Origin of the sequence: Streptomyces sp. NPDC048211, from assembly GCF_043202315.1 — a bacterium.
GTDB lineage: Bacteria > Actinomycetota > Actinomycetes > Streptomycetales > Streptomycetaceae > Streptomyces.
Genome location: NZ_JBIDAD010000014.1, coordinates 83,680 through 141,350, shown reverse-complemented (window position 1 = coordinate 141,350; position 57,671 = coordinate 83,680). Strand labels below are relative to the sequence as shown.

The 57,671-nt window shown below is 71.6% G+C and carries 44 protein-coding genes and 1 riboswitch (1 of these 45 running past the window's edge); of the genes, 14 read left to right on the top strand and 30 right to left on the bottom strand.

All coding sequences use genetic code 11. The features are described from left to right. Window positions 1-1,013, top strand: the 3' portion of a protein-coding gene (locus ACGFZA_RS36495; protein ID WP_393684864.1) for a D-arabinono-1,4-lactone oxidase. It extends 310 nt beyond the left edge of the window; the window shows 1,013 of its 1,323 coding nt (coding positions 311-1,323); the start codon falls outside the window, past its left edge; its stop codon occupies window positions 1,011-1,013. Between the two features lie 88 nt (window positions 1,014-1,101). Here the strand turns inward: ACGFZA_RS36495 and ACGFZA_RS36490 are convergent, their stop codons facing one another. Next, entirely contained in the window at window positions 1,102-2,229 is a 1,128-nt protein-coding gene (locus ACGFZA_RS36490) for a hypothetical protein (RefSeq protein ID WP_385279956.1), read from the bottom strand. A 496-nt stretch (window positions 2,230-2,725) separates the two neighbouring features. Between ACGFZA_RS36490 and sepH the strand changes: the two genes are divergently transcribed. Continuing rightward, entirely contained in the window at window positions 2,726-3,790 is a 1,065-nt protein-coding gene (gene sepH / locus ACGFZA_RS36485) for a septation protein SepH (RefSeq protein ID WP_385279953.1), read from the top strand. 112 nt (window positions 3,791-3,902) lie between these two features. Here sepH and ACGFZA_RS36480 read toward each other — a convergent pair whose 3' ends face one another. Continuing rightward, window positions 3,903-4,733, bottom strand: a complete 831-nt coding sequence (locus ACGFZA_RS36480; protein ID WP_393684862.1) for a sulfurtransferase — start codon at window positions 4,731-4,733, stop codon at window positions 3,903-3,905. A gap of 230 nt (window positions 4,734-4,963) precedes the next feature. Here ACGFZA_RS36480 and ACGFZA_RS36475 point away from each other — a divergent pair, with 230 nt between their 5' ends. Continuing rightward, on the top strand, window positions 4,964-5,740 hold the full coding sequence (locus tag ACGFZA_RS36475; protein ID WP_385279947.1) for a VOC family protein: 777 nt from the start codon (window positions 4,964-4,966) through the stop codon (window positions 5,738-5,740). Between the two features lie 23 nt (window positions 5,741-5,763). On the opposite strand, the gene ACGFZA_RS36470 is transcribed toward ACGFZA_RS36475, so the two are convergent. Both ACGFZA_RS36470 and ACGFZA_RS36465 read right to left on the bottom strand, forming a co-directional pair. After that, on the bottom strand, window positions 5,764-7,614 hold the full coding sequence (locus ACGFZA_RS36470; RefSeq protein ID WP_393684859.1) for a serine/threonine-protein kinase: 1,851 nt from the start codon (window positions 7,612-7,614) through the stop codon (window positions 5,764-5,766). A gap of 255 nt (window positions 7,615-7,869) precedes the next feature. Then, on the bottom strand, window positions 7,870-8,760 hold the full coding sequence (locus ACGFZA_RS36465; RefSeq protein ID WP_385279942.1) for a hypothetical protein: 891 nt from the start codon (window positions 8,758-8,760) through the stop codon (window positions 7,870-7,872). Between the two features lie 339 nt (window positions 8,761-9,099). On the opposite strand from ACGFZA_RS36465, the gene ACGFZA_RS36460 reads away from it, so the two are divergent. Continuing rightward, window positions 9,100-10,089 (top strand): trypsin-like serine peptidase, encoded by a 990-nt coding sequence (locus ACGFZA_RS36460; protein WP_393684856.1) that lies wholly within the window; start codon window positions 9,100-9,102, stop codon window positions 10,087-10,089. Next, window positions 10,079-14,932: a trypsin-like peptidase domain-containing protein gene (locus ACGFZA_RS36455; protein ID WP_393684854.1), complete on the top strand. Its 4,854-nt coding sequence runs from the start codon at window positions 10,079-10,081 to the stop codon at window positions 14,930-14,932. Before ACGFZA_RS36460 ends, ACGFZA_RS36455 begins: the two co-directional genes overlap by 11 nt. Window positions 14,933-15,073: 141 nt before the next feature. Here the strand turns inward: ACGFZA_RS36455 and ACGFZA_RS36450 are convergent, their stop codons facing one another. The 4 genes from ACGFZA_RS36450 to ACGFZA_RS36435 form a co-directional block, all read right to left on the bottom strand. Continuing rightward, complete coding sequence (locus ACGFZA_RS36450) at window positions 15,074-15,724, bottom strand: thymidine kinase (protein WP_385279934.1); 651 nt, start codon at window positions 15,722-15,724, stop codon at window positions 15,074-15,076. A gap of 56 nt (window positions 15,725-15,780) precedes the next feature. Further along, the gene (locus tag ACGFZA_RS36445; protein ID WP_393684851.1) at window positions 15,781-16,968 is read right to left on the bottom strand and encodes an alkaline phosphatase family protein; all 1,188 of its coding nucleotides are present in this window, start codon (window positions 16,966-16,968) and stop codon (window positions 15,781-15,783) included. After that, complete coding sequence (locus tag ACGFZA_RS36440; RefSeq protein WP_385279928.1) at window positions 16,968-17,564, bottom strand: DUF5998 family protein; 597 nt, start codon at window positions 17,562-17,564, stop codon at window positions 16,968-16,970. The genes ACGFZA_RS36445 and ACGFZA_RS36440 overlap by 1 nt, the downstream gene beginning before the upstream one ends. An 80-nt stretch (window positions 17,565-17,644) precedes the next feature. Further along, window positions 17,645-20,533, bottom strand: a complete 2,889-nt coding sequence (locus tag ACGFZA_RS36435; protein WP_393684848.1) for a GNAT family N-acetyltransferase — start codon at window positions 20,531-20,533, stop codon at window positions 17,645-17,647. 173 nt (window positions 20,534-20,706) lie between these two features. Between ACGFZA_RS36435 and ACGFZA_RS36430 the strand changes: the two genes are divergently transcribed. Next, window positions 20,707-20,988 (top strand): HPr family phosphocarrier protein, encoded by a 282-nt coding sequence (locus ACGFZA_RS36430; protein ID WP_385279923.1) that lies wholly within the window; start codon window positions 20,707-20,709, stop codon window positions 20,986-20,988. A gap of 203 nt (window positions 20,989-21,191) precedes the next feature. On the opposite strand, the gene ACGFZA_RS36425 is transcribed toward ACGFZA_RS36430, so the two are convergent. From ACGFZA_RS36425 to ACGFZA_RS36410, 4 genes are all read right to left on the bottom strand, one after another. Beyond that, window positions 21,192-21,905 (bottom strand): GntR family transcriptional regulator, encoded by a 714-nt coding sequence (locus ACGFZA_RS36425; protein ID WP_385279921.1) that lies wholly within the window; start codon window positions 21,903-21,905, stop codon window positions 21,192-21,194. Window positions 21,906-22,134: 229 nt separating this feature from the next. Continuing rightward, entirely contained in the window at window positions 22,135-22,950 is an 816-nt protein-coding gene (locus ACGFZA_RS36420; RefSeq protein WP_393684845.1) for a M23 family metallopeptidase, read from the bottom strand. 13 nt (window positions 22,951-22,963) lie between these two features. Next, a riboswitch (cyclic di-AMP (ydaO/yuaA leader) is annotated at window positions 22,964-23,131 on the bottom strand. A gap of 214 nt (window positions 23,132-23,345) precedes the next feature. Next, window positions 23,346-24,728: a M16 family metallopeptidase gene (locus ACGFZA_RS36415; RefSeq protein WP_393684891.1), complete on the bottom strand. Its 1,383-nt coding sequence runs from the start codon at window positions 24,726-24,728 to the stop codon at window positions 23,346-23,348. A 26-nt stretch (window positions 24,729-24,754) separates the two neighbouring features. Next, window positions 24,755-26,128 carry a M16 family metallopeptidase gene (locus tag ACGFZA_RS36410; RefSeq protein WP_385279916.1) on the bottom strand — a complete coding sequence of 458 codons (1,374 nt, stop codon included), beginning with the start codon at window positions 26,126-26,128 and terminating at the stop codon, window positions 24,755-24,757. 247 nt (window positions 26,129-26,375) lie between these two features. Here ACGFZA_RS36410 and ACGFZA_RS36405 point away from each other — a divergent pair, with 247 nt between their 5' ends. Beyond that, window positions 26,376-28,826 (top strand): DNA topoisomerase (ATP-hydrolyzing) subunit A, encoded by a 2,451-nt coding sequence (locus tag ACGFZA_RS36405; RefSeq protein ID WP_385279913.1) that lies wholly within the window; start codon window positions 26,376-26,378, stop codon window positions 28,824-28,826. 25 nt (window positions 28,827-28,851) lie between these two features. On the opposite strand, the gene ACGFZA_RS36400 is transcribed toward ACGFZA_RS36405, so the two are convergent. Then, the gene (locus ACGFZA_RS36400) at window positions 28,852-30,000 is read right to left on the bottom strand and encodes a CobW family GTP-binding protein (RefSeq protein ID WP_393684842.1); all 1,149 of its coding nucleotides are present in this window, start codon (window positions 29,998-30,000) and stop codon (window positions 28,852-28,854) included. A 19-nt stretch (window positions 30,001-30,019) separates the two neighbouring features. Then, entirely contained in the window at window positions 30,020-31,180 is a 1,161-nt protein-coding gene (locus tag ACGFZA_RS36395) for a citrate synthase (RefSeq protein WP_385279907.1), read from the bottom strand. A 106-nt stretch (window positions 31,181-31,286) separates the two neighbouring features. Between ACGFZA_RS36395 and ACGFZA_RS36390 the strand changes: the two genes are divergently transcribed. Beyond that, on the top strand, window positions 31,287-32,588 hold the full coding sequence (locus ACGFZA_RS36390) for a citrate/2-methylcitrate synthase (protein ID WP_393684839.1): 1,302 nt from the start codon (window positions 31,287-31,289) through the stop codon (window positions 32,586-32,588). A gap of 29 nt (window positions 32,589-32,617) precedes the next feature. Here ACGFZA_RS36390 and ACGFZA_RS36385 read toward each other — a convergent pair whose 3' ends face one another. Further along, complete coding sequence (locus ACGFZA_RS36385) at window positions 32,618-33,637, bottom strand: LacI family DNA-binding transcriptional regulator (protein ID WP_385279901.1); 1,020 nt, start codon at window positions 33,635-33,637, stop codon at window positions 32,618-32,620. A gap of 97 nt (window positions 33,638-33,734) precedes the next feature. Between ACGFZA_RS36385 and ACGFZA_RS36380 the strand changes: the two genes are divergently transcribed. Together ACGFZA_RS36380 and ACGFZA_RS36375 are read left to right on the top strand one after the other, a co-directional pair. Next, window positions 33,735-35,381: an ATP-binding protein gene (locus ACGFZA_RS36380; RefSeq protein WP_393684837.1), complete on the top strand. Its 1,647-nt coding sequence runs from the start codon at window positions 33,735-33,737 to the stop codon at window positions 35,379-35,381. Next, the gene (locus ACGFZA_RS36375; RefSeq protein ID WP_385279895.1) at window positions 35,378-36,058 is read left to right on the top strand and encodes a response regulator; all 681 of its coding nucleotides are present in this window, start codon (window positions 35,378-35,380) and stop codon (window positions 36,056-36,058) included. Before ACGFZA_RS36380 ends, ACGFZA_RS36375 begins: the two co-directional genes overlap by 4 nt. A gap of 16 nt (window positions 36,059-36,074) precedes the next feature. Here the strand turns inward: ACGFZA_RS36375 and ACGFZA_RS36370 are convergent, their stop codons facing one another. Continuing rightward, entirely contained in the window at window positions 36,075-36,458 is a 384-nt protein-coding gene (locus ACGFZA_RS36370) for a winged helix-turn-helix transcriptional regulator (protein ID WP_385279892.1), read from the bottom strand. 105 nt (window positions 36,459-36,563) lie between these two features. Here ACGFZA_RS36370 and ACGFZA_RS36365 point away from each other — a divergent pair, with 105 nt between their 5' ends. Next, the gene (locus ACGFZA_RS36365) at window positions 36,564-36,926 is read left to right on the top strand and encodes a DoxX family protein (RefSeq protein WP_385279888.1); all 363 of its coding nucleotides are present in this window, start codon (window positions 36,564-36,566) and stop codon (window positions 36,924-36,926) included. A gap of 33 nt (window positions 36,927-36,959) precedes the next feature. Here ACGFZA_RS36365 and ACGFZA_RS36360 read toward each other — a convergent pair whose 3' ends face one another. The 6 genes from ACGFZA_RS36360 to ACGFZA_RS36335 form a co-directional block, all read right to left on the bottom strand. After that, entirely contained in the window at window positions 36,960-38,552 is a 1,593-nt protein-coding gene (locus ACGFZA_RS36360; RefSeq protein ID WP_385279885.1) for a cation acetate symporter, read from the bottom strand. Further along, window positions 38,549-38,992 (bottom strand): DUF485 domain-containing protein, encoded by a 444-nt coding sequence (locus ACGFZA_RS36355; protein WP_385280018.1) that lies wholly within the window; start codon window positions 38,990-38,992, stop codon window positions 38,549-38,551. The genes ACGFZA_RS36360 and ACGFZA_RS36355 overlap by 4 nt, the downstream gene beginning before the upstream one ends. A 131-nt stretch (window positions 38,993-39,123) precedes the next feature. Continuing rightward, entirely contained in the window at window positions 39,124-39,801 is a 678-nt protein-coding gene (locus ACGFZA_RS36350; RefSeq protein WP_393684833.1) for a response regulator, read from the bottom strand. Beyond that, window positions 39,798-40,961, bottom strand: a complete 1,164-nt coding sequence (locus tag ACGFZA_RS36345; RefSeq protein ID WP_393684831.1) for a sensor histidine kinase — start codon at window positions 40,959-40,961, stop codon at window positions 39,798-39,800. The genes ACGFZA_RS36350 and ACGFZA_RS36345 overlap by 4 nt, the downstream gene beginning before the upstream one ends. Beyond that, window positions 40,958-41,476: a DUF1453 domain-containing protein gene (locus tag ACGFZA_RS36340; RefSeq protein ID WP_393684829.1), complete on the bottom strand. Its 519-nt coding sequence runs from the start codon at window positions 41,474-41,476 to the stop codon at window positions 40,958-40,960. Before ACGFZA_RS36340 ends, ACGFZA_RS36345 begins: the two co-directional genes overlap by 4 nt. Before the next feature lie 174 nt (window positions 41,477-41,650). Continuing rightward, window positions 41,651-43,771 carry a type IIA DNA topoisomerase subunit B gene (locus ACGFZA_RS36335; RefSeq protein WP_385279873.1) on the bottom strand — a complete coding sequence of 707 codons (2,121 nt, stop codon included), beginning with the start codon at window positions 43,769-43,771 and terminating at the stop codon, window positions 41,651-41,653. 434 nt (window positions 43,772-44,205) lie between these two features. On the opposite strand from ACGFZA_RS36335, the gene ACGFZA_RS36330 reads away from it, so the two are divergent. Continuing rightward, a complete protein-coding gene (locus ACGFZA_RS36330) occupies window positions 44,206-44,439 on the top strand; it encodes a hypothetical protein (protein WP_024489001.1) in 234 nt (77 codons plus the stop codon). 103 nt (window positions 44,440-44,542) lie between these two features. Here the strand turns inward: ACGFZA_RS36330 and ACGFZA_RS36325 are convergent, their stop codons facing one another. From ACGFZA_RS36325 to ACGFZA_RS36300, 6 genes are all read right to left on the bottom strand, one after another. Next, window positions 44,543-45,373, bottom strand: coding sequence for a S1 family peptidase (locus tag ACGFZA_RS36325; RefSeq protein ID WP_385279870.1), 831 nt, complete (start codon window positions 45,371-45,373; stop codon window positions 44,543-44,545). A gap of 135 nt (window positions 45,374-45,508) precedes the next feature. After that, window positions 45,509-47,056 carry an RNA polymerase sigma factor gene (locus ACGFZA_RS36320; protein ID WP_385279867.1) on the bottom strand — a complete coding sequence of 516 codons (1,548 nt, stop codon included), beginning with the start codon at window positions 47,054-47,056 and terminating at the stop codon, window positions 45,509-45,511. A gap of 323 nt (window positions 47,057-47,379) precedes the next feature. After that, a complete protein-coding gene (locus tag ACGFZA_RS36315; RefSeq protein WP_393684889.1) occupies window positions 47,380-48,249 on the bottom strand; it encodes a FadR/GntR family transcriptional regulator in 870 nt (289 codons plus the stop codon). A gap of 181 nt (window positions 48,250-48,430) precedes the next feature. Continuing rightward, a complete protein-coding gene (locus tag ACGFZA_RS36310; protein ID WP_393684826.1) occupies window positions 48,431-50,263 on the bottom strand; it encodes an ATP-binding cassette domain-containing protein in 1,833 nt (610 codons plus the stop codon). A 338-nt stretch (window positions 50,264-50,601) separates the two neighbouring features. Beyond that, window positions 50,602-51,366 carry an NUDIX domain-containing protein gene (locus ACGFZA_RS36305; RefSeq protein ID WP_385279862.1) on the bottom strand — a complete coding sequence of 255 codons (765 nt, stop codon included), beginning with the start codon at window positions 51,364-51,366 and terminating at the stop codon, window positions 50,602-50,604. A 113-nt stretch (window positions 51,367-51,479) separates the two neighbouring features. Continuing rightward, window positions 51,480-52,790 (bottom strand): DUF4192 domain-containing protein, encoded by a 1,311-nt coding sequence (locus ACGFZA_RS36300; RefSeq protein WP_393684824.1) that lies wholly within the window; start codon window positions 52,788-52,790, stop codon window positions 51,480-51,482. A 111-nt stretch (window positions 52,791-52,901) separates the two neighbouring features. On the opposite strand from ACGFZA_RS36300, the gene ACGFZA_RS36295 reads away from it, so the two are divergent. Next, window positions 52,902-55,073, top strand: a complete 2,172-nt coding sequence (locus tag ACGFZA_RS36295) for a RecQ family ATP-dependent DNA helicase (protein WP_393684822.1) — start codon at window positions 52,902-52,904, stop codon at window positions 55,071-55,073. Between the two features lie 218 nt (window positions 55,074-55,291). Continuing rightward, complete coding sequence (locus ACGFZA_RS36290) at window positions 55,292-55,921, top strand: hypothetical protein (RefSeq protein WP_385279854.1); 630 nt, start codon at window positions 55,292-55,294, stop codon at window positions 55,919-55,921. Window positions 55,922-56,164: 243 nt separating this feature from the next. On the opposite strand, the gene ACGFZA_RS36285 is transcribed toward ACGFZA_RS36290, so the two are convergent. Next, window positions 56,165-56,785 (bottom strand): hypothetical protein, encoded by a 621-nt coding sequence (locus tag ACGFZA_RS36285; protein ID WP_393684820.1) that lies wholly within the window; start codon window positions 56,783-56,785, stop codon window positions 56,165-56,167. Between the two features lie 60 nt (window positions 56,786-56,845). Continuing rightward, complete coding sequence (locus ACGFZA_RS36280) at window positions 56,846-57,556, bottom strand: ribonuclease HII (RefSeq protein ID WP_393684818.1); 711 nt, start codon at window positions 57,554-57,556, stop codon at window positions 56,846-56,848. Window positions 57,557-57,671 lie beyond the last annotated feature (115 nt).

The following is a 57,671-nucleotide window of genomic DNA, read 5'->3' as shown; positions in this document are numbered from 1 at the left end:
CCCGCGAGGGGCTCTCGCTCACCAACATGGGCGACATCATGGAGCAGACGGTCGCCGGGGCCACCTCGACCGGTACGCATGGCACCGGCCGCGACTCGGCGTCCATATCCGCGCAGATCCGCGCCCTGGAACTGGTCACCGCGGACGGCACGGTGCTGACGTGTTCGCAGACCGAGAACCCCGAGATCTTCGCCGTGGCGCGGATCGGGCTCGGCGCGCTGGGCGTCATCACGGCCATCACCTTCGCCGTGGAACCGGTCTTCCTGCTGACGGCCCGTGAGGAGCCGATGGCCTTCGACCAGGTCACGTCGGACTTCGATCAGCTGGTGGCCGAGAACGAACACTTCGAGTTCTACTGGTTCCCGCACACGGGCAACTGCAACACCAAGCGCAACAACCGGAGTGCGGGCCCCGCGGCCCCGCCCGGAAAGGTCAGCGGCTGGATCGAGGACGAACTCCTCTCCAACGGCGTCTTCCAGGTGGCCTGCTCGCTCGGCCGGGCGGTCCCCGCCACGATCCCCTCGATCGCGAAGCTCTCCAGCCGGGCCCTGTCGGCACGTACGTACACCGACATCCCGTACAAGGTGTTCACCAGCCCGCGCCGCGTGCGGTTCGTGGAGATGGAGTACGCCCTGCCCCGCGAGGCCGCCGTCGAGGCGCTGCGCGAGGTCAAGGCGATGGTGGACCGTTCACCGCTGCGGATCAGCTTCCCGGTGGAATTGCGCACCGCCCCCGCGGACGACATCGCGCTCTCCACGGCCTCGGGCCGGGAGAGCGCGTACATCGCCGTCCACCTGTACCGGGGCACGCCCTACCAGGCGTACTTCACGGCGGTCGAGCGGATCATGACCGCGCACGGCGGGCGTCCGCACTGGGGCAAGGTCAACACCCGTGACGCCGAGTACCTGGCAGGTGTGTACCCGCGCTTCGGCGAGTTCACCGCCGTACGGGACCGGCTGGACCCGGACCGGCTCTTCGCCAACGACTATCTGCGCCGGGTGCTGGGCGACTGACCTCGGTCCCCGCCGCGACGCGGCCGGCCTCCGCCCGGGTCATGGGCGGAGGCCGGCCGTGTCGCGGCCCGCTGCCGGCCGCGCCCGCTCACTCCCCGGTGTCCGTGCCGGCGGGTGCGCGGTCCTCCTGCGCCGGAGCACTGCCCGTACCGGTCGGGTCGGGTGCGGAGCTGCCGCTGTCGCCGGTGGGCGTCGGGCTGGGCGCGGGAGCCGGAGCCGTACCGTCCCCGGCGGAATCCGACGGGGTGGGCGTGGGCGTCGGGTCGGCCGAGGAAGCGCCGTCCCGGTCCGGTTCCGGGCTCGCGCTCTGTCCGCCGGCGTCCTGCGAGTCCGTGCCGGGTGCCGTGCCGTTGTCCTGGCCGGGCGTCGTGGCGTCCTGTTCCGGGCCGGTGCCGGTGGACGGCGCCGGGTCGGAGGAACCCGAGCCCCGCTCGCCGCGCACGACGGAGCCGACCGTGGTGCCGTGGCCGCCGCTCAGGTCGTTCCCGGAGACCAGCTCGAACGTGGTGATCCCGGCCATCGAGACGACGAACACCACGGCGGCCCCGATGGCCGAGCGCTTCCAGCCGCGGACGCGGGTGCCGTGCGTGGTCGCCTGCGTGAACTCCTCGTCCGGCGACGCAGCCGGTACCGCGGGCGCCGCCGTGAGCCGCCGGGTTCCGTCGAGCGACTCGATCAGCTGGGTACGGTCCGGGTCGGCGGTCACCTTGCGCAGCACAGTCGTGGCGTCCACCGGCGGCAGGACGGCAGTGGCGTCGGCGTCCTGCTGCGCCGGGATCCCACTCCGCACCGATGGGTCCACCTGCCGCAGGACGGTCGTGGCATCCAGCGGGCGCAGCATCGCGGTGGCATCGGCGGATCCGGCCGCGTCACGCAGCGCGACCCGCGTCCCGGACGTCACCCATGGCGCGTCCGGGTCACCGCCGTCACGCGTCTGGCGCGAGTGCACGGTGACCTCGCGGCCCGGGTGCTTCACCTGGACCGTCACCTCGCGGATCTGCTCGCCCGTGCGGCGGAAGAAGTGCTGGAACACCGAGCCGCCGCAGGTGGCCACGATGCTCATCACCCCGGCGCCGAGAATCGTCCCGTACACACCCAGCTGGGAGGCCGCCACCGCCGCAGCGACCGCCGCGACCGCACTCCCCGCCACCTGGGGCAGGCTCAGATCTATCCGCCTTTCTTTGGGTTCTGTGTCGCTTTCCGGCTTCTGCACCATTTCCAGCCCTTGATTGACATCTCTCCCACCATGCAACAACAAGGGACATTTGAGCGAAGCCGATAGTTCCGCTTACGGTGATTCTGTGAAGCAGGACACGCGTTGCGGGCATCCCGCCTCCGAGTGGGTACCTCAACTCCCGTGCCGGACGAGAAGTTCGGCGGCGCGGCGGTCCACCCACATGGCCCGAATGGAGTACTGTGGCGAGCCCTGGGGCCGGACTCCCGCGAGGAAGTCCGGAACCTTCGGGAGGGGGCCGAAGAAGGCACTCGATCGGCGGCGCCACGGCATCGCACGGCGGCTTGCTACGCGGAGTGACCTCATGTCACTGTGCGTTGCGCAAGAGGTCACCGTGTCATATCGGCGTTCACGGGTTCACACCCGACACGCCGGGCAACACGGCAATGTTGTGGCAGGCTGCAGCCGGGCAGGCCACACTCGACTAGCGGAAGCAGCGACGCACGTGACGTCGGCAGGCACCACCCGGGAGGTCCCCATGCCCGAACTGCGTGTCGTGGCCGTCTCCAACGACGGCACACGACTGGTGCTCAAGGCTGCAGACAGCACGGAGTACACACTTCCGATCGACGAGCGGCTGCGAGCCGCCGTGCGCAACGACCGCGCGCGGCTCGGCCAGATCGAGATCGAGGTGGAGAGCCACCTCCGCCCGCGCGACATCCAGGCCCGGATACGAGCCGGCGCCTCCGCGGAGGAGGTTGCTCAGTTCGCCGGAATCCCGGTCGACCGCGTACGCCGCTTCGAGGGCCCCGTGCTCGCGGAGCGCGCCTTCATGGCCGAGCGGGCCCGGAAGACTCCCGTACGCCGTCCCGGCGAGAACACCGGCCCCCAGCTCGGCGAGGCGGTGCAGGAGCGCCTCCTGCTGCGCGGCGCCGACAAGGAAACCGTCCAGTGGGACTCGTGGCGCCGCGACGACGGCACCTGGGAGGTCCTTCTGGTGTACCGGGTCGCGGGCGAGCCGCACTCGGCGAGCTGGACCTACGACCCACCGCGCCGGCTGGTCCAGGCCGTCGACGACGAGGCCCGCTCGCTGATCGGCGAGACGGACGACGTTGCCGCGCCCGAGCCCAGCTTCCCGTTCGTCCCCCGGATCGCCCGGCTGCCCCGCGACCGGCCGCTGGACCGCGCCCTCGACCGCCAGATGGAACGCCCCACGCCGCCTCCGCCCCCGGAGCCGGAGGAGCGCATCGGCGGGGTGACCGCGAGCGAGCGGGACTCGCTCACCAGCCTGCTGGAGGCGGTGCCGAGCTTCCGTGGCGACATGGTCGTACCGGAGCGGCCCGCACCGCCCGAGCCCCCGGCGCTCGAACCCGCCGTCCACGAGCCCGAGGCCGAGGAGCCGCCGGCCCCGGCGGCCTCGGCGGGCGCGGGTTCCGCCTACGCGGACGTCCTGATGCCGCGCGCGGTCGCGGGCCATCGCGACCGGCTCACCGGAACGACGGACCGGCAGGCCGAGGCGGACGGGGTCCGGCCCGGACGCCGGGCCGCGGTGCCGAGCTGGGACGAGATCGTCTTCGGCACGCGGCGCAAGAAGCAGGACTGAGAGAGTCCGGGTAAACAGCGACATGGCGAGGGCCCGTACGCAGCCGCGTACGGGCCCTCGTGCGCTGCCGCGACGGCGGCCGCTCCCCCGGCACCGGCCGGGGACTCCCCCGCTACTGCGGGTCGGGGCCGGTGGCGACCGGCCGGGACGTGTCGCTCGACCACTGCGACCAGGAGCCCGCATAGAGCGCGCCCGTGAATCCGGCGATCTCCAGCGCAAGTACCTCGTGGGCGCCGGAGACCCCCGAGCCGCAGTAGACGCCGACCTCCGCGGCGTCCTCGGCCGCGCCCAGCCCGGAGAACCGGGCGGCCAGGTGTTCGGCCGGCAGGAAGCGTCCGTCCGCACCGGCGTTCTCGACGGTGGGAGCCGACACCGCGCCCGGAATGTGCCCGCCCACCCGGTCGATCGGCTCCACGTCGCCCCGGTAGCGCTCGGCGGCACGCGCGTCGAGCAGCAGGCCCGAGCGGGCGAGGGCGGCCGCCCCGTCCGCGTCCAGCAGAGGCAGTGCGCCGGGCGCGGGGACGAAGTCGCCCTCCGCGGGGACCGGGACCTCCTTCGACAGCTCACCGGTCCAGGCGGCGAGACCACCGTCCAGCACCCGGACATCCCGGTGTCCCGTCCAGCGCAGCAGCCACCAGGCGCGGGCCGCCGCCCAGCCCTGGCCGCCGTCGTACACGACCACCGAGCTGTCCCGGCCGACGCCCGCACGGCGCATCACCGCCCCGAATTCCACCGGGTCGGGCAGGGGATGGCGGCCGCCGTCACCCGCCGGACCGGCGAGCTCCGCGTCCAGATCGACGAAGACCGCGCCGGGGATGTGCCCGGCCTCGTAGTCCGGCCGCCCGTGGGGTCCGCCCAGCTGCCAACGTACGTCCAGGAGCACCGGCGGACGTGGCCCCGCCGACTCGCTCACACATTCGGATGCGGAGATGATGGGCTTCATGTGTGCCATCTTCGCGCAGGGGCCGGCCCGCCCGTAACAAACCCGAAACGGATCTATCACCACAAACCGGACCTTCTCTGTCGAGATCGCGAAAAGTGCGGCGCGGCCGGGGCGCGTCACGGGCCGGGTGGTGCAAGCATCTGCACGGGGCGCACACATCCCGTACCGCACAACGGTGCACCGGCCCCCTTCCCCCGTACGGCCACCACGATGGTCCGAGGAGAGTGACGATGACCGAGGCTGCCGCTCGGCGTACGCCCGGAACACCTTGCTGGGTGAGCCTGATCGTGCACGGCCTGCACACGACCCAGAACTTCTACGCCGAACTGTTCGGCTGGGAGTTCGGCCCCGGCCCCGAACAGCTCGGCCCGTACGTCCGGGCGCTGATCGACGGGCAGGAGGTCGCGGGCATCGGACAGCTGCCGCCCGACCGGCATCTCCCGATCGCCTGGACGACCTATCTGGCCACCGACGACGCCGACCTCACGGCGGAGACGATCCGCGCGTGCGGCGGCACGGTCGGGGTCGGACCGCTCGACGCCGGGGAGGCCGGCCGGATGGCCATCGCCTCCGACCCGGGCGGAGCCGTGTTCGGGATCTGGCAGGCGGCCGAGCACGTCGGCACCACGCTGGCCGGCACGCCCGGCACCCCGGTCTGGAACGAGCTGGTGACCCGGGAGACGTCGACGGTCGCCAAGTTCTACCAGGCGGTCTTCGGCTACGAGACCGAGGCGATCGTCTCCGCCGACTTCGACTACCAGACCCTCCACCTGGACGGCCGTCCGGTGGCGTCGATGCACGGTGTGGGCCACGCCCTGCCGCGCGACCGGGGCCCGCACTGGATGACGTACTTCGAGGTCGCCGACACGGACGAGGCCGCGCAGCGCGTGGTGGAACTCGGCGGGCACATCCTGCAGCCTCCCAGGGAGGGCTCCAGCGGCAGGGTGGCCACGGTGGCGGACCCGGAGGGAGCGGCGTTCACGATCGTGCGGTCGGCGGGGCACTGAGGAGGCCGGCGCGGGGCGGTCGGTCAGCGCACCTTGCGGAACTCGACGACCGGCTCGTCGTCGTCGCCGGTACGCACGAGGGCGGCTCCGTCGCCCGGGTCACCGTCCTCGAAGGTGTACGCGTACGTCCCGGCGTCCCGCCCGCAGCCCTCGGCACGGTCGGGTACGGCGTGCGTGGTCAGCAGTCCCAGCCGGCCCAGAACCGTGGGCTCCTGGGCCACGTCCACGGCCCGGGCCCGGTACGCGCACGGCCGGCCCCGTTCGGTGCCGGTCATCCGGATCGCGGCATCACCGATGGCCGTTCCCCGCACGACCAGGGTGCGGCCGTCCGCCGACTGCCAGGTGCCCCGGTACTCCTCCACGGTGGTGGCGGACGGTGCGGCCGGATCCATCACCTGACCGCGACTGCCCGGAACGTCCCAGAGGATGAACTCGCCCTCACGCCAGAGCGTGATCCGGGACGGCAGCCCGCACTGTTTCCAGCTGCTGCCCTCGGGGACGGTGGAGGTCAGCCGATAGCCGCCGAGGACCAGGCTGCGGTCGTCCTGGGACAACCTGGCAGTGCGCGCCTCGCCCCTGCACACGGCTTCCGGGGACCCCACGACGAAGTCGGCCCCCTCGCTTCCGGGCCGTGCAGCCACGTGGAACTCCAGCCGCATGAAACCTCCCCGCTGCCACGCGCCGGTGAACCGGACCGCGCGCTCGGGCTCCGGTCCGGCGACGGATCCGGGGTCCTGCGTCCCGCCGGACGACGCGTCGGGCCAGGGTGACAGCAGGGCCAGCAGGCTTCCCGCCACCACGGCCACCGCTGCGGCCGCGGCCCACCGCGCGGCCTTCCGCCGGGGCGGCGCCACCGCGGCCAGCACCCGCGGGGGCGCGATCCCCGCCTCCGGTACGTCCAGGAGGTCGCGGCCCACCGGCTCGGGAAAGACCGGGATCCCGGCCGGCTCCGGGGCGCTGCGCGCCACGCGCCGGGGGGTGTGCGGCAACGGCTGCGCGGCGGCACGGTCCAGCCGCTCCAGCAGGCTGCTCGGCAGCCACGCCCCCGGCGGAGCGTTCCGCGTACGGTCGAGCACCTCCTCGACCGACGGCCGGTCCCCCGGCTCCTTCGCCAGGCAGTCCCGCACCACCTCGGAGACCGATTCCGGGAGCCCGGTGAGGTCCGGCTCCTCGTAGGCGATGCGGAACATCAGGGCGTGCAGTCCGCGTTCCTCGGCCTCGAACGGGGAGCGGGCGGTCGCCGCGTACGTGAGGACGCAGCCCAGGGCGAAGACGTCGCTCGCCGGGCTGACCCGCTGTCCGCGGATCTGTTCAGGGGCCATGAACTCGGGGGACCCGACGAGCATCCCCTCGGGGGTGATGGTGGAGTCCAGGGGTACGTCGAGCACGTGCGCCACTCCGAAGTCGATCACGCGTGGTCCGTCGACCGTCAGCAGGATGTTGGACGGCTTCAGATCGCGGTGGACCAGTCCGGCGGCGTGGATGGCCGCGAGGGCCGAGGCGAGCCGGTGGGCCAGGACATGGGTGGACGCCGAGGGCAGCGCCCCGAACTCCCCCTGTACGACGGCCCGCAGGGTGGGGCCCGCGACATACTCCGTGGCCACCCACGGGACGGCCGCGTCCGTGTCGGCGTCCAGCACCGCCGCCGTGCACGGGCCTCCCACTCGTCGCGCGGCGGCGACCTCGCGCACGAACCGGCGCCTGAACTCGCTGCGTTCGGCGATATCCGCCCGCACGACCTTCACCGCCACCGGCTCCTGCGGACCCGACAGGGAACGTGCCAGATAGACCCGCCCCATACCGCCGGCGCCGAGCCGTCCGAGCAGACGATAGGGGCCGACGTGCGACGGCTCATCGGGGGCCAGAGGCTGCATGGGTCGGATCCTCGCACAACCGTGCGGCGGGCACCGATCGACTCAGGGATTGGGGGGCCACCGGTTCGGCGCCGTACCGCGCGCCCGGACGCCGGAAGGATTCGTCTGCCCCGACCCGCGGCCTGGAAGCCGTGAGCGAGGGCGAGTTGCCCGGCTCCGCGACGCGGCGCCGGGTCATGACAGCGCCCGGACCACCTCGATCACACTCGGACCCGCGGGACCGCCTCAGGCGTCGGACGCGTGGCCGAAACCTTGTCAGGTCCGAGGCAGGGGCAGCGTGAACGCGTAGGCGCGCCGCGCCGCGCATCCCTGGCAGGTGCCGACGAACCGGGAGAGGAGGCGACCGTCGGCCTCCACGAGGATGTTGCGCCAGAAGCAGCGGAACTCGCCGCACGCGCAGAGCCGTTGGCCGACATCGGCGAACGCGGCGAGGTTGGAATCGTGACCGTCCCCGGCCGGCGGCCGCGCAGATGCGTCGCCCTCGTCATCGGGGAGTCCGAACCGCGTCCGCCGGTACGACACCGCCTCGGCGGTGAGCACCCCCCTCCCGGCACATTCCACACACCTGCCCGGCCCCGCGTTGCCGGCCGCGCACCAGCACCGGCCGTAGCCACCGCTGCCGCCGCTGTAGGCCCGGCCTTCGCAGAGCAGGCACACACCCCAGCCGTGGCAGTCGTCGCACAGCACGCCCTCGGCCGTACTGAGCGTGAAGAGCGGCCGGCCCCAGTGCCGTTCGGCGCAGACGACGGGCGTCCAGCCGGTGAGCGTCAGGAATCCGGGCCCGTTGCCTTCGTAGACCCTGACCTCGAATTCCTCGTACCGGGCCGTCGCCCCGCTCTCCCCGGGGTGCCTTACGGGCTGGCGGCCCACCGTCCAGCCTGCCGCGGCGAAGGCGTTCAGGACGGTGTCGAGACCGGGAGACGAGGCGCGGCCGTCCCAGGTCGCACAGACGAGGAACAGGAAGCGGTGACCGACCGGGGCGGGGTCGCGGAGCCGTACCGGATCCGTCCATTCCCGTACCACCACCGGGCCCCCGTCCGGACGCGACGCGGACGCGATCTCCAGCAGTTGCCCCTTCAGCCAGACCGCACTCGCCGGGACGGCGGGCGCGCCACCGTCCCCCCGCTCGCCGGTTGTACGGGTCATGGCGTGCCTCCTCTCCCACCCCGAGACGTCCGCGGCCCCAGTGAACCACGGCCCACCCGGTCGGCAACCTCAGCCGGACGCCACCGGCGGGACGTCCGGCGAGAGCGCGCCGGCGCGGACGGAACCGCTCGTCGTGCGGCGCCGGTGGTGGCGGCACACCACCTCATAGCCGGTCTCCACGGCACGTGGGCGCCGGGCACCGATCGGGCCACCGTGGTCCCTCAAGTGGGACCCCGGGAAACGCCGTTCCCGTTCGCGGGCGCTCCCGTAGCATCCTGCTCGGGGAGAGTGCGCGCTGTCCCACGACCGAAGCGGGGTGCCCCTTTGGACTACCGGCAGTTGTTCTCCGAAAACGAGGTCAGGCAGGAGTTCCTCGACCGCTTCGACGAGATCGCGGCGGGCGCCACCGCCCTCGGCGGAGTCGAGAGTATCGACGGGGGTCTCACGGTCGACCGGGCCGCAGCGGCCGCGCAGCGCATGGCCGAAGGCCTGTGGGTGCCGGACGGCTCCGGCCTGGAGGCGATCATCGAGCGCTTCACCCGCCCCGTGCACCTGGTGCAGAGGTCCACGTTCACGCTGCCGCCGGACGGCAGGGCGACCAGCAAGCATGTGACCGCACAGGTCGAGCGCGCCCGTCGGCCCCTGGAGAGGGCGATTCCGAGCGTCGGCCGTATCGAGCTGCGCAACCACGCCATGACGTGGGCGGGCACCGGCTGGATGGTGGGGCCGCGGCTCGCCGTGACCAACCGTCACGTCGCCGAGCTGTTCGCGCTGGAGTCGAAGGCTGGGCCGGGCACGGCATTCGCCCTCCGGCGGTCCTGGACCGGCAAGTCCATCCGGCCCAGCCTGGACTGGTATCAGGAGTACCAGCGGCCGGAGGAGTCCCGGTTCCGGGTCACCGAGGTCCTCTGGATCGAACCGGACGGCAGCCACGACGTGGCCCTGCTGCGGGTCGATCCGCGCGGCGAGGACGGTGAGGCGCTGCCTCCTCCCCTCGGCCTCGACACGTCCGGCGCGCGTGCGGGCCGTTGGGTCGCCGTGATCGGCTATCCCGGGCGGGACTCCCGTGCCGATGACTCCGACCGGGAGCGGATCTTCGACGGCGTGTACGACTGCAAGCGGCTGGCCGCGGGCCGGCTCACCGCGGTCGAGGGGCAGCGCGTCGTGCATCACGACGCCACCACGCTCGGCGGCAACTCCGGCTCCGCCGTCGTCGACCTGGACTCGGGCAAGGCGGTCGCCCTGCACTTCGGTGGCACGGCCGGGCTCAGCAACGTGGCGGTGCACGCAGCGGCCCTGGCCGAGATCATTCGCACCCATGGCGGCTGAGCAGGCCGCTCGGCCCCGGACCGAGGTGGGTTCCGACACCGCAGATAAGGCCGCGTCCACTGCGGAGGACGCCCTCGCGGAGGCGGGTCTGCAGGCCATTACCCGGGCGGCGGCCGGCCTGATCGACCCGGTCGACCTCATCCAGGTTCTGCACGACATGATGAGCAGAGTCGCGCGGATCGAGGTCGCCGGCCGGACGGTGGGAACGGGTGTGCTGGTCGCGCCCGACGTGGTGCTGACGGCCGGCCACGTGCTGATCCCCCTGCTCGAATCGGGGCGGCTACCGGCTGCGCTGGAGGCCCGGTTCGACTTCGTGACGCCCGCAACCGCCGCACGGGCGGCGCCCCATGAACGCGGTGTGCGGGCGCCGCTGACGGAGCTGCTCGCCCTCAGCCCGCCCACCGACTCCGAGCTGGCCTCCTCCCCCCTGTCCTGGGAGGCGCCGCCGGACCGCCTCGACTTCGCCCTGCTGCGTACGGGAAGCGGACCGGTACCGCCCGCGCCCGGTTCCCAGGGAGCCCGGGGGCACTACCGGCTCGAACCGAACGACTACGGCTTCCGCCACGCGAACCTGCTGTTCGTCGTCCACCACCCGCTCGGCGAGCCGGCACGGATCTCGTACACACTCGTCCCGGCCGAGATCAACTCCGCGGGCACGCGGATCCGCTACCGCGACGTCAACACGACACCCGGATCGTCCGGCGGCCCCGTCGTCGACCCCGGCGGGCGGCTCGTCGGCATCCACCACTACGCCGCCGGCGGGGTGAACCAGGGGATTCCCGCGTCCGCGATCGCCCGTGCGGTGGCGGGCGGTCCGCATGCCTGGGTGCTCGATCCCCCGGCCCCGGCTCCCCCTCGCCCGCACCCCGCAGCGCCCTCCATCATGCTGAGCTGGGTGCCCGGGGACCGGCCCTGGGCCGAGCTCGTCCACGATGTCCTGGCCGCATCGGGGCACGACGTCCTGATGGGTCCGGCCGCGGGCCGGCCGGGCAGCCGAACGGTCCGGGAGCATGTGGACGGCGGCGGCAAGGTGCTCGCCTTCGTGAGTCCCGCCTATCTCGCCGACCCCGCCATGACGGACGAGCGCGATCACATCGTCCATGACTTCGACCACGCCGGCGCCCACGACCGGCTCCTTCCCGTACTGGTCGACGGCGAGCCTTCGGGAAGCCTGGCTCTGCTGTCGCCGGTGGACCTGCGCGACGTGGCGGACGGTCGCGACCACCCGGACGGGGCCACCGTGCACCAGCGGCTCACCGCCGCCCTCGCGGCCTCCCCGGCCGCCACGGCCGCTCCCCCTGCCCCCGTCTCCCGGTACTCCGCCCTCGGTTTCCGCCCCGGAGACCCCCTGCCCCGGCTGCGTCTGCTCAGCAAGCGCGCGCGGGAAGCCGCGGGCACGGTGTCGGGGACGGTGTTCACCGACGTCCGGGAAAGCCAGTTCGCCGCCGGTCTCTATGTCACCCGTGACCTGGAGGGGGAACTGCTGGAGAGGCTGGACACCGATCCGGCCGACCCGGTCGTGGTCGTGGGCGAGGCGGGATGCGGCAAGACGAGCATCCTCTGGAGCCTTGCACGGCGCCGGTGCGGGACGTCGGGCGAGGAGGTCTTCTTCCTCAGGGCGACCTGGCTCGTCGCCGGCACCTCCGGAGGCATCAAGGTCGACCCCGGGATGCTGGTCGAAGCGATCCGGCGGGCGCGCGACGACGCGAGGACCGTGACCGTCCTGATCGACACCGTCGACGTGCTGGTCAACAACGACGACGACTGGGAGCAGTTGGTCACGACCGTCCATGCCGCGCGCGAGGCGGGGGCCGCCGTCGCGATGACGTCGAGGGTGGCCGAGGCGGGCGAGCTCCCGCCGGAATGGCGACGGCTGTCCCTGGGGGACTACCGCGCCGACGCCGGAGAAGGACCGTACGCCACGAGCGAGTTCGAGCGTGCCGTCCTCGCCCACAGCCGGTTCTTCACCAGCGACCCCCAGCTGCGGGAGGACCTGATCAGCAGAATGCTGGCGGTCGTCGCGCGGGACATCTCCCTGCACCCCCTGTGCCTGCGCCCGTTGACCCTGCGCATGCTGTTCGAGATCTACACACCGGGCCAGGTCCCCGATGTCGTCGACACCACCGGCCTGTACGAAACGTACTGGGAGCAACGGGTGGCTCGCGACCGCCGCTCATGGGAGCCCACGGCCGCCGGTTCCCCTCAGGACCGCGACCTCGGCGAGACAGCCGTGGCACTCGCGCTGGAGATGCTGCGGACAGGCCGCCCCGAGGCGTCGGTGGACCGGGTCCGGCTACCGGCCTCCCTCACCGCCGCGCGGCTGAGGGAGGAGGTGGCGCTTCTGGAGACACGCGGGGTCGGCCACTTCGCGGGCGGCGTTTTCCAGTTCTTCCACCAGACGTTCTTCGAGTACGCCGCGAGCCGCGCCCTGGTCCACGGCCGTGGTGCCGCCGGGCTCGGCGCGCTCGTCGAACAGCTGCAGGTCCCGGAGGGCGAGGACTACTTCCTGCTCGCGGTGCTGGAGCAGGCCTGGCTGTGCGCGGACCGGACGCAGGAGGCCGCGGACGCCGCGTCGGCCATGGTCGAGAGGCTGCTGAAGACCATCGCAGGCGACCTCGACGGCGGCCTCGCCACCATCCGGTACGGCCTGCGCCGCGCCGTGCTGTCGGCCTGCGCCCAGAGTTCCCTGCTGACCCCCGCCATGCTGCCCGATCTGCTGCGCATCCTCGGCTCCCCGGGGCTGGCGCTGCCGTCCCTCCGGCAGTTCCTCGAACTGCTGCCCTCTCCCGGACGCCCGTACGCCCCCCGGGATTCCGCCTGTCTGAAGGCCGCCGCGGCCCGGGACGACCACGCCTGGCTCGCGGTACTGGAGGTTCTCGGCCGGCTGCTGCCCCGCGACCCCGGCCAGGTCGTCAGCACCGTGGTCGCCTCGGGGCTGGTGGAACGGGCCGTCGAGGGCGGACACGAGCTCACCTCGCGCGGTGAGCTCTCCGCCTTCCTCGTCGGTCTCCTGCCCGTACGAGCCCCCGAGGCCTTCCCTCTCGTCAGGTCCGTGGCCCGCGCCGCCCTGGCCGCCGAGAGATACCCGTACGTGGCCGACATCCTGACGAGAATGGCCGAGCTGAGCCCGGTGCACGGAGAGCCGCGGCAATGGGCCGACTGGGCGGACGAACTGCTCGGAGACCTCACCGTCGCCTCGTCCGCGCTCATCAAGGCGCACACCTCCGTCCAACTGCCGTATCTACGCGGCCTTCCCTACGGTGAGCTGGTCGACCGGCTCACCGCCCTGGCGCCGCGGTTGGCGGCCGACCGCCCGACGACGGCCGACCGCTCGATGCTGGGCGCCCTCCTGACCGCCGCGGCGGACATCTGTCCGGCGGACGCCGATCCGGCCCCCCTCATCGGCCTCCTCGTCCGGATCACCCGCAGGGAGCAGATCGCGGACCTCTCCCGCGGCTCCTTCATCCGCCTCCTGGACTCCGAGACCCCCGTCGGCCGTGCCGCGCGCGACCTCGCCGTCGACTGGCTCGTGGAGGGGATGCCGATCGCCGAACGGGGAGGGCGCGACGCCGATATCCGTGCCAAGGTCGCCCGTACAGCCCTCGAACAACTCGACCTCCCGCCGCACCGGATCGCCGACATGGCAGGCCGCGCCGGCACGCGGTGGCAGTCCGCCGACCGGACCGGCGTCCCCGTCTGGCGGTCCAGCGCGTGCCTGCTCCCGCTGCTGGTGCGCGGAGCGGCCGCCGGAATCCCCGAGGCCCTCGCGGCGCTCGGCGAACTCCCCGGCGGATTCGTCGTGACCCGGGCGGACGTCACGGCGTGGGTGGACCCGCACATGAGGCACGCCGAGCCCACGCAGGAGACGGAACTGCTCGTCGATGTGCTCCTGCGCATCGGCGAACTCCGGCACGCCAAGGAAATGCTGGTGAAGGGCGTGCCGTTCGACGACGCCGCCCTCCCCCGGCTCACTGCCTCGGCCGTCGACGCACTGCGGGCCTCCGTACCGCCCGTCCGCACCGACACGATGAGCCACGAGCTCCGTACAAGACTCAAAGCGCTGGCGGAACTACTCGTCGCCCTGTCGCACCGGGGCACGGCCCTGGACCTCTCCTGGGAGGAGCTGACCGGGTGGATCGACCGCATTCCGGAACCGCTGGCTACGGGATGGCTCATCCAGCTCGTCGGAGCCGGGCTCGAACAGAGGAGGTATCCGCCCGAGGACGCGCTGCGACTGCTGCGGGAGCAATGCGGCGCGGACGGCACGCTCGACACCGAGAGCGAACTGGGCCGGAAGGCCCACCTGTGGTGCGTGTGGTGGTACGCCGTCCACGGCTCCGCCGCGACCGTCCCCGAGGCACTCCGGCTCGCGTTCCACGAGCCCGTCGACGCCCAGTCCGTCATCCAGCTGTGCAATTACGCCTTCACCGACCTTCGCGGGACTCCCCTCACCCAGGAGGAGTTCACCGGCCTGCTGCTCGACGTCGGCCGGCTCGTACGGGCAAGCCCCCTCGGGTCGGCGCGCCGCAAGAACATCGCCCAGGCGTGGCGGGCAGCGATGTGGACCCGCGTTCCTGCCGGCGACACGGCGACACAGCTACGGATTCTGCGCGAACTCCCGCACCTGGAGGATGTGTTCGCACGCACACTCCTCCCGTGCATCCCCATGAACCGCACCCCCGAGCTGCGGGCCGCGCTCAGGGAGGTGGCGGGCCGGCCGGACCTCGGTCCGCGTCTGGAGGGGGCGGTGCACCACATCCTGGACCACAACCAGCGGCTCTCTTCGGAGGGCGGCTGGCCCGGCCTGTTCTCGGATCTGGCCGCAGCGGAGGCCGCCGGGTAGCGCTCCGGCCATCGCGGGATCAGGGTGCGGCTGGAGACCAGGGGCCCCGCAGACCGCCGCACGGGATCGGGGGGGTGCGGGTCGAGATCCGGGAGCTCCGCGCAGACCGTGGTTCACCGTGCGGCGGTCTGCGGACGCCCCTCAGCTGGAGGCCACCGGCAGGACGTCCGGCGAGAGCGCGCCGGCGCGGACGGAACCGCTCGTCATACGGCGCCGGTGGTGGCGGCGGCACAACACCTCGTAGCCGGTCTCCGCGGCGGGACTGCTCACGTCACCGACGACGACCTGCTCTCCTTCCACCACCATCTCGCCGCCCACCGTCCGGGCGTTGTGGGTGGCGCGGGCGCCGCACCAGCACAGGGCCTCCACCTGGAGGGCCTCTATGCGGTCGGCGAGCTCGATCAGCCGCTGGGAGCCGGGGAAGAGCTTGGTGCGGAAGTCCGTCGTGATGCCGAAGGCGAAGACGTCCAGACCCAGGTCGTCCACGACGCGGGCCAGCTGGTCGATCTGGTCCGGGGCGAGGAACTGCGCCTCGTCCACGATCACGTAGTCCACCCTGCCGCCCTGGGAGAGCTGGTCGACCAGGTGCGCGTACAGGTCCATCCCCTCGGACGCCTCGACCGCCTCCGTCACCAGGCCCAGCCGGGAGGACAGCTTCCCCTCCCCCGCCCGGTCGTCGCGGGTGAAGATCACGCCCTGGAGCCCTCGCGCCGACCGGTTGTGTCCGATCTGAAGGGCCAGCGTGCTCTTTCCGCAGTCCATCGTTCCGGAGAAGAACACAAGCTCGGGCATGAGGGGGAGAGCACCTTTCGGGACGGGCGTGGAGGGGGGGCGAGGGACAGGGAGGTCTAGGTGCGTACTTCGAGGAGCGGGACGAGCTGCTCGACGGGGGTCATCGAGCCGTGCATGCCGACCATCGCGGACTCGTGCGGCTCGTTGCGCGAGGCGGTGATCACCACGTCGTCGTGGGCCGCCGCGACCACGTCGCCGATCCGGCCCAGCACCCGCTCGTCGATCCGCGGGCCGAACCAGCCCGCCTCGACGGCCTCGTCGCGGCTCGCCACCCAGAACTGCTCGCCCAGCACCTCGCGCCACACGGTCAGCACATCGGCCTCGGCACCCGGGACCGCGTAGACATGGCGGGCGCGGCCCTCGCCGCCGAGCAGGGCCACACCGGCGCGCAGCTCCCAGTCCTCGTCGAAGTCGATCCTCGACTGTTCGTCGAACGGGATGTCGATCATTCCGTGGTCGGCCGTGATGTACAGCGCCGAGCGCGGCGGGAGCTGCTCGGCCAGGCGCCGGGCCAGGCCGTCGACGTACATCAGCTGACCGCGCCAGGCGTCGGAGTCGACACCGAAGCGGTGGCCCTTGCCGTCGACCTCGCTGTAGTACGTGTAGACCAGGGACCGGTCGCCGGCGGCCAGCCGCTCGGCGGCGACGTCCATCCGTTCCTCGCCGGTGAGCCGGCCCAGGAACGAGCCGCCGCTGAGCGCGACCTTGGTCAGCGGGGTCTGCTCGAAGGTGGGAGCGGAGACCTGGGCGGTACGCACTCCGGCCGCGTCGGCCCGCTGGAAGACGGTGGGGTACGGCTGCCAGACCTTCGGCGGTGTCCACGGCTTCCAGCGGAGCTGGTTCATCAGCTCGCCGGTCTCCGGGTTGCGGGCCGTGTAGCCGGGCAGGCCGTGCTCGCCCGGCGGCAGTCCGGTGCCGACCGAGGCCAGCGAGGTCGCGGTGGTGGCCGGGAATCCCGCGGTGACCGGCCGGCCGGTGCCTCCGCGCGAGGTGGGCAGGAGGGAGTACAGGAACGGCGCCTCGTCGGGGTGCGCCTTGATCTGCTCCCAGCCGAGGCCGTCGATCAGGAAGACGCAGTTGCGGTCGGCCGGGGTGAGCTCGGGGATCGCCGCGGTGAATCCGGGGACGCCCTGGCCCGCGACCAGGGTGGGGAGCAGGTCGGCGAGCGAGCCGCTGCCGTACTCCGGGACGGGAGCGGTGTCGACGGGCAGCAGGACCGGGTCCTGCCAGGCCGGCTGGACCATCAGCGGCCGGCCGCCGGGGTCACGGCCGTGGCCTCGGAGAGCGCCTGGGCGAAGGCGAGGGTCTGGCGCACGGTGTCGGGGCCGTCGCCGGCCTCGCTGACCCGCAGGCTCAGGTCGTCGGCGGTGGAGCTGCCGGTGTAGCCGTGATCGGCTTCGCAGTTGGGATCGCCGCAGGCGGCGGGCTCCAGGTCGATCCGGGAGACGGCGCCCCAGCCGATGGTCAGGACGACCTCGCGGGGCAGCGTGCCCGGGACGTACTTCTCCGGGTTGGCCACGACCCGGCTGACCACGACCGAGGAGATCCGGTCGAGCTTGACCGACTCGGTGGACGTGGTGGCGTAGGGCGTCGGGGAGCTGGTGTCGGCGTTCTGCTCGTCGGTGTGGCTGACGATGAAGCGGGTGTCCGTGAGGACCAGCACCGTGACGTGCCTGCGCACCTCGTTGGAGTCGAAGGTCGTCTCCTGGTGCACCAGGTACGAAGCGACCGGCTCACCGCCCACGGCGGCCTCCACCGCCTCGGCCACGAGGGCCGGGTAGTAGCCGCTGCGCTCGATCGCCGCGCGCAGCCCCTGGGTCGTCGTACCGGTCTTAGCCATACGCACCATCCTACGGGGGGCTGATGGCTGCCGGGGACGGTCCCGTCGCCGCTGACGGACGGGGCCCGGGGCGGAGCGGGTCAGTAGTTGGAGAGCCGGCGGGGGCCGAGGTCGGTACGGGCCGGGGGCGGCGAGAGGCGGACGCTCGCCCCGAGGACGGTCAGCCCGTGGGTGGCGACCACGACCGGTTCCAAGGCGATGGAGACCACCTCGGGGCAGTCGTCGACCAGCCGCGAGACCCGCAGCAGCAGCTCCTCCAGCGCGGCGGTGTCCACGGGCGCCGAGCCGCGCCAGCCGAAGAGGACCGGGGCCGCCCGGATGGACCGGATCAGCTCGGCGGCGTCGCGGTCGGTGGCGGGTACCAGGCGGTGCGCGGTGTCGCCGAGGAGTTCGGAGGGCGCGCCCGCCAGGCCGAAGGAGAGGACGGCGCCGGCCGCCGGGTCGATGGATGCCCGCACGACGGTGTCGACACCGCGGGGGGCCATCGACTGCACGACGGGCCGGAGCTCGGCGGGCTTGCCGAGCAGGTCGGTGAGTTCGCCGTAGGCGCGGCGCAGCGCGGCTTCGCCGTCGAGGTCCAGGCGGACTCCGCCGAGGTCGGCCCGGTGGCGCAGATGGGGCGCGGTGGTCTTCAGCGCCACGGGGTAGCCGAGTCGGGCGGCCGCCGCCACTGCCTCCTCGGGACCGGGGGCCGGGAGGGTGGGCCGGACGGTGATGCCGTAGCAGGCGAGGAGCGCGCGGGCCTCGTCGTGTTCCAGGGGCCTGCCGCGCGGATCGGGGTCCGGACCGAGCAGGGTGTCGATGAGCGCGGCCGCGGCCGGCTCGTCGATGGTGTCGTCGAGGAACTCGGGCACCTTTCCGGGCACGGAGGCCTGGCGTCGCCACTGGGCGTACCGCACGGCTTCGGCGAGTGCCCGGACCGCGCGTTCGGCGGCCGGGTAGGCGGGGATCCGGCCGACGGCACGGGGGGCCGGGACTTCGGAGCCGGAGTCCACCGGGCCGGGGGCCGGGCCGGTGGCGGCTCCGGCAGGCCGGGAGCCGGACGTGGCCGGGGCCGGGCGCCCCGGTGTCGCCGTCGCCGGACGCTGCTGCGCCACCGTGCTGGTCGCGGCGGCCAGGGCTTCCGCCAGGCCGCCGATCTCCACGTGGACCACGGCCACCGGCTTGGCCGGTCCGGCGGCGGCTGCCGCGTGCAGCGCGGTGGCCAGGACCTCTCCGTCGCCCGACTCCGCCTCGCCGTTCTCCCCCACCCACGGGATCGCCGTCACGACGACCGCGTCGCAGCCGTCGTCGGCCAGCGCCCGGGCCAGCGCGTCCCTGAAGTCCTGCGGCGTGGCGGCCGTGGTGAGGTCGACGGGCGGGCGCGGGCGCAGGCCCTCGGCCAGGCAGGCGTCGTAGGTGAGCAGCCCGAGGGACTCCGAGTTGCCGAGGATCGCGACCCGCCCGCCGGCGGGGAGCGGCTGGTCGGCCAGGAGCAGGCCGGCGTCGACCATCTCGGTCACCGTGTCGACGCGGATCACGCCGGCCTGCCGCATCAGCGCGGAGACGGTCGCGTCCGGGATGCGGCTGACGGGGACCGCGTGGCCGGGCGGGGTGGAGCCGCTGTGCCGGGCGCCCTTCACAACGACCACCGGCTTCACGGCCGCGATCCGCCGGGCGAGGCGGGTGAACTTGCGGGGGTTGCCGAGCGACTCCAGGTACAGCAGGGCGACGTCGGTGTCCGGGTCCTCGTACCAGTACTGCAGGAAGTCGTTGCCGGAGATGTCGGCGCGGTTGCCGGCCGAGATGAAGGTGGAGAGCCCCGCGCCTCGCCGGTAGAGCCCGGAGAGCAGGGCGATGCCGATGGCGCCGGACTGGGTGAACAGGCCGATGCGCCCGGAGGCGGGCCGTTCGGGTGCGAGCGAGGCGTTGAGCCGGACGGCCTCGGAGTTGTTGATGATGCCGAAGGCGTTCGGGCCGATGATCCGCATGCCGTACGAGCGGGCCTGGCGCACGAGTTCGCGCTGGCGCTCGCGGCCCTCGGCGCCCCACTCGGCGTATCCGGCGGAGAGGACGACCAGGCCCTGGACGCCGTGTTCCCCGCAGTCCGCGACGGCCTCGGGCACGCGGTCGGCGGGTACGGCGACCACGGCGAGGTCGACGGGTTCGCCGATCTCGCCGAGGGAGCGGTGGGCGGGCACGCCGTCGATCGTGGTCTGTTCTGCGGCGAAGGCGCTGTTCACGGCGTAGGTGCGGCCGGTGAAGCCGGCGCCCAGGAGGTTGCGCAGGACCGTACGGCCCACGCCTCCGGGGGTGCGGCCCGCGCCGATGACGGCGACGGAGCCAGGGGCGAGCAGCCGCTGTACGGAGCGGGCCTCCGCCCGGTGTTCCCGGGCGCGCTGGACGGCCAGCGACTCGGCGGTCGGTTCGAGGTCCAGGGTGAGGTGGACGGAGCCGTCCTCGAAGCTGCGCTGCTGGGTGTACCCGGCGTCCCGGAACACCTTGATCATTTTGTTGTTGGCGGGCAGCACCTCGGCGGCGAAGCGCCGGATGCCGCGTTCGCGGGCGACGGCCGCGATGTGTTCGAGCAGGGCCGAGGCGACGCCGCGGCCCTGGTGGGCGTCCTGGACGAGGAAGGCGACCTCCGCCTCGTCGGCGGGCGCCGAGGCGGGCCTGCCCTGCGCGTTGATCCGGTCGTAGCGGACGGTCGCGATGAATTCGCCGCCCACCGTGACGGCCAGTCCCACCCGGTCGACGTAGTCGTGATGGGTGAAGCGGTGGACGTCCTTGGCGGAGAGCCGGGGGTAGGGCGCGAAGAAGCGGTAGTACTTCGACTCGTCGGAGACCTGCTCGTAGAAGCTGACCAGCCGGTCGGCATCGTCCGTGGTGATCGGCCTGATGCGGGCGGTGCCGCCGTCGCGGAGCACCACGTCCGCCTCCCAGTGATCGGGGTAGGCGTGATGCGGACTCTGCTCCGGAGAGGGCTGCATGGGCAAAGCCTACGGCTCCGTCAGCGGTCGCGTGGGGGCCGGGGCCGGGGCAGTCTGAGGGTGGCCGGGCGACGGTACCGCGCGGGCGGTGAAGGGCCCGCGGGTCGGCCGGAGCATCGCGCACTGCATGAGAGACTGGTCTAGACAACTATTGATTCGTGAAGGGCAGAACCATGGCTGAGCGCCGCGTCAACGTCGGTTGGGCCGAGGGCCTGCACGCCCGCCCCGCTTCCATCTTCGTCCGTGCCGCCACGGCTTCCGGCATCCCCGTGACCATCGCCAAGGTGGACGGCAACCCGGTGAACGCGGCCTCCATGCTCGCCGTGCTCGGGCTCGGCGCGCAGGGCGGCGAGGAGATCATCCTCGCGTCCGAGGCCGACAACGCCGAAGCCGCTCTGGACCGCCTGTCGAAGCTGGTCGCCGAGGGGCTCGACGAGCTCCCGGAGACCGTCTGATCCCCGACGGGTCACGACCGAGTCATTCCGCGAAAGAGCCGCGGCACCCCTCACCGGGAGCCGCGGCTCTTTCGTTTACGCGAACGCTCCCCGGTTCCCATGGGACGGGTCTGTTCATCAGTTCAGTCGGCGGCGATTCCGGCGATTCGGGCAGCAGAAAGATAGCCCTGCGGAATTCCTATTCTTTGTATACGGCGCAATTGTTAATGCCGGCCACTCGGCGTGTTTACGGCATGTTGCGAGGTCCTCACCCGGCCGGAGCGGGCCGCGACGGCGACGGCATCCGGGAGGCCGGGGCGGCGCAGCCGGTACGCGGCGGTGGCCCGCTCGGCGTGCTGGGCGGCCAGACTCCTCGCCCGCTCCGCGTCACCGCGCGCCACGGCGTCCACGATCGCCCCGTGCTCGGCCCACGAGTCGGCCGGCCGGGCCGGCTGCCCGACGACGTACATCCAGGCGGTCTTGTGCCGCAGCTGGGTGAGCATCGCGATCAGGCCAGGGCTGCCGGAGGCCTGCGCGAGTGTCTCGTGGAACCAGCCGCCCAGGGAGCGCAGGTCGTCGCCCTCCCCCTTGCGGGCGCGCTCCTGGCCGAGCCTGACCAGGCCGCGCAGCACCTTGAGGTGCGCGTCCGTGCGGCGGTGGGCGGCCCGGGCCGCACCGAGCGGCTCCAGGAGCATCCGGACCTCCAGGAGGTCGGCCGCCTCCAGTTCGGTGGGCTCGGCGACGCAGGCTCCGGCGTGCCTGCGGGTGACCACGAACCCCTCGGACTCCAGAGTGCGCAGCGCTTCCCGCACCGGGACGCGGGAGACCCCGTAACGGCGTGCGAGCACCTCCTCGGTGAGTCGGCTGCCGCGTTCGAAGACACCCGAGACGATGTCTTCACGGATTGCCGTGCATACCGAATGCGCCGGAATGCGCATGTCCGAACCTCCGCCTTAATCCCCGCGAAACGCGGCCGATCGACGCCTGTCCTGCGACTCTATTGCAATGCGGTCGCATTTCCGACGGCGGGTGGAAATTCATGAATATCTTTTGGTCACCCGGCGTTCGGGAACGGCCGGTGCGCAACCCGGTGGATCCGCGCGGCACCTGGACACGACGAAGGCCCCGGCGAGGTGCCGGGGCCTTCGCCGGATGTCTTCGGGCCGGTCAGACGGTGACGCCGTGGGCGCGCAGATAGGCGACCGGGTCCATGTCCGAACCGTACGAGGGCGTGGTGCGGGCCTCGAAGTGGAGGTGCGGGCCGGTCGAGTTGCCGGTGGAGCCGGAGAGGCCGATCTGCTGTCCGGCGCCGACGCTCTGGCCGACGGACACGCCGATCGAGGAGAGGTGGCCGTACTGGGTGTACGTGCCGTCGCTCATCCGCAGCACGATGTTGTTGCCGTACGCGCCGCCCCAGCCGGCCTCGACGACCGTGCCGGCGCCGACGGCGACGACGGAGCTGCCGGACGCGGCGTGGAAGTCGATGCCGGAGTGGCTGCCGGAGGACCAGAGCGAGCCGCTGGACTTGTAGCCGGTGCTCACGTACGAACCGGCGACGGGGAGCTGGAAGGAGCCGAGCCGGGTGCGCTCGGCGGAACGGGCTGCACGCGCCTTCGCCTCGCGGGCCTCCTCGGCGCGGGCGGCGGCCTTCGCCCTGGCCTTCGCCTCGGCCTCCGCCTTCTTCTTCGCCGCGGCCTTCTTCTTGGCCGCCGCCTCGGCCTTCTTCGCCGCGACGTCCGCCTGGTGCTGCTGGGCGTCCGCCTGTGCGTCGATCCGATCGGCGAGAACGCTCTCGATGGCGATGACCTGGGTGAGGCCGGTCTCACCGGCGGCGGGTGTCCCGGTGTCCGCGGCGAGGGCCGGGGAGGCCAGTCCGCCGATGACGCCGGTGGTGGCCAGAGCCGCGATGCCGACGGCCTTCGCGCCGGTACGCGTCAGGCGGCTCGGGGCACGGTGCTTCCCGGTGGCACGGGTGAACGCCATGAAGTGGCTGGTCCTTTCCTTCCTTCTCGCCTACCGGGTTAGCTGACGGGTTCGGAGCAGGAAGGTCTCCTACGGACCCCTCGGCCTCGTGCGAGGCGCGGGCGTCCGATTCACCCCAGGGACTGCGTGGGTCCCCGGCTCCCCAGGCTCGCGCCTGACGGGGACTCGGCGATGACTGCCCGGTACGTCACGGATGCGGCATACGAGTGGCGGACAGCCGGGCCGACGCTAGACGGGGGCACTTCCCCCCACCAAACGGACAGGCCGTTTTGTAGCGCATCCCACAGGGCAGACAGGCAACCTCTCCCCCAAAGCGGACATAAAGGAAGGCCCTGGCGGAGAACGCTTCGCCAGGGCCTTCCTTTTGCCCCGATATCGGGTGAAGTGGTCGGCCGTCAGCCGGTCACGACCGACACCTCACCGATGCCGAGCGCCCTGACCGGATCGGCGATCTGCGCGGCGTCGCCGACCAGCACCGTGACCAGCCGGTCCTGCGGGAAGGCGTTGACCACGGCCGCGGTCGCCTCGACCGTGCCGGTCTCCGCGAGGCGCGCGTACAGGTGCGCCTGGTAGTCATCCGGGAGATGCTGCTCGACCTGGTCGGCGAGGGTGCCCGCGACGGAGGCCGCCGTCTCGAACTTGAGCGGGGCGACACCCACCAGGTTCTGCACGGCCGTCTCACGCTCGGTGTCCGTCAGCCCTTCGGCCGCCAGGGTCCGCAGCACCTTCCACAGGTCCTCCAGCGCCGGGCCGGTGGACTCCGTGTCCACGGAACCGCTGATGGCGAGCATCGCGGCCCCCGTCGCCCCGGAGGCGGAGTCCGGGGCCGAGGAGCGCAGCACCTGGGCGAAGGCCCGCACGCCGTAGGTGTAGCCCTTCTCCTCGCGCAGCACCCGGTCGAGGCGGGAGGTGAGCGTGCCGCCCAGGCAGTACGTGCCGAGGACCTGCGCGGGCCAGACGCTGTCGTGCCGGTCGGCGCCGATGCGGCCGATCAGCAGCTGTGTCTGTACCGCGCCGGGGCGGTCCACGATCACCACGCGGCCCGTGTCGTCGGCGGTGATCGGCGGGACGGGCCGGGGCTCCGCGGTGTTGCCCGACCAGTCGCCGAGAGTGTCGGCGAGCAGGGCGTCCAGGTCGATTCCGGTGAGGTCGCCGACGACCACGGCGGTCGCGGTGGACGGCCGGACGTGGGCGTCGTAGAAGGCGCGCACGGCCGCCGAGTCGATCCGCTCCACGGTCTCCTGGGTGCCCAGGCGCGGCCGCGACATGCGGGCCGTGGCCGGGAAGAGCTCCTTGGAGAGCTGCTTGGCGGCGCGCCGGGCCGGATTGGCCTGCTCGTGCGGGATCTCGTCGAGGCGGTTGTTCACCAGCCGCTCGATCTCGCTGTCGGCGAAGGCCGGTGCCCGCAGCGCCTCGGCGACCAGGCCGAGCGCCTTGGCCAGCCGGGAGGCCGGGACCTCCAGGGAGACCCGGACGCCGGGATGGTCGGCGTGCGCGTCGAGCGTGGCGCCGCAGCGCTCCAGCTCGGCGGCGAACTCCTCGGCGCTCTGCTTGTCGGTGCCCTCGGACAGGGCGCGCGACATGATCGTGGCGACCCCGTCCAGGCCCTCGGGCTCGGCGTCCAGCGGAGCGTCGAGGAAGATCTCGACGGCGACGACCTGCTGGCCGGGGCGGTGGCAGCGCAGGACCGTGAGGCCGTTGGGCAGGGAGCCGCGCTCGGGGGCGGGGAAGGCCCAGGGCCTGGCCACGCCGGGGGCGGGCTGCGGGTGGTACTCCATCGAAACTCCAGTCGCGGCAGCGTCGCTCACTTGTCCGCTCCTTCGTGCGCGTCGGTGTCGGTGGCGGCGTCGTCTTCCGCCTCTTCGGACTCGGCCGACTCCACGGGCTCGTACACCAGCACCGCCCGGTTGTCGGGCCTCAGCTGGGCCTTGGCGGCCGCTCGGACCTCCTCCGCCGTGACGTCGAGCACCCGGTGCACGGCCGTCAGGGCGAGCTGCGGGTCACCGAACAGCACGGCGTACCGGCACAGTTCGTCGGCACGGCCCGCGACGGTGCCGAGACGGTCCAGCCACTCGCGCTCCAACTGTGCCTGAGCGCGCTCCATTTCCTCCGGCGTGGGGCCTTCCTCGGCGAACCGGGCCAGCTCCTCGTCGACCGCGGTCTCGATCTGAGCGACCTCGACACCGCCGGACGTCTTGACGTCCAGCCAGCCGAGCGAGGGCGCGCCCGCCAGCCGCAGCAGCCCGAAACCGGCCGCGACGGCCGTCCGGTCCCGGCGGACCAGGCGGTTGTGCAGCCGGGACGACTCGCCGCCGCCCAGCACCGTCAGCGCGAGGTCCGCGGCGTCGCACTCACGGGTGCCGTCGTGCGGCAGCCGGTAGGCGGCCATCAGCGCACGCGCCGGGACCTCCTCCCGGACCTCCTCGCGCAGCTGGTCCCCGATGACCTCGGGAAGCGCGCCGTCGCGCGGCGGCTGCTTGCCGTCGTGCGCGGGGATGGTGCCGAAGTACTTCTCGATCCAGGCGAGCGTCTGCTCGGGGTCGATGTCTCCGACGACGGAGAGCACCGCGTTGTTCGGCGCGTAGTACGTGCGGAAGAAGGTGCGCGCGTCTTCCAGTGTCGCGGCGTCCAGGTCGGCCATGGAGCCGATCGGGGTGTGGTGGTACGGGTGCCCCTCCGGGTAGGCGAGCGCCGTCAGCTTCTCGAACGCGGTGCCGTACGGGACGTTGTCGTAGCGCTGGCGGCGCTCGTTCTTGACGACGTCGCGCTGGTTCTCCATGGACTCCTCGTCGAGCGCGGCGAGCAGCGAGCCCATCCGGTCGGCCTCGAGCCACAGGGCCAGCTCCAGCTGGTGCGTCGGCATCGTCTCGAAGTAGTTGGTCCGCTCGAAGCTCGTGGTGCCGTTGAGGGAACCGCCGGCGCCCTGCACCAGCTCGAAGTGTCCGTTCCCCTTGACCTGGCCGGAGCCCTGGAACATCAGGTGCTCGAAGAGGTGAGCCAGACCCGTGCGTCCCTTGACCTCGTGGCGCGAACCGACGTCGTACCAGAGGCACACCGCGGCGACCGGGGTCAGATGGTCCTCGGAGAGCACCACGCGCAGGCCGTTGGCCAGACGGTGCTCGGTCGCTGTCAAGCCGCCGGAGCCGGCCTGGGCTGTGGCCGTGTGACCCATGGGCATGTACGTCCCTTCGATCGCGATACTGGATTTGGTGCGAGACCTGCCACTGTAAGCAAGCGCACCGACACCTGGCGAAGTTCCCGTGCCGCGAAAGTTCGCGGGAAAGAGCGTCCCGACCGCTTCGGGACGGGTGGAGAACCCCCTTTGGGACGGGTCGAGGTCCGGGTTGTCAGTGGGGCGGTCCACAATGGTGCGCGTCAGAACCTGAGGTTGCCCGAACAGAATCCGTGAAGGAGTCGCAGCAGCGATGGCCCGCCGCAGCACGAAGACCCCGCCGCCGGTCGACTTCGAGGAGAAGATCCTCGACATCGACGTCGTCGACGAAATGCAGGGCTCCTTCCTCGAGTACGCGTACTCGGTGATCTACTCACGGGCCCTGCCTGACGCCCGTGACGGCATGAAGCCCGTGCACCGCCGCATCGTCTACCAGATGAACGAGATGGGCCTGCGCCCGGACCGCGGTTTCGTGAAGTGCGCCCGCGTGGTCGGCGAGGTCATGGGTAAGTTGCACCCGCACGGAGACGCGTCGATCTACGACGCGCTGGTGCGGATGGCCCAGCCGTTCTCCATGCGGCTCCCCCTCGTCGACGGGCACGGGAACTTCGGCTCCCTCGGCAACGACGACCCGCCCGCCGCCATGCGGTACACCGAATGCCGGATGGCCGACGCGACGTCGTTGATGACGGAGTCGATCGACGAGGAGACCGTCGCCTTCCAGTCGAACTACGACGGGCAGGAGCAGGAGCCGGTCGTCCTCCCGGCCGCCTATCCGAACCTGCTGGTCAACGGCGCGACCGGGATCGCGGTCGGCATGGCGACCAACATGCCGCCGCACAACCTCGGCGAGGTCATCGCCGCCGCCCGGCATCTCATCAAGCATCCGGGCGCGGACCTGGAGACCCTGATGCGGTTCGTCCCCGGCCCCGACCTGCCGACCGGCGGGCGGATCGTGGGCCTCGGCGGCATCAAGGACGCCTACGCGGCCGGCCGCGGCTCGTTCAAGATCCGCTCCACCGTCGCCGTGGAGAACGTCACGGCGCGCCGCAAGGGCCTGGTCGTCACCGAACTGCCCTTCACGGTCGGCCCGGAGAAGGTGATCGCCAAGATCAAGGACCTGGTCTCGGCGAAGAAGCTCCAGGGCATCGCCGACGTCAAGGACCTCACCGACCGCTCGCACGGACTGCGCCTGGTCATCGAGATCAAGAACGGCTTCGTCCCCGAGGCCGTGCTGGAGCAGCTCTACAAGCTGACGCCGATGGAGGAGTCCTTCGGCATCAACAACGTGGCGCTGGTCGACGGACAGCCGCTCACGCTGGGGCTCAAGGAGCTCCTGGAGGTCTACCTCGACCACCGCTTCGACGTGGTGCGCCGGCGCAGCGAGTTCCGCCGGACCAAGCGCCGCAACCGGCTCCACCTGGTCGAGGGCCTCCTCGTCGCGCTGATCGACATCGACGAGGTCATCCGCCTCATCCGTTCCAGCGACAACTCGGCACAGGCCAAGGAGCGGCTCATCGAGCAGTTCTCGCTGAGCGAGATCCAGACCCAGTACATCCTGGACACCCCGCTGCGCCGGCTGACCCGGTTCGACCGGATCGAGCTGGAGAGCGAGCGCGACCGGCTCGACGCCGAGATCGCCGAGCTGACCGCGATCCTCGAATCGGACACCGAGCTGCGCAAGCTCGTCTCCACGGAACTGGCGCTGGTCGCGAAGAAGTTCGGCACCGACCGGCGCACGGTGCTGCTGGAGTCGGCCGGTTCGCAGGTCGCCTCGGTACCGCTGGAGGTGGCCGACGACCCGTGCCGGGTGCTGCTGTCCTCGACCGGTCTGCTGGCGCGTACGGCCAACGACGACCCGATCGTCTTCGCCGAGGACGCCAAGCGGGCCAAGCACGACGTGATCGTTTCGGCGGTGCCGGCCACGGCGCGCGGCGATGTCGGCGTGGTGACGTCCACCGGGCGGCTGCTGCGGCTCGCGGTGATCGATCTCCCGCAGCTGCCGGACACCCATACGGCGCCCAACCTGTCGGGCGGGGCCATGGTCGGCGAGTTCCTCACGCTGGAGGCGGACGAGGAGGTCGTCTGCCTGACCACACTCGACGAGTCCTCACCGGGGCTGGCGATCGGCACCCTGCAGGGCGTCGTGAAGCGCGTGGTGCCCGACTATCCCGCCAACAAGGACGAGCTGGAGGTCATCACCCTGAAGGACGGTGACCGGATCGTCGGTGCGGCGGAGCTGCGCACGGGTGAGGAGGACCTGGTCTTCATCACCTCGGACGCGCAGTTGCTGCGCTACCCGGCGGCGCAGGTGCGCCCGCAGGGCCGGCCGGCCGGCGGCATGGCGGGGGTCAAGCTCGCGGAGGGGGCGGAGGTGCTCTCGTTCGCCGCGGTGGATCCGGCGGTGGACGCCGTGGTGTTCACGGTCGCGGGTTCGCACGGCACGCTGGACGATTCGGTGCTGACGTGCAAGCTCACGCCGTTCGACCAGTATCCGCGCAAGGGCCGCGCCACTGGCGGGGTGCGTTGCCAGCGGTTCCTGAAGGGCGAGGACGTGCTGGTGTTCGGCTGGGCGGGTGCGACCCCGGCCCGGGCCGCGCAGAAGAACGGCACCCCGGCCACGCTGCCCGGGATCGATCCGCGGCGGGACGGCTCCGGCACTCCGCTGGAGAACCCGGTCGCGGTGATCGCCGGCCCCGTGTAGTCGGCAGACCCGGCGGCGGCGCGCCCTACGCGTCGTCGCCGGGCTGTTGCACGTACCGCAGGACGCCCCACATGGCTCGCTCGCGTGCGGCGTCCTGCGCCGTTTCCCGGTTCGGCTCGCCCGGCAGTCCGTCCGACGGCTCCTTCGACGGCTCCTCCGACGGCTTCTCCGAGGCGCGGCAGCCTTCGAGTTCCTTGCGTACGGCCCGGCCGTCGATACCGGAACCGATCAGTACCAGCCGGGTGAGCCGCGGCTCACCGCGCGTCCAGGCCCTGGGGACGAACCGCAGGAACCTGCCGACGGCGTGCACCGCGTACACGTGGTCCGCATCGCCGGACCCGAAGTCGACGTGGCCCTTGATCCGGTACAGGCCCCCGGGCCGGGAGTCGAGGAACTCCATCAGCCGGCGGGGGTCCATCGGCACGTCGGAGGCGAAGTCGACGCTCTCGTACGCCGTGTGCAGATGGGCCCCGTGTTCCTCGCCGGTCTCCCGCGCCCGCTCCTCCAGGTACAGGTCCTCGAAGGTGAGCTGGCGCGCCTTCTCCTCGCCGTCGGGCCGCAGCGCGGGATCGAACAGGAGCTCCGGGTCGATGCGTCCGTACGTGGCCGGGACGACGGCCGCCACGTTGCCGGTCGCGGCGACGGCCTCCCCGATGCGCGCCCGCTCCTCCTCACCGGCCCGGTCCGTCTTGTTCAGCACGACGAGGTCGGCGACGGCGAGATGGCGGTCGATCTCCGGGTGGCGCTCCCGGGTCGCGGCGAACTCGGCGGCGTCGACCACCTCGACCAGCCCCCCGTACACGATGTGCGGGTTGTCGCTGGCCAGGAGCATCCGTACGAGTTCCTGGGGTTCCGCGAGGCCGCTCGCCTCGATGACGATCACGTCGAGGCGGGCGGTGGGCCGGGTGAGCGTCTCCAGGTAGGTGTCCAGTTCGCTCGCGTCGACCGCGCAGCACAGACAGCCGCCGCCCAGCGAGACCGTCGAGCCGACCTGCCCGGAGACGGTCATGGCGTCGATCTCGATGGACCCGAAGTCGTTGACGATCACGCCGATGCGGTTTCCCGCCCGATGGCGCAGGAGGTGGTTGAGCAGCGTCGTCTTGCCGGATCCCAGGAATCCCGCGAGGACGATGACGGGGATCTGCCTGGTGCGGGGCGGGGGCGACGCGTTCAACGGGGGCCTTCCTGCGGTGTCACACGGCCGGGACCGGCTGGGGCGGGGGCGGACCGACATACCGGGCCGCCGGGCGGATGATCTTCGAGTCCTCCGCCTGCTCCAGGATATTGGCGCTCCAGCCGACGACCCGCGCCGCGCAGAAGGTCGGGGTGAACATCTCGCGCGGCAGCCCGCACAGCTCCATGACCACACCGGCGTAGAACTCCACGTTGGTGTGCAGTTCGCGCCCCGGCTTGAGCTCGGCGAGGATCGCCTCGACCTGGCGTTCGACCTCGACCGCGAAGTCCACGAGCGGGCCGCCGAAGCCCTGGGCGATGGACTTCAGCATGCGCGAACGCGGGTCCTCGGTGCGGTAGACCGGATGCCCGAAGCCCATGATCCGGTCGCCGGCGAGCACCCGCTCGCGGATCCAGCCGTCGATGCGGTCGGGGGTGCCGATGGCGTCCAGGGTGTCGAGGGCGCGGCTGGGGGCACCGCCGTGCAGGGGACCGGAGAGTGCGCCGACGGCGGCCACCAGGCAGGCGGCGATGTCCGCCCCGGTGGAGGCGACGACGCGGCCGGTGAAGGTCGAGGCGTTGAAACCGTGGTCGACGGTGGAGATCAGGTACTGCTCCACGGCCCTGACCCGGCCGGCGTCCGGTACGGAACCGGTGAGCATGTAGAGGTAGTTGGCCGCGTAGGGCAGGTCGGCACGCGGCTCCACCGGTTCGAGCCCCCGGCCGAGCCGGTGCAGCGCGGTCAGCACGGTGGGGACGGCGGCACACACGGTCAGGGCGTCGCCGCGTCGCCGCTCCGCATCGATGTCGTACACCGGCCGGAAGCCGGCCGAGGCACCGAGCAGGGAGAGTGCCGTACGCAGCCCCGCGAGCGGACCGGCCGCGGCGCCCGCCCGGGCTATGCCGGGCAGCGCGTCCCGGACCTCGGCGGGCAGCCGGCGCAGCCCTGCCGTGCGGGTGGCGAAGTCGGCGCGGGCGGCCGGGCCGGGCAGTTCACCCTCGGTCATCAGGTACCAGACGTCCTCGAAACTGCGGGTCTGCGCCAGTTCGATCGCCGAGTACTGACGGTAGTGGTAGAAGCCCTCGCGGCCCCGGACGTCTCCGAGGGCGGTATCGGTGACGACGACACCCGCGAGTCCCCGGGGGACGTCGAGCGGTGCGTCGGCGGTGGTGGTCGTCATTGCTTCCTCCATGGACATTCCGTCGCTGCTGATATTGATTCGACTGTCTATGCTTGACTTCAATTCTGTCAATGTTGATTGAATCAATATGGATACGGTGGACAGCATGACGGATCAAGCAGGCGAGGCCGGCCTCACCGAGCCCTTGGCGCAGCGGCTCACCACGCGGGAGACGGCCGAGCGCCTGGGCGTGAAGCCCGAGACGGTGTACGCGTACGTGAGCCGGGGCCAGCTCAGCAGCAACCGCGCCCCGGGCGGTCGCGGAAGCACGTTCGACGCGGCGGAGGTCGACGCCCTGGCGCGGCGTACGGGACGCAGGGAGCCGACCGCCCCGGCCGGGGCGCTGTCCTTCCCCACCGGCATCACGCTCATCGGGAGCGACCGGTTCTTCTTCCGTGGCGTCGACGCCACGGAGCTGGCGCGGCGCCACACGTACGAGGAGGTCGCGGAGTGGCTCTGGACCGGGGAGCTGCGGCCCGGCGTCCGCTTCACGGCGCCGGCCGAGGCGCTCACCGCGGCCCGCACGGCGGTCGGCGCGCTGCCGCCGCACTGCGGTTCCACGGACCGGCTGCGGGTGGCGGTGGTCGCGGCGGCCGCGGCCGATCCGCTGCGCTTCGACCTGTCGCGCGAGGCGGTGCTCGGCGGCGCCCGGAGCCTGATCCCGACGCTGGTCGCGGCGCTGCCGACGGCCGCGGAGGACGGTGGGGCGACGAACGGGGCCGCCGACGGCGGGGCTGCGCCGCCCCGCCTGGCACGTCAGCTGTGGCCGAAACTCACCGGCCGGGCGGGCGACGAGGCGTCACTGGCCGTCCTGGACACCGCACTGGGGCTGCTGATCGACCACGATCTGGCCGCCTCCACTCTGGCGGCCCGGGTCGCCGCCTCCGCCCGCGCCCATCCGTACGCCGTGGTCTCCGCAGGGCTCGGGGTGCTGGAGGGCCCTCTGCACGGAGCGGCGAGCGGGCTGGCCCACCGCATGCTGACGGAGGTCCTGGAGCGGGGCGGGGCCGCCCCGGTGGTCGCGGACCATCTGCGCACCGGACGCCGGGTACCGGGGCTCGGCCACCGGCTCTACTCCGGCGAGGACCCCCGGGCCCGCGCCCTCTTCGAGCTGCTCGCCGAGATCCCGCAGGCGGCACCCGCCCTGGCCGCCGCCCGTGACGTCGTCTCCACGACCGCCCGGCACACCCCGCTGCACGCCAACGTCGACCTGGCGCTCGCTGTGTTCTCCGTCTCCTCGGGCATGGCCGCGGAGGCGGGAGAGACGGTGTTCGCGATCTCCCGCACGGCGGGCTGGGTCGCCCACGCCCTGGAGGAGTACGGGGAGCGGCCGCTGCGGATGCGTCCCAGCGGGCAGTACACCGGCCCACAGCCTCCGCAGCCGCTGCCCGCCGCTGTACCGCAATAGACGATTGCCGCAGCGCAAATTAACGACGGTCAGCGGGAAGCGCTGCGCGGGGGCTGGGCCGTCGAGCCCCGCACCACCAGCTCCGGCTCGAAGAGCAGCTCGTCGGACGGCACCGTACGGCCTCCGATCTGCACGCAGAGCAGTTCGACGGCGGCCCGCCCCATGGATTCGATCGGCTGACGGACGGTGGTGAGCGGCGGCTCGGTGCAGTTCATGAACGCCGAGTCGTCGTACCCGACGACGGAGACGTCCTCGGGGACCGAGAGGCCCCGGCGGCGGGCCGCGCGGACCGCCCCCAGGGCGAGCGGGTCACTGGCGCAGATGAAGCCGGTGACGCCCTGGTCCAGCAGCCGCATGGCGGCAGCCTGCCCGCCCTCCAGCGAGAACATCGCCCTGGCCACCCACTCGTCCGGGATGGTGGCCCCGGACGCCTCGGCGAGCACGCGGGCGGCGGCCAGCTTGCGCTGGGAGGGCATGTGGTCCGAGGGGCCGAGCACCAGGCCGATGCGCTCGTGCCCCAGCGAGACCAGATGGCGCCAGGCCTGCTCGACGGCCACCGAGTCGTCGCAGGAGACACACGGGAAGCCGAGGTGGGCGATGGCCGCGTTGATGAGGACGACCGGGATCTTGCGGTCGGCCAGCACCTTGTAGTGATCGTGCGGAGCGTCGGCCTGGGCGTAGAGACCACCCGCGAAGACCACGCCCGAGACCTGCTGCTGCAGCAGCAGCTCGACGTAGTCCGCCTCGGAGACCCCGCCCTTGGTCTGGGTGCACAGCACCGGGGTGAGCCCCTGCTGCGCGAGCGCGCCGCCGACCACCTCGGCGAATGCGGGGAAGATCGGGTTCTGCAGCTCGGGCAGGACCAGCCCGACCAGCCGGGCCCGTTCGCCGCGCAGCTGGGTCGGGCGCTCGTAGCCGAGGACGTCCAGTGCGGACAGAACGGCCTGCCGCGTGGCGTCGGAAACGCCCGGCTTGCCGTTGAGTACCCGGCTGACCGTGGCCTCGCTGACTCCAACCTTCTGCGCCACCTGGGCAAGTCGTCGCGTCATGTGCGCAAGATTAGCGCAAGAAACGCAAGCCGATTGCGTGGATCTGGAAACAAGACGAATTTCGGAAAGCACCGGAATGCCCTCTACCGTCTCTACGATGAGCGCCCCACCGCCCACGGCCAGGAGACCGCGCCGACTCGGCTGGCCCCAGCGCGTCTTCTCGCAGGTACTGCTGATGCAGCTGGCCATCGCCACCGGCGTCACCGTACTCGCCACGGGCCTGTTTCTGGCACCCCTCAGCGCGCAGCTCGACGACCAGGCGATGCGCCGGGCCCTGTCCATCGCGCAGAGCACCGCTGCCCAGCCGCAGATCGCCGAGGCACTGCTCACCACCACCCCGGAGCCCAGTGGCCCCGTCCAGAGCGCCGCGGAACGGATCAGGCGTGCCACCGGCGCCGAGTACGTCGTCGTGATGGACCGCCACGGGGTGCGCTGGTCGCATCCCGACCCCGCGCGGATCGGCGGGGTCGTCTCCACCGACCCCGGCAGGGCGCTCGCGGGCCAGGACGTGAGGGAGATCGACAGCGGCACACTCGGACGCTCGGCCCGGGGCAAGGTGCCGCTGCGCGACGCATCCGGGCACATCGCCGGCGCGGTGTCCGTCGGTATCGCGTACGACAGTGTCCGCGCCCGGCTCCTCGCGGCGATCCCGGGCTTGCTCGCCTACGCGGGCGGGGCGCTGGCCGTGGGAGCGCTGGCCGCTTATCTGATCTCCAGACGCCTGCAGCGGCAGACGCACGACCTGGCCTTCTCCGATATCGCCGCGCTGCTGACGGAGCGCGAGGCGATGCTGCACAGCATCCGCGAGGGGGTGATCGCACTCGACGGCAGCGGCCGCATCCGGCTTCTGAACGACGAGGCGCAGCGCCTGCTCGGGGTGGGTTCCGAGGCGGCGGGCCTTCCGCTGGCCGAGGTGTTCGGTACCGGGCGGACCACCGATGTCCTGGCCGGCCATGTGGCGGGCGAGGACCTGCTGGCCGTGCGCGGCAGCCGGGTACTCCTCGCCAACCGCATGCCGACGGCCGACGGCGGGGCCGTCGTCACTCTTCGCGACCGCACGGAGCTCGAACACCTGGGCCGGGAGCTCGACTCCACCCGGGGACTGATCGACGCCCTGCGCGCCCAGGACCACGAGCACGCCAACCGCCTGCACACACTGCTCGGCCTGCTGGAACTGGAGCTGCACGAGGATGCGAGGGAGTTCGTCACCGAGGTCGTCGGCGTCCACCGGGCCACGGCGGAGCAGATCACCGAGAGGGTCCGTGACCCTCTGCTCGCCGCGCTGCTGGTCGGCAAGGCGACGGTGGCCGCGGAGCGCGGCGTCGCCCTGCGCATGGCGCCCGGCACCCTGCTTCCGGACCGGCTCGTCGACCCGCGCGGGCTCGTGACGGTGGTCGGCAACCTGGTCGACAACGCACTGGACGCGGCCGCCGGGTCCGAGGGCGCCCTGATCGAGGTGGGTCTGCGGGCCGAGGGCCGTACGGTGGTGCTGCGGGTCCGCGACAGCGGCCCCGGCGTCCCGCCCGGACAGCGTGAATCGATCTTCACTGAGGGCTGGTCGACCAAGGAACTCCCCGCACACGGCAAGCGCGGCCTCGGGCTCGCGCTGGTACGCCGGCTGGCCGAACGGCAGGGAGGCAGCGTGGCAGTGGACACGGCGGACGAGGGCGGGGCCGCATTCACCGTCGTCCTCCCCGACGCGACGGCCGAAGCGGAATCCGACAGGGCGGGAGCGGCTCAGTGATAGAGGTCCTGGTCGTCGACGACGACGTCCGAGTCGCACGGATCAACGCGGCCTACGTCTCGAAGGTGCCCGGTTTCCGGGTGGCCGCGCAGGCACACTGCGCCGCCGACGCCCTCGCCGCGGTCGAGGAGGGACCCGTGGACCTGATCCTGCTGGACCACTACATGCCCGACCGCAGTGGACTGGCGGTGGTGCGGGAGCTGCGCAGCCGCGGCCACCGCACCGACGTGATCATGGTGACGGCGGCACGGGACGTCGCCACGGTCCAGGAGGCCATGCGTCAGGGCGCCCTCCAGTACCTGGTCAAGCCGTTCACGTACGCGGGGCTGCGCACCAAGCTGGAGGCCTACGCCGCGCTGCGCCGCACCCTGGAGAGCGGCGGCGAGGCGGAACAGGGCGAGGTGGACCGGCTCTTCGGCGCCCTGTGGACGGCGGGCGGGACCGATCTGCCCAAGGGGCACTCGGCCACGACGGCGGAGCTGGTCCGCAAGGCGCTCCGCAGCGCCGAAGGTCCGCTCTCCGCCCAGGAGATCGCGGAGAGCGCCGGGATGAGCCGGCAGACGGCCCAGCGCTATCTGAAGCTGCTGGAACGGTCGGGACGCGTCCGGCTGAGCTTGCGGTACGGCGAGACGGGGCGACCCGAGCACCGCTATGCGTGGGTCGCGGGCGGTCGATGACCGCGCATCACCTGCCCTACGCCCGGGGATGCTCCGAGTCGTAGGTCGTCCGGCTCAGCTCGATGCCTGCGTTGTTGTCGACGGCCCACTCGGCCAGCTTCACAGCAGGCTCGATCAGGGTGCGCCCCCTCGCGGTGAGTTCGTACTCGACCCGCGGCGGAACCTCGGGGAACACCGTGCGCGACACCAGGCCGTCACGCTCCAGGTGCCGGACCGTGCGGGTGAGCATGCGCTGCGAAATGCCGGGGATGCGCTGCTGGAGCTCGGTGAAGCGCATGCGTTCGCCGTCGAGGGTGGCGACCACCAGCAGGGTCCACTTGTCGCCGATGCGATCGAGGATGCCTCGGATCGCCCGGCCTCCGTCGCCGCGGATGAGGCAGCTGTGACGGTACTTCGACATCGCCGTCCCCTGTTCGCAAGGCACACCTGTGTGCCTTTTGTAAGCGTTCCGATAGTCACCGATCATGTGCTTGCTTACAAGTCGTCACCATGACGGAGGACAAAGATGGAGATCGCCTACTGGATCGTCGCCGGGCTCCTGGCGGCCTTCTATCTGTACGCGGGTGGCAAGAAGACCGTCCAGAGCCAGGAGCAACTGGCGCCCATGATGGGCTGGGTCGACACGGTCCCCATGAGGCTGGTCCGGGTCATCGGCGTCGTCGAGATCCTGGGCGCCGCCGGTCTGGTGCTGCCGCCGCTCACGGGGATCGCACCCGTCCTCGCGATGGCGGCAGCACTCGGCCTGCTCGTCCTCCAGGCGCTGGCCGCTGCCCTGCACCTGTCCCGGAACGAGGTCCGGGAGACCGGTCTCAACGCCGCCCTCATCGCTCTTGCCGCGGTGACGGCATGGCTCGCCACGACCTGGTGAGGCGGATCCGGAGGCCCCGAGCTCCGGCGCCGGTCAGACGGCTCCGGCGCCGGTCAGCGCACGCACCTCGGTCTCCGCGTGCTTGGCCTCGTCGGGCGGCTCGGCCGAGGTGACCGTGCCGATCCAGCCCGCGAGGAAGCCCAGGGGGATGGAGACAAGCCCGGGGTTCTCCAGTGGGAAGAGCTGGAAGTCCACCCCGGGGAAGAGTGCGGTGGGGCTGCCCGAGACGACCGGGGAGAGCAGGACCAGCACGACGGCGGGAATCAGACCGCCGTAGACCGACCAGACCGCGCCGCGCGTGGTGAACCTCCGCCAGAACAGCGAGAAGAGCAGCACGGGCAGGTTCGCCGACGCGGCGACCGCGAAGGCCAGGCCCACCAGGAATGCCACGTTCAGGTCCTGGGCGAGCAGCCCCAGCCCGATGGCGGCCACTCCGATCCCGGCCGCCGCGACCCGGGCCACGGCGACTTCGCTGTACTGCCGGGAGCCCGGCCTCCTGAGCGAGGCGTAGAGATCGTGGGCGACGGACGCGGACGAGGCGAGGGTGATGCCGGCGACGACGGCCAGGATGGTCGCGAAGGCCACGGCGGCGACCACGGCGAACAGAATGGTTCCCCCCGTCGAACCCTCGCCGCCGCCGAGGACCAGGGCGAGCAGCGGAACGGCCGTGTTCCCGGCAGGGTTCGACTCCCGCACCTCGGCCGAGCCGACCAGCGCAGCCGCCCCGAAGCCGAGCACGATCGTCATCAGGTAGAAGCCGCCGATGAGGCCGATGGACCAGACGACGGAACGGCGGGCGGCACGGGCCGTGGGCACGGTGTAGAAGCGCGACAGGATGTGCGGAAGACCCGCCGTGCCGAGCACCAGGGCCAGCCCCAGGCTGATGAAGTCGACGCGTGCCGTCCAGCTCCCGCCGTAGCGCAGCCCGGGCGACAGGAACTCCCTGCCGTACCCGCTGCGGTCGGCGGCGGAGTTGAGCAACTCGTTGATGTTGCCGTGGAAGTGGACCAGGACCAGCACGGTGAGCACCACGGTGCCCGCCATCAGCAGGACGGCCTTGACGATCTGGATCCAGGTGGTGGCGCGCATTCCGCCGAGCGACACGTAGACCACCATGAGCGCCCCGACACCGATGACCGTCCATGACCGAGCGGCGCCGCTCGTCCCGCCGAGGAGCAGGGCGACGAGACTTCCCGCCCCCACCATCTGTGCCACCAGGTAGAGCACGGACACGGTGACGGAGGAGGTACCGGCGGCGATCCGGACCGGGCGCTCCGCCATCCGGGCCGCCACCACGTCGGCGAGGGTGAACCGCCCGCAGTTGCGTACGAGTTCGGCCACCAGGAGCAGGACGACGAGCCAGGCGACGAGGAAGCCGACCGAGTAGAGCATGCCGTCATAGCCGTAGAGGGCGATCACTCCCGAGATGCCGAGGAACGAGGCGGCCGACATGTAGTCGCCGGCAATGGCGAAACCGTTCTCCATGGGCGAGAACAGCCGACCGCCCGCGTAGAACTCCTCGGCCGAGCCCTGCCGGTTTCGGCTCACCCAGGTCGTGATGCCCAGGGTGACGGCGATGAAGGCGCTGAACAGCAGGAGCGCCAGGGTCTGATGGTTGCCGCTCAACGCCCGATCCCCCGCGTCATCTCCTGGGTGTCCCAGCGCAGATCGAGCGCGGCCCGGTCCCTGCGCAGCCGCGCATGCCGTGCGTACGCCCCGGTGAGCAGGAACGTGGTGAGGAACTGGCCCAGTCCCGCGACCATGGCGACGTTGACCGCCCCGGCCACCGGGCGGGCCATCAGACCGGGTGCGGTGACCGCCGTGACGACGTAGGCGAGGTACCAGACGAGGAAGGCGACGGTGGCGGGGACGACGAACCTCCGGTACCGCCGGCGCACCTCCTGGAAGGCCTCGCTGCGCTGCACCTCCAGATAGATCTCCGCCGCGCTGTGGCCGCTCCGGGGTGCGGCGGGGCCGGGCACCGCCGCGGGTGCGAAACTTCCCGTGCCGTCCAGTTCCCCCCATCCGGAGGCCAGTGCGTCGTACCACGGGTCTTCGAGCCGCATCCCTGCGGTCTCGCGCCCTGCTTCCTTCTCCACCGAACAACTCCCCTTGTCCACGGACCACTTCGGCCGCGTACTCAAGAATGGGCAGATCGGGAAGATCCCGGGCACTTCATTCCCCGGACTTCACCTCTTCAGGTGAAGGATGTCCCGGGCGGCTGTGCGAGTCCTCGAACGTACGCATAGCGGACCGCCTGGGCCCGGTCGCGAAGTCCCGCCTTGGCGAACAGGTTGTTGATGTGGCTCTTCACGGTGGCCTGCGAAATGTGCAGGCGCCGGGCGATCTCCGCGTTGGACATCCCCTCGGCGATCAGGACGAGCACCTCGGTCTCACGGGGCGTCATCCCGTCGGGCAGCCCGGCCTCAGCGCCTCCGGCAGGCGGCAGGGGCCCCGCGGTGACCTGCTCCAGCAAACGGCGCTGGATGGAGGGCGAGAGGCCCGCCTCGCCCGAGAGCACCGCCTGAATGGCCCGCACGATCTCGTCGCCCCCGGCGTCCTTGGTGAGGTAGCCCCGGGCCCCCGCCCTGAGCGCGGGAAAGAGCGAATCGTCGTCGGCGAAGGTCGTCAGCACCACGACCTGGGTGCCGGGAAAGTCCCTGCGAATACGGCGCGTCGCCTCCACACCGTCGCAGCGGGGCATTCTCAGGTCCATCAGGACGACGTCCGGGGCGTGTTCGGCCACGAGGGCCACGGCCTCCTCCCCGTCCTTCGCCGCGCCGACCACCTCGATCCCGGGCAACAGGCCCAGCAGCATGACGATTCCCTCACGCACGACCGACTGATCGTCGGCGACCACCACCCGCGCGTTCACACGGGCACCCGCAGACTCACCACGAACCCCTCCTCGCCGGGACCGGCCTCCAGCGTTCCGCCCAGCAGTTCGGCACGCTCCCTCATCCCCAGCAGACCGTAGCCGGAGCCACTGACAGCGAGCTCGCTCCCGGCACGGCTGCCACCCGAATCGCTGACCTCCAGGGCGATCACATCCGGCAGATACTCCAGCCTGATCAGCACCCTGGCCCCCGGTGCGTGCTTGCGCACATTGGTCAGCGCCTCCTGCGCCACCCGCCGGACTGCCTGCGAGGCCTCGGCGGTCAGCGTCCGGGGTTCCCCCTCGACCCGGACCTCGGCCGGCTCCGCCGCCACCAGCTGCCGCAGGAACTCCTCCACCGGCGACACCTCGCCGCGCAGGGCCGAGAGCGCCTGACGCGTCTCCGCGAGGCCCTCACGGGCCATCGAACGGGCGGCGACCACCCGCTGCAGCACCTGGTCCCGGAACTCCCCCACCGGCTCCCTCTCGATCAGCAGCCGCGCCGCCTCCAGGTGCACCAGCTGCGCGGAGAGGCTGTGCGCGAGCACGTCATGGATCTCCCGGGCGATCCTGGACCGTTCGTCCAGCGCGGCCGTCTCGGCCTCCGCCACCCGGGCCGCCCGCTCCTGGGCCAGTAGCCGCCGCGCGTTCCCGCGGGCCTCGGCGTCCAGACGCAGCACATACCCTCCGAGGCAGAGCCCGGCCGTGGTCAACGCCGTGTTCCACCAGCTGTCGGTGTTCACGACGGCGTACGCGCCGAGCGCAGCCGCCGTCGCGGGGACGCCCGCCGAGAGCGGCAGCCGCTCCAGCGCGGTGACGGCGCAGCCGCACCAGAGCACCGCGGCAGGCACACCGGCACCCGCCTGCTGCGCTCCGAACGCCGCGAGCATCAGCAGGGCCAGCAGCCCGAGCGAGGGCCACAGGCGGTTCTCCAGGCTGGTGCGGAAGAAGGCCACGGCGACCGCCGCGCAGCCCGCCACCCCGGCCAGACCGACCACGATCTCCCAAGGGCCGAACAGCCCGCCGGTGAAAGTCCCCCAGAGCATCAGGGTGAGCAGCCCGGCCCGCACGAGCCATCCGATCACGGCCCGCGCACGGGTACGGCCCTCGCGCAGGAGCGCCTCCCTCGACGGCCAGCTCGTCCAGGCAACGGGTGTCACACGCGGTCCTTTCCTGACGTGCGGAGCGGCACACCCTCGGCGGACCCACGGTGCGACTGCGATATCTCCGCGGCCCGCCGCGCCAGCACGCCGCTGCGCACCAGCAGGGTGACCGCGAGAGCCATCATCAGGGCGGGGCCGCCCTGATGTATGCCCAGCGCCACGGCAAGCCCGTACAGGGCCGCTCGCAGGATCAGCCCTCCGGCCCAGACGTAGGCCGTCGCCCTGGTGCCCCTGCTCCAGAGGGTCCCGTCCTCGGCACGCCAGAGCCGGGCAGTCCACGCCCAGCCGGCACCGGTGACCAGCCCCACGGCCAGTTCGGCACCCAGGATCACGACGTACAGGGCCTCATGACGCGGATCCACCAGCCCGGGCTCACGCAGGGCCATGACGAGCAGGACGCCCGGCAGGACCCACCAGCGGCGGTCGCCCGAGATCTGCTGCGCCGAGCACTGGCGGACCACGACGAAAGCGATGACCGCGACGATCACCAGTGCGTTGACGAGCCCGGACATGGGCGCCTCCGAGTTGCGGGAAGTTCTGTCACTTCGACGCTACGGAAAGGACCAGGTCAGGGGATCGGCTCAGGGGTGGATCACGGGTGGAGCCGTTGTCTCCACCCGTGGGTGGAGACAACGGCTCGGTGCGACGGCCCGGTGCGGTGAAGTCCCGGGCGGCAGGACGCGGGCTCAGACGTCGATACGCGAGCGGTCCAGCGTCGCGGCCGAGCTGGTGATGAACTCCTTGCGGGGCGCCACCTCGTTGCCCATCAGCAGATCGAAGACCTTCTCGGACGATTCCAGATCGCCGATGTTGATCCGACGCAGCGTGCGGTGGCGCGGATCCATCGTCGTCTCCGCCAGCTGGTCGGCGTCCATCTCGCCCAGACCCTTGTAGCGCTGGATGGAGTCCTTGTAGCGGACGTTCTTCCGCTGGAGCTCCAGCAGGCGCTGGCGCAGCTCGTTGTCGGAGTAGGTGTAGATGTACTTGTCCTGCCCCTTCTTCGGCTGGACCAGCTCGATCCGGTGCAGCGGGGGCACGGCGGCGAAGACCCGCCCGGCCTCGACCATCGGCCGCATGTACCGCTGGAAGAGCGTCAGCAGCAGGATGCGGATGTGGGCACCGTCCACATCGGCGTCGACCAGCAGCACGATCTTGCCGTAACGGGCGGCGTCGATGTCGAACGTCCGGCCGGACCCGGCTCCTATGACCTGGATGATCGCTCCGCACTCGGCGTTCTTCAGCATGTCGGAGACGGATGCCTTCTGAACGTTGAGGATCTTGCCGCGGATCGGGAGCAGCGCCTGGAACTCGCTGTTCCGTGCCAGCTTGGCGGTCCCGAGCGCGGAGTCGCCCTCCACGATGAACAGCTCGCTGCGCTCCACGTCGTCGCTGCGGCAGTCGGCGAGCTTCGCCGGCAGGGAGGAGGACTCCAGAGCCGTCTTGCGGCGCTGCGCGTCCTTGTGCTGACGGGCGGCGATCCGGGTCCTGGCCGCTGCCACCGCCTTCTCCAGGACCGCCCTGGCCTGGGCCTTCGCGTCCCGCTTGGTGGAGGTCAGGAACGCCTTGAGCTCCTTGGCCACGACATTGGAGACGATCCGGTTGGCCGCCGAGGTGCCCAGCACCTCCTTGGTCTGCCCCTCGAACTGCGGCTCCGCCAGCCGAACGGTCACGACCGCGGTGAGGCCCTCCAGCGCGTCGTCCTTGACGATGTCGTCCTCGGCGACGCGCAGCATCTTCGCGGAGCGGAGGGCCTCGTTGACCGTCTTGGTCACAGAGCGCTCGAAACCGGACACGTGGGTGCCGCCCTTGGGGGTGGCGATGATGTTGACGAAGGACTTCAGGTTGGTGTCGTACCCGGTGCCCCAGCGCATGGCGATGTCGACGACCAGCTCCCGGGTGACCTCGGTCGCCGTCATGTGGCCGACCTCGTCGAGTACGGGCACGGTCTCCTTGAACGTGCCCTGCCCGGTCAGGCGCAGGACGTCGCAGACGGCCTTGTCCTGGGCGAGGTACTCGCAGAACTCACTGATCCCCCCGTCATAGCGGAAGGTCTCCTCCGTCTTGCCCTCTCCGTCCAGGCCCCGCTCGTCGCGCACGACGATGGTGAGACCGGGGACGAGGAAGGCCGTCTGGCGTGCCCGCTGGTAGAGGGTCTCCAGGTTGAGCTTGGCGTCCTTGAGGAAGATCTGCCGGTCGGCCCAGTAGCGCACCCTGGTGCCGGTGCGCGCCTTCGGGACCCGCTTGCCCTTGAGCAGCCCGTTGGCCGGGTCGAAGGGGCTGTCCGGCCCCTGCTCGGTGAACATGCCGGGAACCCCGCGCCGGAAGCTGATCGAGTGGGTCGCGCTGTTGCGGTCGACCTCGACGTCGAGGCGGGCGGAGAGGGCGTTGACGACGGAGGCGCCGACGCCGTGCAGACCGCCGGAGGCGGCGTAGGAGCCGCCGCCGAACTTGCCCCCGGCGTGCAGCTTGGTCATCACGACCTCGACGCCGGACAGTCCGGTCTTGGGCTCCACGTCGACGGGGATGCCGCGGCCGTTGTCACGGACCTCCACGGAGGTGTCGTCGTGGAGGATGACCTCGATGTGGTCGCAGTAGCCGCCGAGGGCCTCGTCGACGGAGTTGTCGATGATCTCCCAGAGGCAGTGCATGAGGCCGCGGCTGTCGGTGGACCCGATGTACATGCCAGGGCGCTTGCGAACCGCTTCGAGCCCCTCGAGTACGAGCAGATGCCGCGCGGTGTAGTTGGAACCGTCTTGGTCTGCTCCGGTCAGCAGCGCAGTGGACGGCACGGACGTATCGGCGGTCACGCGGTTCGCTCCTCGCTGAATTTCATTTGGGGCCCAGTGGGTAACGGGCTCGGCTTCGGTCGCCGCTGAGAGGGTACCGAGGCCTGGTAGAGCGGGTGTAACGCCACCCTCGGAGAACGCTCACACTAGTCCAGCCTCGCATACACGTTCGATCCCTCCTTCGAGTGACGTGCACATCACGTTCCCTTCCAGGCATGAACCATTTAGGCTCCGGGCACGTCCTCATGAACAACCGGCAAGCCAGCCGGCGGGACCGACCGACACAAGCAACGCGAAAACCGTAGCGCCACGCAATACGGCACATTCGCCGCGAACCGGCAACAGACAGCCATCCTGAGAAGAAGTTTCGAAGAAATGCCACGAGCGGGAACGTTTTCGGCCTGGTTGGATGTTGACCCTGGTACGACAGCTCGTCGAGCTAGAGAAGAGGCGACGTGACTACTGTTCTGACCCCCGCGAGCCCGCTGACCGCAGCAGACCGCTGTGACCGTTGCGGCGCCCAGGCATACCTGCGCGTCGTCCTGATCAGCGGCGGTGAACTGCTCTTCTGCGCCCACCATGGTCGCAAGTTCGAGCCGGAACTCAAGAAGATCGCCGCGGAAATACAGGATGAGACGGACCGACTGACGGCCGTGCAGGCCCAAGCCGCCGAAGAGGAACAACACTGACACCTCGCATCCACGACGAGCCAGGGCCCGGTCCCGCACCGGCCGACGGGCGGCTCCCCACCTGTGGGGAGCCGCCCGTTCTCGTACCCGCTGACCGACGCTCTCAGGCGGCTCCGTCCATCCACTCGATGGCGGCGGAGATCCGCGTGTAGACGCCCGGGCTGCCCGGGAGGCCGCACCCGTTCCCCCAGGAGACGAGGCCGACAAGCCTTCCCTGGGCCACCAGAGGCCCTCCACTGTCCCCCTGGCAGGCGTCGTAGCCGCCCTGGGGTTCACCCGCGCAGAGCATCGCGGAGGCGTCGTACGCGCCGCTGCCGCCCCCCGGGTAGGCCTGCTCGCACGAGCTGTCCGGCAGCACGGTCACCTTCGCGGAGCGGAGCGACGTCGCGTAGTCACCGTTGCCGGTCGTGTCTCCCCATCCGTAGACGGCCGCGGGCGTTCCCGAGGTGTACGCGGAGTCACCGGCCTCGGCCATGGAGATCACACTCTGTTCGGGCAGCGCCTCGGCGAGCGTGAGCACGGCGACGTCCCCACTGTTGGTGGAGGCGTCGAAACCGGGATTGACCCACGTCCCGCTCACCGCGATCTCCTTGCCGCCCGTGCCGTTCAACTCGTCACGGCCCGAGATGATCCGCAGATCCCGCACCTGGGAGACATCGACACCCAGCGCCTCCCGGGTCAGGCAGTGCGCGGCCGTCAGCACCTTTTTCGGCCCGACCACGACGGCGCCGCAGAACTGGCCGGCCCGGGTACCTCCGAACCGGTCACGGCTGGAGAGCGCCACCACCCACGGACTGTCCTTGACGTGGGCGGGCTGGCCCCCGATGACGATGCTGTCCGCTACTGCCGAGGCGGGGGAAGCGAGCGGTATCACTGCCGTTGCGGCAGTGAGGGCGAGCGCCCCGGTCATGGTGCGGACGACGGTACGGGACATACGTACTCCTGACTCTGTGATGGACCATGCCTACCCAGAGTCATTCCGCCGGTCTCGATCCGCACCCGCACCCGCACACGGCCGAGGGCCCGGATCCTCACGGGATCCGGGCCCTCGGCCTACGTACGGGACGACCTAGTCGAGATAGTCGCGCAGGACCTGCGAGCGCGACGGGTGGCGCAGCTTGGACATCGTCTTGGACTCGATCTGACGGATGCGCTCACGCGTCACGCCGTAGACCTTGCCGATCTCGTCCAGCGTCTTCGGCTGTCCGTCGGTGAGACCGAAGCGCATGGAGACCACGCCCGCCTCACGCTCGGACAGGGTGTCGAGCACCGAGTGCAGCTGCTCCTGGAGGAGCGTGAAGCTGACCGCGTCGGCCGGGACGACCGCCTCGGAGTCCTCGATCAGGTCACCGAACTCGCTGTCCCCGTCCTCACCCAGCGGGGTGTGGAGGGAGATCGGCTCACGGCCGTACTTCTGGACCTCGATGACCTTCTCGGGGGTCATGTCGAGTTCCTTGGCCAGCTCCTCCGGGGTGGGCTCACGGCCCAGGTCCTGGAGCATCTGACGCTGCACACGCGCGAGCTTGTTGATGACCTCGACCATGTGCACCGGGATACGGATGGTGCGGGCCTGGTCGGCCATGGCGCGGGTGATCGCCTGACGGATCCACCAGGTGGCGTACGTGGAGAACTTGTAGCCCTTGGTGTAGTCGAACTTCTCGACGGCACGGATCAGACCGAGGTTGCCCTCCTGGATCAGGTCCAGGAAGAGCATGCCGCGGCCGGTGTAACGCTTGGCCAGCGAGACCACGAGACGGAGGTTGGCCTCCAGCAGGTGGTTCTTGGCGCGGCGGCCGTCCTCCGCGATGATCTCCAGCTCGCGCTTGAGCTTGGGAGCGAGCTTGTCCGAGTTCGCCAGCTTGTCCTCGGCGAACAGACCCGCCTCGATGCGCTTGGCGAGCTCGACCTCCTGCTCGGCGTTGAGGAGCGGGACCTTGCCGATCTGCTTCAGGTAGTCCTTGACCGGGTCGGCCGTGGCGCCGGCGACGGCGACCTGCTGCGCAGGTGCGTCGTCCTCGTCGTCGTCGGAGAGGACGAAGCCCTTGTTCTCGCCCTCGCCCTCCTCTTCCTCACCCTTGCCGGCCTTGACTTCCTCGGCAGCGTCGTCGCCGTCGAGGATCTCGTCGTCCTGCTTGCCGGCCTTCTTCGACGCGGTCTTCTTCGCCGCCGTCTTCTTCACGGCGGTCTTCTTGGCGGCGGTCTTCTTGGCTGCCGCCTTCTTCGCAGGCGCGGCCGAGGCGGCGTCGTCCGCCACCGCGTCCACGGTCTCGGCCGACGGGGCGGCAGTGGCCGCGACGGTCCGTGTCACGGTCGTCTTGGCCGCGACGGTCTTGGTGGCGGTGCGCTTGACCGGGCTCTTCGCTGCGACGCTCTTGCGGGCGCGCTTCGACGGCTCCGCGGCACTGACCATCAGCGTCACACCCTCTTCCTCGAGGATCTGGTTGAGGCTGCGCAGAACGTTCTTCCACTGGGTTGGCGGAATCTGGTCAGCCTCGAAGGCCCGACGCACGTCGTCGCCGGCGATCTGCCCATCAGCCTTTCCCCGCTCGATGAGCGCCATGACAGATTCGGACTCGGCGATCTCCGGCGGGAGCGTACGGGATGTGCTGGCCGACACGAACAACCTCTCGGAACGATGGAAACGGCTTCCGGCCCGGCCCTGAGAGGGCTGGAACCGACGACCGTCGGGCTGGGTATGTACCGACGGCGCGGGCTAGGCCTCAGAACTGCACAGCGCGCTCAATGGCTGCTGTATTCCTTCCGCGGCGGTCACCTCTTAAGTCATCGCGCTGTTTCGAGGAGTGTTACGCCCAATCCGCGTGGCCCGAGTCACACCTCATTTGCGACGAACCCGCTCAGGGGTGACATCCCCGCACAATTGTGCCGCCGGACTGCGGGAGCCCGGCGACACATGGCTCGTACACCCTGAGCGCGCTGCGGTCAGTGCTGCTCGCGCGGCCCCGGCACCACTCCTTCCACCTCCGGGTGGACGACGAGCAACTGGCGCATGGCCGCCTCGGCGCCCGCCGGGTCGCCGGCCGCCAGGGCGTCGACGATGCTCGCGTGATGCCCGAGAGAGGCCTCGTTCGGCCGGTCACAGCCCGTGACCGGGCCACCGGAGACCTGAAGCGCGGCGGAAACGATGCCGGAGAGGTGCTCCAGCATGCGGTTGCCCGCGGCCTGGATGAGCAGGGAGTGGAATTCCGCGTCGGCGCGCGCGCAGGTGATCGCATCACCCTGCCCGAGGGCGTGACCCATGATCTCGACCATGTCCCCAAGCCGCTGCTGAAGGTCCTCGCGCCCGTGACCGGCGGCCAGTCGGGCGGCCAACGGTTCGATCGTCCACCGGAGCTCGCCCAGCTCACGACGCTGATCGTCGCGCTGCGGGCCGAACGCACGCCATTCGATGATGTCGGGGTCGAGCAGGTTCCAATCACTGACCGGCCTGACCCGAGTGCCCACATTGGGCCGGGCGCTGACCAGGCCCTTGGCCTCCAGCACGCGCAGCGACTCCCGGACGACGGTGCGGGAGACCTCGAATCGCTGACCGATCTCCTCCGGAACCAGGGGCCGGTCGGCACCGAGGTCACCGGAAACGATCATCTGACCCAGCTGCTGGACAAGTTGGCCGTGTAGTCCACGGCCCCTGCTGGCCGATCCCCGTCGGCTCACGCGGCCGAGCTCGGTATCCGGGCCGTCCCAGGGCCGCACGGCGGCACGTTCGCCGGTCGGTGCCTCCGCATAGGTGTAACGGTCGAGTTCGCCCGGGGCGGCGATGCCGGTCTCGGCGGCGCGGGCGGCGGTCATCATGGTGTGCGCAAGGGTACTCACGCATCATTTGTCGGCGCGGCTCAGCCACCCCTTGAGGTCTTTGGTGAAAAGCACACGAAAGGGTGATCGTCACTGGCCCCGCAATTGACGCTTTAATGGTATAAAACGGGCATTTTCAATGAAGTTATGGTTCACCCCGCATCCATCAGCCGTTCGGTGATCACCAACGCACTCTGCCGCGGAGGCTCGTGAACAGATACGCGCAGACAAGGACCGACAACGACAGAGTCAGTGCCGTTCCCACGGGGTGCGCCACGACCCTCACCACGGCCAGTGCCCACCGGTCCGCCTCATGCGGCCACTGGAGCCAGGCCAGTTCTCCGAGCCGGCCCGGAAGTCCGCTCATCGAACGCGCGGTGGGCACCTTCGGCATCGCCTGGATGAGCGGAACCATCAGCACGGGAACGGCGAGTACGGCGGCGACGCCGGCCGCCGTCACACGGAAGATCCCTGCAGCCAGCAATCCGGCCCAGGCGCAGCCGACCGTCAGGCCCGACCAACTCACGGCCAGTGACATCGCATTCGAGGGGACCTTGACCAAGTCCCCGCCGTACACCAGGCGAAGAGACTCGGCCGAGGCCAGCAGGACGAACAGGGCCAGCAACAGCGCGACGCCGGCCGACACGGCCATTTTGGCGAGGAGCAGCCCGAGCCGGCGGGGGACGGTGCCGCGGCCGGCAGCAAGTGCGGGATAGCGGAACTCCTCGCCGAAGGAGAGGGCGCCGAGCAGCCCGGCACCGAGCGCGGCAGGGGGCAGCGGCAACAGCGAAGGCCAGGCGGCCAGTACGTTCGGCAGTGGGGTACGACCGTTACGGGCGAGCAGGACGGACAGCGCGGCCGAGGCGGCGAGGGCCACGACGACGATCAGGGGCGTGGTCCTGACACCGAAGAGGCGGCGCAGTTCGTATCGCACCGGGCGGAGCGGGCCACGGGCCGGCCGCCGCCTGATCGGCGGCGGCAGCTGCGCCGCGCCGGAGTTCGCGACCGGGCGCGCGGCGGGCCCGGGAGCACCGGCAGAGGCGGTGGGGGCGGCACCGGCTTCCGCCGTGGAGCCGGGACCGTCGCCGAGAGACCGGGGTGTGGAGACGGAGGGAACGGTGCCGGAGCCGCCGCCGGGACCGGTGTCGCCCACCTCGTCCGCGAGCTGATGAACGGGAAGGCCGTGGCGGAAAGCCGCGTCGCCGATCTCCGCGCAGCTGCTGCCGTAGACGGAGAGGCGGCTGCTGCTTCCTTCCGTGACGACTTCGACGGAGCGCCGGGCGGCGCGCGCCTCGCGGCTGACGATCACGGCGAGGCGGGCGGCGTGCGGGGAACGGACCGCGACGCGAGGCCGCAGACGGGTGCGGGAGAAGTCCGCGGCGTCCTGATCGGCGACGAGGCGTCCGGCGTCGATCGTCACCACATGACCGGCCGCCCGAGCGGCCTCCTTGGGATCCTGCGTGGTGTACAGAACCGTGCCGCCCTGATCGGCGTGGGACCTGAGCATCCCGTGCAGCCAGTCGGCTTCCCGCGCGCTGAGCCCTTCCGCCGGTTCGTCGAGGATCAGCGTGTGCGGGTCGCCGAGCAGTGCGGAGGCGAGTGCCAGTCTGCGGTCCATGCCCAGGGAGAGCGTGCCGATGCGCTGGTCCCCCAGTCCGGTGAGGCCGACGGCGTCGAGCAGGGCATCGGCCCGGGACGCGGGCACTCCGGCAGCGGCACAGAGCATGCGGAGCTGTCCGCGGGCCGTGCGGGCGGGGTGCCCCGGCACGTCGCCGAGCAGGACTCCCACTTCCCTCGCCGGGTGCGCCACACGATGCAGTGGTCTGCCCCGGAAGTAGGTGATGCCGCGTCCCGGCTCGAGTTCGAGCATCAGCCGCAGGGCCGAGGTCTTGCCGGAGCCGGGCGGGCCCAGCAGTGCGGTGACACGGCCGGATCCCGCTTCGAACGTGAGGTCGTCCACGGCGGGCGGAACTCCGCGGTGGCGGGCGCTGGTGAGTCCGATGGCCTGGAGCATCGCTTCTCTCGCAGGAGGTGAGGCCGCTCGACGGCAGGAGGTACCGCAGCACGATAACCCGACATATTGGACTTTTTGCGGAACGTCGAGTCCCCGGCGCTCCGGCGAACCCTCGGGGCCCGAGTGAACCCTCACGGCCCGGGTGAAACCTCGGGGCCGGAGCGAACCTCAGGGCCGGAGTGAAACCGCTCGATCCCTCGGGTCACTCAGCCCTCGGCCCCTCACCCATGAGCCCCGTCAGCCCGGAGGCTGCCCGCCTCCAGGGCCACTCAGCCGGAGGTGGCCGTGCCTTGAGGGAGCCACCCCCAACTCATACCTCGGGCATCAGCCCTCAGGGCTCAGACCTCAGGCCGCAGCATCGGCGGATTCAGCACGGTGGCCGAACCCGACCGGAACAGCTGGGCGGGGCGGCCCCCCTGCCTGGTGGTCGTCCCGCCGGCGGGCACCAGGAAGCCGGGCGTACCCGTCACCTTGCGATGGAAGTTCCTCGGATCGAGCACCACACCCCACACCGCCTCGTACACCCGGCGCAGCTCGCCGACGGTGAACGCGGGCGGGCAGAACGCGGTGGCCAGGGAGGAGTACTCGATCTTGGAACGGGCCCGCTCCACGCCGTCGGCGAGGATCCGGGCGTGGTCGAAAGCCAGAGGCGCCTGGTGCTCGCCGTCCCGCCCGTAACCCCCCTCCGGCCCGAGGAGGTCCTCGACGGGCGCCCAGCGCGCACTGTTCGCATCACCGCCCGCCCGCGGAGCGGGCAGATCAGGGGCCAGCGCGAGATGGGCGACGCTGACGACCCTCATCCGAGGATCGCGCGCGGGGTCCCCGTAAGTGGCGAGCTGTTCGAGATGAGCTCCGTTGCCGACGGCAGGGGCAGCCGGGTCGTGTGCACACAGCCCGGTCTCCTCGACGAGTTCGCGCGCCGCCGCGGCGCCGAGGTCCTCATCGGCCCTGACGAAACCGCCGGGCAACGCCCATCTGCCCTGGAACGGCGTCTCACCTCGGCGTACCACCAGGGCGCAGAGTGCGTGACGGCGCACCGTGAGCACGACCAGGTCGACGGTGACAGCGAAGGGCGGGAAGGTCGACGGGTCGTAGGGCGGCATGTCGTGATCATAGTCGTCTGCCTGACGATAAACACTCCCTTCGTGTGCTCTTCATCGGTCACCGCGCCCGGCCGGACCCGCGGTGCGGTGCCGGATCCGGCACCGCACCGCGCTCATCGCCCGGTCCTGGTTCCGCGACGGCCCTGGGCGCGCGGCTGTCCGGCCCGGCGCCGGCCGGGCGTCGTACCGGGCAGGGCGGAACCGGTCCTCGCACGGCGCTGTCCGGCCGTCCGTGCCCGCACCGAACGGGCCCCCGCGACCCGTCCCGTGCCGTGGCCGCGCCGCACCGGCCGAGTGCCGCGCTCGCTGCGCAGGCAGCGCCGCAGTGTCTCCGGATCGAGGCCCTGGTTGCAGGCCTCGTGCAGCAACTGGGCAAAGGTGTACCCGGGGTCCAGCCGCAGGGCCAGGCCCAGTGCCACCCTCGCCGCCGGCTCGTCACCGATCGACCACGAGACCCAGCCCGCCAGGGTGAGCGGCGCCGCCGCATGCTCCTCGTACGGCGCGACACAACGGCGCGCAAGCGCCCGCCACAGTCTCAGCGCGGACTCCGCCTCGGGCCCTTCCATCCACTCCGCGGCCCTGTCCCGGGTCTCCCGGTCCTGGAGACCCAGAATCACCCCGGCCGCCTCCTCGTGGCTGATCAGCCGGTCGTCGTTGAGGTCGGACAGCGAAGGCGTCGCCGCCGGAGCCCGGCCCAGGCGCCTCACGAGCTGTCGGGCCAGCTTCAGGGTGGTGTCGCTGACCTCCCTGCGGCTCTCCTCGTCGAGGAGCTTCGGTACCAGTGCGGATCCGGCCGCGTCGAGGGCCAGCTGCTGCTCCCTGCCCGCGACACTCGTCGGGGGCGTCGGGGGCATCAGCCTCGCTTCCATCTCGCGCAGCGACCCCCGCACCTGGACACCGGCGTACGTCGCGGCCGCCGCCATCACGGAGGTGCCCGGCATCGCCAACGGATTCCCCTCGGCCGGGCAGCAACGGGCATCGGGGCAGACATAGGACCAGAACCTGTCGCCGGAGATGCAGAGAGCCTCCAGCACGGGCACGTCCAGCGCTCCGCACGCGATCCGCAGTCCCTGGGCGAAGGGGCGCAGCCGCTCCATGGTCTGGTTGCCCGATTCCCCTTCGGCAGGGTCCTGGCAGAGAAAGACGACGATCGCGTCGGGCCGTCCGCCGCGCCGCTCGCTCCCCTTGATCAGGCACTCGGCGAGCTGCTCGGCGACGGACGGCCACTCCTGCGCGGACTGCGGGATACCCAGCCTCAGGCGCCCGCCGAAGCGGCCCCGGCCGCCGTGCAGGGCGACCATGACCACGCTGTCGTTCGGATGGAACCCCATGAGATACGGGAGGGCGTCGGCCAGCTCCGCGGGCCCACGCAAGGTGATCTGCTGCTCGTCGGACGGGCCGGTGGATTCGTGGTGCTTGTTCATGGGATGACCGTCCCCCGCCGGGACGGATTCCGCGACCCCCTGTGGATAACTTATCCACAGGGTCCGCGCGGTCGTTCGCGGTTTGTCGTACCCATCGGGTTGCATGGGGGTATGACCAACGCAGACCGTGCAGAGCTCAGGGCTTCGGCCGATTCCGTACTGGCACGACTCGTCGGGGACGCCTCCGGCACTGCCCGGCTGCGCGAGGACCAGTGGCGGGCCATCGAGGCTCTCGTCGCCGACAAGCGCAGAGCGCTGGTCGTGCAGCGGACCGGTTGGGGAAAGTCCGCTGTGTACTTCGTCGCCACCTCGCTGCTGCGCGCGCAGGGCAGCGGGCCCACCGTGATCGTCTCGCCCCTGCTGGCGCTGATGCGCAACCAGGTCGCGGCCGCTGCCAGGGCCGGCATCAGCGCGCGGACGATCAATTCGTCCAACACCGAGGAGTGGGACACCGTGCAGGCCGAGGTGGCCGCCGGTGAAGTGGATGTCCTGCTGGTCAGCCCCGAGCGGCTCAACAACCCGGATTTCCGTGACCAGGTCCTGCCCCGGCTCGCCGCCGCCACCGGACTGCTCGTCGTCGACGAGGCGCACTGCATCTCCGACTGGGGCCACGACTTCCGGCCCGACTACCGGCGGCTCCGGACCATGCTCGCCGATCTGCCCGCAGGCGTGCCCGTGCTCGCGACCACCGCCACCGCGAATGCCCGCGTGACAGCCGACGTGGCGGAGCAGCTGGGGACCGGCGCGGGGACGGACGCGCTCGTCCTGCGCGGGCCGCTGGACCGGGAGAGCCTCAGCCTCGGCGTCTTGCAACTGCCCAATGCCGCGCACCGGCTGGCCTGGCTCGGCGACCACCTCAAAGAGCTCCCCGGTTCGGGGATCATCTACACCCTGACGGTCGCGGCAGCCGAGGAGATCACCGCGTATCTCCGCCAGTGCGGGCACACGGTCGCCTCGTACACCGGCCGTACGGAGAACGCCGACCGGCAGCAGGCCGAGGACGATCTGCTCGCCAACCGCGTCAAGGCCCTGGTGGCGACCTCCGCTCTGGGCATGGGTTTCGACAAGCCGGATCTGGGCTTCGTCGTCCACCTGGGCTCCCCCTCGTCGCCCATCGCCTATTACCAGCAGGTGGGCCGTGCGGGGCGCGGCGTCGAGCATGCCGAGGTGCTGTTGCTCCCGGGCAAGGAGGACGAGGCGATCTGGCAGTACTTCGCGTCGGTGGCCTTCCCACCCGAGGAGCAGGTCCGGCGCACGATCGACGCGCTCGCCCAGGCGGGCCGTCCGCTGTCGCTGCCCGCTCTGGAGCCGCTGGTCGACCTTCGGCGCACCCGCCTGGAGACCATGCTCAAGGTGCTCGACGTCGACGGAGCCGTCCGGCGGGTGAAGGGCGGCTGGGTGGCCACGGGCGAGCCCTGGGTCTACGACTCCGAGCGGTATGCCTGGGTGGCACGCCAGCGGGCGGCCGAGCAGCAGGCGATGCGCGACTACGCGACGACGGACGGTTGCCGGATGGAGTTCCTTCGCCGCCAGTTGGACGACGAGGAAGCGACCGCCTGCGGACGTTGCGACAACTGTGCCGGAGCCCGTTTCGACGAGGCCGTCTCCGCGGCCGCCCTGGACACCGCACGGGGTGAGCTCGGCCGCCCCGGCGTAGAGGTGGAACCCCGCAAGATGTGGCCGACCGGCCTCGCCGCGGTGGGTGTCGACCTCAAGGGCCGGATCCCCGCAGGTGAGTTGTCCGGGACCGGCCGGGCACTGGGACGCCTCTCCGATATCGGCTGGGGCAACAGGCTCCGCCCCATGCTCGCGGCCCAGGCGCCCGACGCTCCGGTGCCGGACGACGTGGCCGAGGCCGTGGTGACCGTGCTGGCCGACTGGGCCAGGGGTCCGGGGGGCTGGGCTCCCGGTGCGGTGGACGCCGTCCCCCGGCCGGTCGGCGTCGTCACCGTGGCCTCGTACAGCAGGCCCCGGCTCATCCAGTCCCTCGGCAGCCGGATCGCCGAAGTCGGGCGGATGCCCCTGCTGGGCAGCGTGGGCCATGCGCCGGGAGCCGAAGGGGCCCGGATGTCACAGACCAACAGCGCCCAGCGGGTCCGGGCACTGCACGAACGGCTCGTCGTGGGACCGGAGCTGGCCGAGGCCCTGGCCGCGGCGGACGGTCCCGTCCTGCTCGTGGACGATCTCTCCGACACGGGCTGGACCCTCGCGGTGGCGGCCCGGCTTCTGCGGCGGGCCGGGGCGGACGGCGTGTTTCCGCTGGTCCTCGCCGTTCAGGCGTGACAGGTGGCGTCATCCGGTGCTGGACTGGGCAGGGATATCCGTGTCATTCCGGCTGATTACCGTCAGCTGTGCCAATTGCTCGTTGCCGCCTGCCGATACGCCAGGAAGAATTGGACTCGCTCCCCGCACGGTCTATTCGCGGGCCCGGAAGGGCTGTGCCGCGGCGCGCCCTCACCCGACCCTGCCCGCATCGTGGGCGCGTATGCGAAGGGAGGACCGTGACCTTCGGATTCGCTCCGTCCGCAGCCACTTCCATGTCGCCGGCCGCCGACTCCGCCAACCGCCTCGGCAGAATGCTCGAACCGGCCGAGTGGGCAGCGGCGGGCATACCGCTGCTGCGCAGCCCGCGTGAGGTGGTCAGCGGTCTGCACGCCAGGCACCGGCCGACCCCGCAGACCGCGGTCGTCGCCGTGCTCGACCACGAGGAACGCCTGACGGCCAGCGCCTCGTTCGCCCGTCGCTCGGTGACGGCGGACGGCTGGGAATTCCGTAACGCCCTGCTGTCGCACCTGCGCCGGGTCATCCCGCACGACCTCCGCCGCCGTACTCCCGTCCGTACCGCTGTACTGCTCTACTGCCGCGAGGGGGACGAGCGTTGGACCGAGGAGGACGGGGCCTGGATGTGGGGACTGCGCGACGCCTGCACCCTGCACGGGCTGCGGTGCGGGGCGTACATCACGCTCACCCGCGGCGGCTGGCAGGTGCTCGGGGAAGGACGCGGTGGCCGTCGCCCCAGCTCCACGTCGCAGCCGTCCGCTCTCGCCGACACCGCACGGGAACAGGACCCCGGCCCGCTGCGCACGGGCGGCGGTGCGGTCCAGGCGTTGCACCGCACCGCGGCTCGCTGACCCGGGCCGTGGGCCCGGCCGCCCTCAGGGGCAGCCGGACCGCCACGGGCCCGGCGGCGCTCCGTCCCGGTATCCGGGGCGCGCGCCTCGAACGTCCGGGCCGAGCGCCGCACATGCCCTGGCGGAGCACCTCATCCAGCCGCTGCGGCGCGGGGGTCCACGCCGGGCGCATCGTCGATACGCCACGGCCGGAGACCCGCGCCGAGCGCACCGGACACCGCACTTCGGCTCATCCGTTCCGGCTCAGACACCCGCGCCGAGCACGGCGTTGATGCGCTGCGGGTCTCCGCAGACGATCAGCAGGGCACCGGCGCGATTCCGCGCCGCGGACAGCGCACGCGCGGCGGCGTCGTCGACGGCGCCGTTGACCGCGATGATCACCACCGGTCGCGACGCCACACGGTCCACCGCTGCGGCACCGGCGAAGAACACGTCTTCGCCCGCTTCGTGCTGCGCCCAGTAGGCGGCTTCGCCGAAGGAGAGCTCGTGCGTCGCCCACGGGTGCTGCTCACCGGTGGTGAACACCAGGATGTCGCCGGGTGCCCGGCCGGAGTCGAGCAGCAGGTCGACCGCCTCGTCGGCGGCGTCGAGCGCACCGTCGGCCGCGGCAGGAATCACCTGGAGCTGGGGTGCGGAACGATTCTCCGGGCGTGCCGCCTGGGGCTGGCCGGAGCTGGAGTGCGGGCGCGGCGCCGGGGGCGCGGGCCTTGCGGGGCCGGGACCCGGACGACCGGGGCGCGGCATGGCCGCGGAACGCGGACCGGGTACGGGACGAGGGGTCGACGCGGTGCGGCCGGTGGCCGGCGTGGCGCGGGGACCCTGGGCGCTCTCGTGAATCTGAGGCTCCTCGGGGATGAGAGGCATGGGTGGTTGTCTATCAAACGCCGACGCGCGAGGCGTCAGCGGGTGGGCACATGTGCGCGATCAGAAGTCGAAGCCGAGCTGGCCCCCGTTTTCCAGTGCGGCCGCCTCGGCGGAGAAGCGGACCTTCTTGAGGTGCTGCCACCTCGGCAGCGCGTCGAGATAGGACCACGAGAGGCGGTGGTGGGCCGTGGGGCCCCGCTCCTCGAGCGCGGCCCTGTGCACAGGGGACGGGTACCCGGCGTTGGCAGCGAAGGCGAAGTCCGCGTATTCGCCGCGGTCCGCGCCGAGTTCGGCCATCACGGCATCCCGGCGGACCTTCGCGATCACCGACGCCGCGGCGACCGCGATGCAGGACTGATCACCCTTGATGACCGTCCGCACCTGCCAGGGCGGACCGAGGTAGTCGTGCTTGCCGTCCAGGATCACCGCGTCGGGCCGCACCGGCAGCGCCTCCAGGGCCCGCACGGCGGCGAGCCGGAGCGCGGCGGTCATACCGAGCTCGTCGATCTCCTGCGGTGAGGCGTCGCCGAGAGCGTAAGCGGTGACCCAGCGCTCCAGCAGCGGCGCGAGCTCCGCGCGGCGCTTCGGGCTGATCAGCTTGGAGTCGGTGAGACCGGCGGGAGGCTTGCGGAGGCCGGTGACTGCGGCACACACGGTGACCGGTCCGGCCCACGCTCCGCGTCCGACCTCATCGACACCGGCGACGGTCTTGGCACCGGTGGTGGCGCGCAGTGAGCGCTCGACGGTGTGCGTGGGTGGTTCGTACGGCATGGCGCCAGCAAGCGTACGCCGATGGGCGCGTCCAGAACACCCCGGGGCCGCACCTGGGCCGTCCGAAGTGGCGACAGCAGGCTGCCGCGTCCGTGGTGCCGCTCCTGGCGCGACC

Coding starts and splice junctions, on each gene's coding strand:
- ACGFZA_RS36490 (WP_385279956.1), bottom strand. CDS start 2,229: ATGGTGCAGAAGCCGGAAAGCGACACAGAACCCAAAGAAAGGCGGATA.
- sepH (WP_385279953.1), top strand. CDS start 2,726: ATGCCCGAACTGCGTGTCGTGGCCGTCTCCAACGACGGCACACGACTG.
- ACGFZA_RS36480 (WP_393684862.1), bottom strand. CDS start 4,733: ATGAAGCCCATCATCTCCGCATCCGAATGTGTGAGCGAGTCGGCGGGG.
- ACGFZA_RS36475 (WP_385279947.1), top strand. CDS start 4,964: ATGACCGAGGCTGCCGCTCGGCGTACGCCCGGAACACCTTGCTGGGTG.
- ACGFZA_RS36470 (WP_393684859.1), bottom strand. CDS start 7,614: ATGCAGCCTCTGGCCCCCGATGAGCCGTCGCACGTCGGCCCCTATCGT.
- ACGFZA_RS36465 (WP_385279942.1), bottom strand. CDS start 8,760: ATGACCCGTACAACCGGCGAGCGGGGGGACGGTGGCGCGCCCGCCGTC.
- ACGFZA_RS36455 (WP_393684854.1), top strand. CDS start 10,079: ATGGCGGCTGAGCAGGCCGCTCGGCCCCGGACCGAGGTGGGTTCCGAC.
- ACGFZA_RS36450 (WP_385279934.1), bottom strand. CDS start 15,724: ATGCCCGAGCTTGTGTTCTTCTCCGGAACGATGGACTGCGGAAAGAGC.
- ACGFZA_RS36445 (WP_393684851.1), bottom strand. CDS start 16,968: ATGGTCCAGCCGGCCTGGCAGGACCCGGTCCTGCTGCCCGTCGACACC.
- ACGFZA_RS36440 (WP_385279928.1), bottom strand. CDS start 17,564: ATGGCTAAGACCGGTACGACGACCCAGGGGCTGCGCGCGGCGATCGAG.
- ACGFZA_RS36435 (WP_393684848.1), bottom strand. CDS start 20,533: ATGCAGCCCTCTCCGGAGCAGAGTCCGCATCACGCCTACCCCGATCAC.
- ACGFZA_RS36430 (WP_385279923.1), top strand. CDS start 20,707: ATGGCTGAGCGCCGCGTCAACGTCGGTTGGGCCGAGGGCCTGCACGCC.
- ACGFZA_RS36425 (WP_385279921.1), bottom strand. CDS start 21,905: ATGCGCATTCCGGCGCATTCGGTATGCACGGCAATCCGTGAAGACATC.
- ACGFZA_RS36420 (WP_393684845.1), bottom strand. CDS start 22,950: ATGGCGTTCACCCGTGCCACCGGGAAGCACCGTGCCCCGAGCCGCCTG.
- ACGFZA_RS36415 (WP_393684891.1), bottom strand. CDS start 24,728: ATGGAGTACCACCCGCAGCCCGCCCCCGGCGTGGCCAGGCCCTGGGCC.
- ACGFZA_RS36410 (WP_385279916.1), bottom strand. CDS start 26,128: ATGCCCATGGGTCACACGGCCACAGCCCAGGCCGGCTCCGGCGGCTTG.
- ACGFZA_RS36405 (WP_385279913.1), top strand. CDS start 26,376: ATGGCCCGCCGCAGCACGAAGACCCCGCCGCCGGTCGACTTCGAGGAG.
- ACGFZA_RS36395 (WP_385279907.1), bottom strand. CDS start 31,180: ATGACGACCACCACCGCCGACGCACCGCTCGACGTCCCCCGGGGACTC.
- ACGFZA_RS36390 (WP_393684839.1), top strand. CDS start 31,287: ATGACGGATCAAGCAGGCGAGGCCGGCCTCACCGAGCCCTTGGCGCAG.
- ACGFZA_RS36385 (WP_385279901.1), bottom strand. CDS start 33,637: ATGACGCGACGACTTGCCCAGGTGGCGCAGAAGGTTGGAGTCAGCGAG.
- ACGFZA_RS36380 (WP_393684837.1), top strand. CDS start 33,735: ATGAGCGCCCCACCGCCCACGGCCAGGAGACCGCGCCGACTCGGCTGG.
- ACGFZA_RS36370 (WP_385279892.1), bottom strand. CDS start 36,458: ATGTCGAAGTACCGTCACAGCTGCCTCATCCGCGGCGACGGAGGCCGG.
- ACGFZA_RS36365 (WP_385279888.1), top strand. CDS start 36,564: ATGGAGATCGCCTACTGGATCGTCGCCGGGCTCCTGGCGGCCTTCTAT.
- ACGFZA_RS36355 (WP_385280018.1), bottom strand. CDS start 38,992: ATGCGGCTCGAAGACCCGTGGTACGACGCACTGGCCTCCGGATGGGGG.
- ACGFZA_RS36340 (WP_393684829.1), bottom strand. CDS start 41,476: ATGTCCGGGCTCGTCAACGCACTGGTGATCGTCGCGGTCATCGCTTTC.
- ACGFZA_RS36325 (WP_385279870.1), bottom strand. CDS start 45,373: ATGTCCCGTACCGTCGTCCGCACCATGACCGGGGCGCTCGCCCTCACT.
- ACGFZA_RS36315 (WP_393684889.1), bottom strand. CDS start 48,249: ATGATGACCGCCGCCCGCGCCGCCGAGACCGGCATCGCCGCCCCGGGC.
- ACGFZA_RS36310 (WP_393684826.1), bottom strand. CDS start 50,263: ATGCTCCAGGCCATCGGACTCACCAGCGCCCGCCACCGCGGAGTTCCG.
- ACGFZA_RS36305 (WP_385279862.1), bottom strand. CDS start 51,366: ATGCCGCCCTACGACCCGTCGACCTTCCCGCCCTTCGCTGTCACCGTC.
- ACGFZA_RS36300 (WP_393684824.1), bottom strand. CDS start 52,790: ATGAACAAGCACCACGAATCCACCGGCCCGTCCGACGAGCAGCAGATC.
- ACGFZA_RS36295 (WP_393684822.1), top strand. CDS start 52,902: ATGACCAACGCAGACCGTGCAGAGCTCAGGGCTTCGGCCGATTCCGTA.
- ACGFZA_RS36285 (WP_393684820.1), bottom strand. CDS start 56,785: ATGCCTCTCATCCCCGAGGAGCCTCAGATTCACGAGAGCGCCCAGGGT.
- ACGFZA_RS36280 (WP_393684818.1), bottom strand. CDS start 57,556: ATGCCGTACGAACCACCCACGCACACCGTCGAGCGCTCACTGCGCGCC.